49 protein-coding genes (1 of these 49 cut by a window edge) are annotated in these 57,265 nt (G+C 72.7%); 26 read left to right on the forward strand and 23 right to left on the reverse strand.

The genetic code is table 11. From position 1 onward, the window contains the following. The first annotated feature begins 521 nt into the window (after positions 1-521). The 3 genes from ACTWLT_RS25125 to ACTWLT_RS25135 are packed head-to-tail and all read left to right on the forward strand — an operon-like array spanning position 522 to position 3,181. Complete coding sequence (locus tag ACTWLT_RS25125) at positions 522-1,745, forward strand: macrolide family glycosyltransferase (protein ID WP_445320475.1); 1,224 nt, start codon at positions 522-524, stop codon at positions 1,743-1,745. A 3-nt stretch (positions 1,746-1,748) separates the two neighbouring features. Next, positions 1,749-2,240 carry a hypothetical protein gene (locus ACTWLT_RS25130; protein WP_445320476.1) on the forward strand — a complete coding sequence of 164 codons (492 nt, stop codon included), beginning with the start codon at positions 1,749-1,751 and terminating at the stop codon, positions 2,238-2,240. Next, positions 2,237-3,181, forward strand: coding sequence for a hypothetical protein (locus ACTWLT_RS25135; protein ID WP_445320477.1), 945 nt, complete (start codon positions 2,237-2,239; stop codon positions 3,179-3,181). Before ACTWLT_RS25130 ends, ACTWLT_RS25135 begins: the two co-directional genes overlap by 4 nt. A 43-nt stretch (positions 3,182-3,224) precedes the next feature. Here the strand turns inward: ACTWLT_RS25135 and ACTWLT_RS25140 are convergent, their stop codons facing one another. The 3 genes from ACTWLT_RS25140 to ACTWLT_RS25150 all read right to left on the reverse strand — a co-directional run bounded on the left by ACTWLT_RS25140 (position 3,225) and on the right by ACTWLT_RS25150 (position 5,470). Continuing rightward, a complete protein-coding gene (locus tag ACTWLT_RS25140; RefSeq protein WP_445320478.1) occupies positions 3,225-4,340 on the reverse strand; it encodes an FUSC family protein in 1,116 nt (371 codons plus the stop codon). A gap of 145 nt (positions 4,341-4,485) precedes the next feature. Further along, entirely contained in the window at positions 4,486-5,208 is a 723-nt protein-coding gene (locus ACTWLT_RS25145) for a dienelactone hydrolase family protein (RefSeq protein ID WP_445320479.1), read from the reverse strand. A 73-nt stretch (positions 5,209-5,281) separates the two neighbouring features. Beyond that, complete coding sequence (locus ACTWLT_RS25150) at positions 5,282-5,470, reverse strand: hypothetical protein (RefSeq protein WP_252419996.1); 189 nt, start codon at positions 5,468-5,470, stop codon at positions 5,282-5,284. Positions 5,471-5,489: 19 nt separating this feature from the next. Here ACTWLT_RS25150 and ACTWLT_RS25155 point away from each other — a divergent pair, with 19 nt between their 5' ends. The 3 genes from ACTWLT_RS25155 (at position 5,490) to ACTWLT_RS25165 (ending at position 7,411) form a co-directional block, all read left to right on the forward strand. Further along, a complete protein-coding gene (locus tag ACTWLT_RS25155) occupies positions 5,490-6,161 on the forward strand; it encodes a hypothetical protein (RefSeq protein ID WP_445320480.1) in 672 nt (223 codons plus the stop codon). 37 nt (positions 6,162-6,198) lie between these two features. Continuing rightward, positions 6,199-6,588, forward strand: coding sequence for a DUF6841 family protein (locus ACTWLT_RS25160; protein ID WP_445320481.1), 390 nt, complete (start codon positions 6,199-6,201; stop codon positions 6,586-6,588). Between the two features lie 136 nt (positions 6,589-6,724). Further along, positions 6,725-7,411 carry a hypothetical protein gene (locus tag ACTWLT_RS25165; protein WP_445320482.1) on the forward strand — a complete coding sequence of 229 codons (687 nt, stop codon included), beginning with the start codon at positions 6,725-6,727 and terminating at the stop codon, positions 7,409-7,411. 52 nt (positions 7,412-7,463) lie between these two features. On the opposite strand, the gene ACTWLT_RS25170 is transcribed toward ACTWLT_RS25165, so the two are convergent. Then, positions 7,464-7,919 carry a hypothetical protein gene (locus ACTWLT_RS25170; RefSeq protein ID WP_445320483.1) on the reverse strand — a complete coding sequence of 152 codons (456 nt, stop codon included), beginning with the start codon at positions 7,917-7,919 and terminating at the stop codon, positions 7,464-7,466. Here ACTWLT_RS25170 and ACTWLT_RS25175 point away from each other — a divergent pair. Both ACTWLT_RS25175 and pulA read left to right on the forward strand, forming a co-directional pair. Beyond that, positions 7,894-8,184 (forward strand): cellulose binding domain-containing protein, encoded by a 291-nt coding sequence (locus ACTWLT_RS25175; protein WP_445320484.1) that lies wholly within the window; start codon positions 7,894-7,896, stop codon positions 8,182-8,184. The two genes, ACTWLT_RS25170 and ACTWLT_RS25175, sit on opposite strands and share 26 nt — an antisense overlap. Positions 8,185-8,316: 132 nt before the next feature. Beyond that, positions 8,317-13,818: a pullulanase-type alpha-1,6-glucosidase gene (gene pulA, locus ACTWLT_RS25180; protein ID WP_445320485.1), complete on the forward strand. Its 5,502-nt coding sequence runs from the start codon at positions 8,317-8,319 to the stop codon at positions 13,816-13,818. A gap of 107 nt (positions 13,819-13,925) precedes the next feature. On the opposite strand, the gene ACTWLT_RS25185 is transcribed toward pulA, so the two are convergent. From ACTWLT_RS25185 to ACTWLT_RS25195, 3 genes are all read right to left on the reverse strand, one after another. Then, positions 13,926-15,593, reverse strand: a complete 1,668-nt coding sequence (locus ACTWLT_RS25185; protein WP_445320486.1) for a hypothetical protein — start codon at positions 15,591-15,593, stop codon at positions 13,926-13,928. 299 nt (positions 15,594-15,892) lie between these two features. Then, on the reverse strand, positions 15,893-17,758 hold the full coding sequence (locus ACTWLT_RS25190; protein WP_445320487.1) for a right-handed parallel beta-helix repeat-containing protein: 1,866 nt from the start codon (positions 17,756-17,758) through the stop codon (positions 15,893-15,895). Between the two features lie 297 nt (positions 17,759-18,055). Continuing rightward, positions 18,056-19,537, reverse strand: a complete 1,482-nt coding sequence (locus ACTWLT_RS25195; protein ID WP_445320488.1) for an aminopeptidase P family protein — start codon at positions 19,535-19,537, stop codon at positions 18,056-18,058. 133 nt (positions 19,538-19,670) lie between these two features. On the opposite strand from ACTWLT_RS25195, the gene asnB reads away from it, so the two are divergent. Next, positions 19,671-21,632 carry an asparagine synthase (glutamine-hydrolyzing) gene (asnB, locus tag ACTWLT_RS25200; protein ID WP_252419986.1) on the forward strand — a complete coding sequence of 654 codons (1,962 nt, stop codon included), beginning with the start codon at positions 19,671-19,673 and terminating at the stop codon, positions 21,630-21,632. Positions 21,633-21,742: 110 nt separating this feature from the next. Here the strand turns inward: asnB and ACTWLT_RS25205 are convergent, their stop codons facing one another. The 4 genes from ACTWLT_RS25205 to ACTWLT_RS25220 form a co-directional block, all read right to left on the reverse strand. Further along, entirely contained in the window at positions 21,743-22,837 is a 1,095-nt protein-coding gene (locus ACTWLT_RS25205) for a lytic polysaccharide monooxygenase auxiliary activity family 9 protein (protein WP_445320489.1), read from the reverse strand. Between the two features lie 259 nt (positions 22,838-23,096). Then, positions 23,097-25,328: a xanthine dehydrogenase family protein molybdopterin-binding subunit gene (locus ACTWLT_RS25210; protein WP_445320490.1), complete on the reverse strand. Its 2,232-nt coding sequence runs from the start codon at positions 25,326-25,328 to the stop codon at positions 23,097-23,099. Further along, positions 25,325-26,320, reverse strand: coding sequence for an FAD binding domain-containing protein (locus ACTWLT_RS25215; RefSeq protein ID WP_445320491.1), 996 nt, complete (start codon positions 26,318-26,320; stop codon positions 25,325-25,327). The genes ACTWLT_RS25210 and ACTWLT_RS25215 overlap by 4 nt, the downstream gene beginning before the upstream one ends. After that, the gene (locus ACTWLT_RS25220; RefSeq protein WP_445320538.1) at positions 26,307-26,807 is read right to left on the reverse strand and encodes a (2Fe-2S)-binding protein; all 501 of its coding nucleotides are present in this window, start codon (positions 26,805-26,807) and stop codon (positions 26,307-26,309) included. The genes ACTWLT_RS25215 and ACTWLT_RS25220 overlap by 14 nt, the downstream gene beginning before the upstream one ends. Positions 26,808-26,939: 132 nt before the next feature. Here ACTWLT_RS25220 and ACTWLT_RS25225 point away from each other — a divergent pair, with 132 nt between their 5' ends. After that, complete coding sequence (locus tag ACTWLT_RS25225; RefSeq protein WP_445320492.1) at positions 26,940-28,091, forward strand: XdhC family protein; 1,152 nt, start codon at positions 26,940-26,942, stop codon at positions 28,089-28,091. Between the two features lie 139 nt (positions 28,092-28,230). Further along, positions 28,231-29,166 (forward strand): PfkB family carbohydrate kinase, encoded by a 936-nt coding sequence (locus tag ACTWLT_RS25230; RefSeq protein WP_445320493.1) that lies wholly within the window; start codon positions 28,231-28,233, stop codon positions 29,164-29,166. Positions 29,167-29,282: 116 nt separating this feature from the next. Here ACTWLT_RS25230 and ACTWLT_RS25235 read toward each other — a convergent pair whose 3' ends face one another. Beyond that, positions 29,283-30,113: an MBL fold metallo-hydrolase gene (locus ACTWLT_RS25235; RefSeq protein WP_445320494.1), complete on the reverse strand. Its 831-nt coding sequence runs from the start codon at positions 30,111-30,113 to the stop codon at positions 29,283-29,285. After that, positions 30,110-30,514: a thioesterase family protein gene (locus tag ACTWLT_RS25240; RefSeq protein WP_445320495.1), complete on the reverse strand. Its 405-nt coding sequence runs from the start codon at positions 30,512-30,514 to the stop codon at positions 30,110-30,112. Before ACTWLT_RS25240 ends, ACTWLT_RS25235 begins: the two co-directional genes overlap by 4 nt. Positions 30,515-30,664: 150 nt before the next feature. On the opposite strand from ACTWLT_RS25240, the gene ACTWLT_RS25245 reads away from it, so the two are divergent. Then, positions 30,665-31,762 (forward strand): phosphatase PAP2 family protein, encoded by a 1,098-nt coding sequence (locus tag ACTWLT_RS25245; RefSeq protein WP_445320496.1) that lies wholly within the window; start codon positions 30,665-30,667, stop codon positions 31,760-31,762. 18 nt (positions 31,763-31,780) lie between these two features. On the opposite strand, the gene ACTWLT_RS25250 is transcribed toward ACTWLT_RS25245, so the two are convergent. The 3 genes from ACTWLT_RS25250 to ACTWLT_RS25260 form a co-directional block, all read right to left on the reverse strand. Continuing rightward, positions 31,781-33,319: a PH domain-containing protein gene (locus ACTWLT_RS25250; RefSeq protein ID WP_445320497.1), complete on the reverse strand. Its 1,539-nt coding sequence runs from the start codon at positions 33,317-33,319 to the stop codon at positions 31,781-31,783. A gap of 40 nt (positions 33,320-33,359) precedes the next feature. Next, positions 33,360-34,001, reverse strand: a complete 642-nt coding sequence (locus ACTWLT_RS25255) for a PH domain-containing protein (protein ID WP_445320498.1) — start codon at positions 33,999-34,001, stop codon at positions 33,360-33,362. 322 nt (positions 34,002-34,323) lie between these two features. After that, positions 34,324-34,557, reverse strand: coding sequence for a hypothetical protein (locus ACTWLT_RS25260; protein WP_445320499.1), 234 nt, complete (start codon positions 34,555-34,557; stop codon positions 34,324-34,326). 241 nt (positions 34,558-34,798) lie between these two features. Here ACTWLT_RS25260 and ACTWLT_RS25265 point away from each other — a divergent pair, with 241 nt between their 5' ends. The 3 genes from ACTWLT_RS25265 to ACTWLT_RS25275 are packed head-to-tail and all read left to right on the forward strand — an operon-like array spanning position 34,799 to position 37,832. Next, the gene (locus ACTWLT_RS25265) at positions 34,799-35,905 is read left to right on the forward strand and encodes an AAA family ATPase (RefSeq protein ID WP_252419975.1); all 1,107 of its coding nucleotides are present in this window, start codon (positions 34,799-34,801) and stop codon (positions 35,903-35,905) included. Further along, entirely contained in the window at positions 35,884-36,885 is a 1,002-nt protein-coding gene (locus ACTWLT_RS25270) for a DUF58 domain-containing protein (protein ID WP_445320539.1), read from the forward strand. The genes ACTWLT_RS25265 and ACTWLT_RS25270 overlap by 22 nt, the downstream gene beginning before the upstream one ends. Beyond that, positions 36,882-37,832 (forward strand): VWA domain-containing protein, encoded by a 951-nt coding sequence (locus ACTWLT_RS25275; protein WP_252419974.1) that lies wholly within the window; start codon positions 36,882-36,884, stop codon positions 37,830-37,832. The genes ACTWLT_RS25270 and ACTWLT_RS25275 overlap by 4 nt, the downstream gene beginning before the upstream one ends. 347 nt (positions 37,833-38,179) lie before the next feature. Here ACTWLT_RS25275 and ACTWLT_RS25280 read toward each other — a convergent pair whose 3' ends face one another. The 4 genes from ACTWLT_RS25280 to ACTWLT_RS25295 form a co-directional block, all read right to left on the reverse strand. Beyond that, positions 38,180-39,415, reverse strand: a complete 1,236-nt coding sequence (locus tag ACTWLT_RS25280) for an acyltransferase family protein (protein WP_445320500.1) — start codon at positions 39,413-39,415, stop codon at positions 38,180-38,182. Continuing rightward, complete coding sequence (locus tag ACTWLT_RS25285) at positions 39,412-40,317, reverse strand: alpha/beta hydrolase (protein ID WP_445320501.1); 906 nt, start codon at positions 40,315-40,317, stop codon at positions 39,412-39,414. Before ACTWLT_RS25285 ends, ACTWLT_RS25280 begins: the two co-directional genes overlap by 4 nt. A gap of 99 nt (positions 40,318-40,416) precedes the next feature. Next, positions 40,417-41,079 carry a response regulator gene (locus tag ACTWLT_RS25290; RefSeq protein WP_252419971.1) on the reverse strand — a complete coding sequence of 221 codons (663 nt, stop codon included), beginning with the start codon at positions 41,077-41,079 and terminating at the stop codon, positions 40,417-40,419. Then, on the reverse strand, positions 41,076-42,314 hold the full coding sequence (locus tag ACTWLT_RS25295; RefSeq protein WP_445320502.1) for a sensor histidine kinase: 1,239 nt from the start codon (positions 42,312-42,314) through the stop codon (positions 41,076-41,078). The genes ACTWLT_RS25290 and ACTWLT_RS25295 overlap by 4 nt, the downstream gene beginning before the upstream one ends. Before the next feature lie 155 nt (positions 42,315-42,469). Here ACTWLT_RS25295 and fabG point away from each other — a divergent pair, with 155 nt between their 5' ends. From fabG to ACTWLT_RS25315, 4 genes are all read left to right on the forward strand, one after another. Continuing rightward, the gene (gene fabG, locus ACTWLT_RS25300; protein WP_252419969.1) at positions 42,470-43,174 is read left to right on the forward strand and encodes a 3-oxoacyl-ACP reductase FabG; all 705 of its coding nucleotides are present in this window, start codon (positions 42,470-42,472) and stop codon (positions 43,172-43,174) included. Between the two features lie 36 nt (positions 43,175-43,210). After that, positions 43,211-43,978 (forward strand): enoyl-ACP reductase FabI, encoded by a 768-nt coding sequence (gene fabI, locus ACTWLT_RS25305; RefSeq protein ID WP_445320503.1) that lies wholly within the window; start codon positions 43,211-43,213, stop codon positions 43,976-43,978. Positions 43,979-44,078: 100 nt separating this feature from the next. Next, positions 44,079-45,107 carry a ferrochelatase gene (locus tag ACTWLT_RS25310; RefSeq protein ID WP_445320504.1) on the forward strand — a complete coding sequence of 343 codons (1,029 nt, stop codon included), beginning with the start codon at positions 44,079-44,081 and terminating at the stop codon, positions 45,105-45,107. 36 nt (positions 45,108-45,143) lie between these two features. After that, the gene (locus ACTWLT_RS25315; protein ID WP_445320505.1) at positions 45,144-45,923 is read left to right on the forward strand and encodes an HAD-IIA family hydrolase; all 780 of its coding nucleotides are present in this window, start codon (positions 45,144-45,146) and stop codon (positions 45,921-45,923) included. Positions 45,924-46,056: 133 nt separating this feature from the next. Here the strand turns inward: ACTWLT_RS25315 and ACTWLT_RS25320 are convergent, their stop codons facing one another. Then, complete coding sequence (locus tag ACTWLT_RS25320) at positions 46,057-46,851, reverse strand: Rv1486c family protein (RefSeq protein ID WP_252419966.1); 795 nt, start codon at positions 46,849-46,851, stop codon at positions 46,057-46,059. A 172-nt stretch (positions 46,852-47,023) separates the two neighbouring features. On the opposite strand from ACTWLT_RS25320, the gene ACTWLT_RS25325 reads away from it, so the two are divergent. Next, entirely contained in the window at positions 47,024-47,836 is an 813-nt protein-coding gene (locus ACTWLT_RS25325; RefSeq protein WP_445320506.1) for a DUF3097 domain-containing protein, read from the forward strand. A gap of 33 nt (positions 47,837-47,869) precedes the next feature. Here the strand turns inward: ACTWLT_RS25325 and ACTWLT_RS25330 are convergent, their stop codons facing one another. Next, positions 47,870-49,171 (reverse strand): serine hydrolase domain-containing protein, encoded by a 1,302-nt coding sequence (locus tag ACTWLT_RS25330; protein ID WP_445320507.1) that lies wholly within the window; start codon positions 49,169-49,171, stop codon positions 47,870-47,872. A gap of 131 nt (positions 49,172-49,302) precedes the next feature. On the opposite strand from ACTWLT_RS25330, the gene ACTWLT_RS25335 reads away from it, so the two are divergent. The 4 genes from ACTWLT_RS25335 to ACTWLT_RS25350 all read left to right on the forward strand — a co-directional run bounded on the left by ACTWLT_RS25335 (position 49,303) and on the right by ACTWLT_RS25350 (position 54,261). After that, a complete protein-coding gene (locus ACTWLT_RS25335; protein ID WP_252419963.1) occupies positions 49,303-49,776 on the forward strand; it encodes an NfeD family protein in 474 nt (157 codons plus the stop codon). 5 nt (positions 49,777-49,781) lie between these two features. Next, entirely contained in the window at positions 49,782-50,888 is a 1,107-nt protein-coding gene (locus ACTWLT_RS25340) for an SPFH domain-containing protein (protein WP_252419962.1), read from the forward strand. A 151-nt stretch (positions 50,889-51,039) separates the two neighbouring features. Beyond that, positions 51,040-51,807: a hypothetical protein gene (locus tag ACTWLT_RS25345; protein WP_252419961.1), complete on the forward strand. Its 768-nt coding sequence runs from the start codon at positions 51,040-51,042 to the stop codon at positions 51,805-51,807. A 252-nt stretch (positions 51,808-52,059) separates the two neighbouring features. Beyond that, positions 52,060-54,261 carry a transglycosylase domain-containing protein gene (locus ACTWLT_RS25350; RefSeq protein ID WP_445320508.1) on the forward strand — a complete coding sequence of 734 codons (2,202 nt, stop codon included), beginning with the start codon at positions 52,060-52,062 and terminating at the stop codon, positions 54,259-54,261. Positions 54,262-54,374: 113 nt separating this feature from the next. On the opposite strand, the gene ACTWLT_RS25355 is transcribed toward ACTWLT_RS25350, so the two are convergent. After that, positions 54,375-56,222, reverse strand: coding sequence for a thiamine pyrophosphate-requiring protein (locus tag ACTWLT_RS25355; RefSeq protein ID WP_445320509.1), 1,848 nt, complete (start codon positions 56,220-56,222; stop codon positions 54,375-54,377). An 82-nt stretch (positions 56,223-56,304) separates the two neighbouring features. On the opposite strand from ACTWLT_RS25355, the gene ACTWLT_RS25360 reads away from it, so the two are divergent. Further along, entirely contained in the window at positions 56,305-57,162 is an 858-nt protein-coding gene (locus ACTWLT_RS25360) for a TrmH family RNA methyltransferase (protein ID WP_445320540.1), read from the forward strand. An 87-nt stretch (positions 57,163-57,249) separates the two neighbouring features. Next, on the forward strand, positions 57,250-57,265 hold the beginning of the coding sequence (locus tag ACTWLT_RS25365) for a PucR family transcriptional regulator (RefSeq protein ID WP_445320510.1). Its footprint extends 1,739 nt past the window's final position; 16 of the gene's 1,755 nt are visible here — the first part of the coding sequence; it begins with the start codon at positions 57,250-57,252; its stop codon lies beyond the right edge, outside the window.

Here is a 57,265-nt window from a genome sequence, read left to right on the forward strand (position 1 = left end):
GGCACACAGAAACCGGGGGTGTGTGTCGCGCGGGGAAGTTCAAAAGGGGGCGGATCTGCCCGGCGGCTCGGGGGCCTGCTCGGGTGTCCGGGGGATGTAACCGGGGCGGCCTGGCGGGTGTTCCCGGCGGCTGCCCCCGACCGGGCCGGGGGGCCACGGTCGCATGCCAGGTATAACGACCCCGACCCGGCCCCGATTCCGCCGCCAGGGTGGCCCCGCCCACGGGACGCCGAGCCCACAACCGGACACCGGGGGCGGTCCGGTGGCAACCGAACCGGACATCCGACTCGCCCGGGCTCCGAAGCCGCCGACACGGCGTTGGTGACCAAAATGTCGAGGCGGCCCGGTCGCCGGACGAACTCTCAGAACCCGGTGGCGGACCGTCGCCCGCCTGCCGCGAATGAGTATTTGGTCTGGTACGCGGCTGCCATCCGGCAACGTTTACGCTGTGACCGAGAAAGGCGGATCATGATCGCTGCATGGTGCCGGGCACTGACTCCCTCCCTGTCCGGGGTCGGTCGATGAGCGCAGTCGCATTCCTCAACATCGCCATGCACGGGCATGTCAACCCGACGCTGCCGGTCGTGGCCGAGCTTGTTCGCCGGGGCCACTCCGTCACCTACCACACGCCACCCGCCTACGCCGAGCAGATCGCGGCCACCGGCGCGCGGGTGTTCCCCTACCGCGGGGATGACGTGCCACTCTCCGGCCCGCCGACGCCCGTCACGGTGATGGAACAGCTCGCGCGTACCGCCGTACGCGTGCTGCCCGCCGTCCTCACCGATCTGCGCGGCTCCCGTCCCGATCTGGTCGTCCACGACTCCCTCTGCCTGTGGGGGCCGGTTGCCGCCCGGGAACTCGACGTGCCGGCGGCGTCGTCGTTCACCACGTTCGCGTTCAACCGGCACCTGCCCAGCCCCACCCACGGCTCCTGGGAGCTGCTCGCCGCAGCGGCGGTCCATCCCCGCCCCACCGGGAGGTACCTGACGTCGCGGTGGAAGCTCCGCCGACGGTACGACACGGATGCGGTGCCCCTGGTCGACCTGGCCAACATCCGTCAGCCGCTCAACCTGGTCTACACCTCCCGGGAGTTCCACCCCGAGGCCGACACCTTCGACGAGTCCTACCGGTTCGTCGGGCCGAGCATCGGCGCCCGCCAGGCGGACTCGTCGTTCCCGGTCGATCGGCTGCGGGACCCGGTGCTCTACGCCTCGCTGGGCACGGTGTTCGGCGCCGACCCGGGGCTGCTCCGGACCTTCGCCAACGCGCTCGCCCCGCTGGGTGGCACCGTGATCGTCTCCACCGGACAGACCGACCCCGCCGCGCTCGGCCCGCTGCCGGCCAACGTGATCGCGCACCGCTCCGTACCGCAGTTGGAGGTGCTGGCCCGCGCGGCGCTGTTCGTCACCCACGGCGGGGTGAACAGCGTCAACGAGGCCCTGTACGCCGGCGTACCGATGCTGGTGGTCCCGCAGGGCGCTGACCAGTCGTTGGTGGCCTCCCGCGTCGTCGAGCTCGATACCGGCCTCGCCGTCCGCACCGAGGACGTCAGCGTGGAGGTCGTGCGCGCTCTCGCCCAGCGCCTGCTCGACGAGCCCCGATTCCGTGACGCCGCGAGCACCTTGCGGGTCGCCCAGCGTCAGGCGGGCGGCTATACGCGCGCCGCCGACGAACTCGAGCGCTATGTGCAGCAGACCGGCCGGGTCGCTCAGCCGGTCTCTGCCGATCTGCCGCCGCAGGGCTGACCGGTGTCCCCCGTCGTCGTCATCCTGCTGCTGTTCGCTGGGCTGTCCGAGGCCGCCGGCCGTCTCCTGCCCGTGGTGGCACGCCTGTCTGGCGTGTCGCACGTCAGGGTGTTCGGGTTGCTGCTGGCCGGCGCCGTGGTCGACGGCGCGGTGTTCGCGCTCTGGCCGCTGTCCGCGTGGGCCCTCGCCGAGATGGTGCTGCCGGCCGTGCCGTCCCATGGGGCCGCGTTGGTCTGGACACCAGGCCTGGCCGCTCCGCTGCTGCTTGCCGCAGTCCTCGCGTTCCCGCTGCTCGGGCCGCTGCTGCACTTCGTGCTCATGCTGGGAGTGGGGGCTGGTCTCGCCGCCTCACTCGCCACGGTGGGCGGGCTCGGCTGGTGGGACGCCGTCGGCTGCGTGGCCGTCGCGGGGGTCGGCCTCGGCGTTGCGGTCGAAGGCGTCCGCCGCCTGGTGGTGAGGCTCAACACGACACGAGCACCGGAGCCCCGCGCGTGACCGAGCTGGTGCTCCTGCTGCTGCTCGGCGGGATCGGGCCGGTCCTGCTCGCCGAAGCGCTGCTCGCCCGCTACGAGGTGCTGGTCTATGCCGCGGGCTGGCGGACTCCCACCATCGCACGCCCCACGGGCGCCCTCCCCGCCCGGGGCGCGGACCCGGACCGCCCACCGGACGCGTACCTGGTCTATCTGGACGGCATCGGGAAACGCCGCTTCCACGACACCCGCGACGGCGGCCGACTGGTGAAGTCCCTTATCGCCGGAGCGCCGGAGCTCAGGGTGCTGGGCCAGGTGCAGCCCTACTCCCCGCTGGCCCTTCCGCTGGCCGACCGGCCGGTGTGGTCGTGGCTGCGCCGCCACATCGGGCTGGTGCTGTTCCTGCACAACGTGATGCAGACCTTCGTCGCCGCCGACCGCCGGTACCGTCCCCTGTACAACCGCGCCGTCGGCTCGCAGATCGCCACCGAGCTTCGGCTCGCCGGTTACCAGCCCGACAGCGGTATCCCCGTGGTGATGCTCAGTTACAGCGGCGGTGCCCAGGTCGCCACCGGCGCGGTGGACGAACTGTGGTCCCAGCTGCGCTGCCCGATCTGGCTGATCACTCTGGGCGGGTTCCACAACGGCGCCAACGACATCAGCCGCGCCCAGCACCTCGACCGGCTCACCAGTGCCGGCGACCGCATCGAGCGGGTCGGCACCTGGTTGTTCCCGCAGCGGTGGCGGCTGTTCCGCGGAAGCGGTTGGAACAGGGCCGATCGCGAGGGGAAGATCACCGAGCACCGGCTCGACCCGGCCACCCACGTCGGTCCGCGCAGCTACATCAGCCCGGAGGCCCGGCTACCCGATGGACGCAGTCACCTCGACCGGACAGCCGACACCGTGATCGCGCTGATCCGGGAGCGTCTCAGCGCGACTGCGGAAACCGACGGCCCGCTGCCCTGAACGGCGCGATCCATGGCGCACAGCACGACCGCCGGTGCATCAGTCAGACGTCGGCGTCCAAACCCGCCTGCTGATTCGCCTCGCTCCGGGAGAGTCCGGACACCTGGAGCAGTTGGCTGACGACAACGCGCAGTTGTGTGACGACGACAGCCCCGGTGAACTGGACACCCTCGGCGCATGCCTCGTCGACGTCATCGATTGCCCGCAGCGCTCGCTCCCGGGCGCGGTCCGGCTCCCGTCCGGCGAGGAAGTCACGATGCAGGAGCCTGAACGCCTGGCCGAAGTGCTCGATCGCTGTGGGAAGGCCGGCCGGCAGCGGCTCCCGGGCGCGTATGGCCGACACGGCCCACTGCACCATCTCGCGGCTGTTGGTGTAGGCGAGTTCAAGGTGTTCGGCCGCGTGCTCGTACCGGCGCATGATGCCCAGCCGTCGTCTTCGCCACGGTGAGAGTCGCGCGACCTCGCATGCCGCGGCGACCATCTCTGTCGTGTTGCGTCGTGCCGCCTCCGCCGTACGCAGTCGTTGCAGTGCCTCCTCGGCCTGCCGGACGTCGCGTCGGGTCAGCGCGTCGGCGGTGGCGGTCATTTCACGGGCGATGGCATCGACTGCCGGACCGGCGGCGCGGTGCACGATCCGCACCGGATTGAGCGGCAGGATCAGCAGGGCCACGACGATGGCCACCACGACACCGACCAGCGCGTTCGCCGTCCGCGGCACGGCCAGATCCGGCCTTTCCGGAGACACCGTTCCCAGCAGGACGGCGGTGCTTCCCGCCTGCACCATGACGGCGCCGGTGCCCCGGAACAGGGCTGCCGCCGAAATGGTCAATGCCACGACCAACCCGGTCTGTATCGGTCCTGCCCCGATGAACCGGATGATCCCGTCCCCGATCAGCACGCCCAGGATCACCCCGGCGAGGAGTTCCACGGTGCGCCTGGCCCGATTGCCGATGGCCGCCGCGATCGTGCCGACCGCGGCGGCGGGCGCGAACAGCGGCTGCGGATTGTGCAGCACGTCGCTCGCGATGAACCACGCCAAACCGGCGGCCAGCCCCGCCTGCACCGCGACGATGAGGTAGGTACGAAGCCGGTCGTAGGCGTCCCGGCCTTCCCGCAGCGCGCTCTCCGCCGGTCGGGCACCCCGACGTCTGCTGCGCACCTCTCACCTCCACCGTCGATCGGCCCTGTGACGATCGTCGTACGTTGGTGAGCGTCGGGTGCGCGAGATCCCCAATCTGATGCGCCGCCGGCGGAAGCCCGAGTGGTGCCTGGTCAGGAGGCTGGGCGACCCGGCCGACGGGGGGTCAGCCGGCGTCGAGCAGGTCCAGGACCGCGTCCCGGGCGGCCCGGACGGCCGTCTCGGACTGCGAGGTGTGGTCGAGGATGTCGAAGCTGTGCTGCCCGTCCGGCACCTCGATGACCTGCACGGGCCGGCCGTGGGTGGTGGCCGCGGCGAGGAACGCCTCGATGCCGGCCAGGACGGGGGGTATGTCCCGCCCGGCGCGGGTCAGCACCAGCGGGACATCCGCGCCCGAGCCGAGCGCGTCGACGGGCAGGAACCTCGGGTCGATCTCCCAGCCGGGCAGCGGGATGAGCAGCGGGTAGGTCAGCGCGATCCCGCGCAGCCACGTCGGTGGGACCCGGAGCCAGTCGGCCGCGAAGAGGCCCCCGCCGGAGAAGAACCAGAGCACCACCCGCTCCGGGTCGACCCGGGGGTCGGCACGGACCTGCTCGACCATGGCGGCGATGTCGTCGGCCGTGGCGGGCAGCGCCGACAGGTCGGCCACCTGGTAACTGATCAGCGCGGCGACCAGTCCGCGCTCGGCGAGCAGCGCGCCGTAGCCGCGGTAGAGCATCCAGTCGCGGGGATCGGGCACGTCAGGGGGCAGCGGGGCGCCGTGCACGATCACGACGGCGGGCGCGGGACCGGTGCCGGCGGGTAGGTGGAGATCGACGTTGCCGTGCCGTTCGACCGGCGCGGCGGGGGCTGACAGGACGAAGGGTCGTTGTGCGACGGGCGTCGTCATGCGCCGAGAATATCGATCATCAGCCCGCCCAACTGTCCCGTCGTGTCCACGGGGGAGCGTCGGGAGCGGGTGGTCAGGCGGGGTCGGCCGGCTTCGCGGCGTCGCTGGCCTGGGCGTGCCGCTCCAGCAGTCGCTGCCGGATCTCCTCGGGGGTGTACGCGCGGCGGCGCCGTTCGGCCCGCGCGATGACCACGCCGGAGGCCGCGACCCCGGCGAGGCCGGCGAGCCCCAGGACCTTCCACCACCGCATCCGTTGCCGCATCGGCCTAGGGTAGACCCTCATGAGCATCAGCCTGGATGAGGCGGTCGAGTTGACCCGCACCGGCGACGTGTGGGTGTTCCGGGGCCGGAGCATGCCGGACCGGGCGATCCAGTTCACCACCAACAGCCCCGTCAACCACGTCGGCATGGCGGTGGTGCTGGACGACATGCCGCCGCTGATGTGGCACGCGGAGTTGGGCAGGTCGTTGCCGGACCTGTGGGCGGGCACGCATCAGCGCGGGGTGCAGTTGCACGACCTGCGGGACGCGGTGTGCGTCTGGGCCAACCGGTACGGCCAGCGGGCCTGGCTGCGGCAGCTCGACCCGCCGGCGGACGGGGAGATGGAGCGGGCGGTGCTGCGGACGGTCGCGCGGTTGGACGGCACACCGTTTCCGTCCACCGCCCAGTTGGCCTGGCGATGGGTGCGGGGCCGGGTGCCGGCGCTGCCGCGTCCCGGTCGGCCCGCGTCGCCGTCGACGCCGGTGACATCGCCGGGGGCTCGGGACCGGGCGCTGGAGACGGCGTACTGCGCCGAGGTGGTGGCGGTGACGTACGAGGCGATGGGGCTGCTGCCCGCCGGCCGGCGTCCGAACTGGTACGACCCGGGGCGTTTCTGGAGTGGGGACGACCTCGGTCTGGCCGGGGGTGCCGGGCTGGGTGCGGAGATCGAGGTCCTGGTTCCGCCGCGGTGAGGTTTGGCCGGGGCGGTGACCGGCAATTGCTGTCGCCGTGAGTGCCTCCACCGATCTCGACACGCTGGCCGACTTCTTCGACCGGTACGGCGTGGCGTTGACCTGCGGCGACCTGCCGGCCATCGCCGGTTGTTACGCCCTGCCGGGTCTGGTGGTGGCCGACACGTACAGTTTCTCGTTCACCACGCCGGCGGCGGTGGCCTTGTCGTTCGTGGGTGCGGCGCCCGACTACCAGGACCGGGAGTTGGTGGCGGCGCACGCCCTGATCGAGGACGTGCAGCCGATGTCCGCGCTGCTGACGATGGTGGCGGTGGAGTGGGAGTTCCTGGACAGTCGGGGGCGCGCGGTGCCGGGGGAGCGGTACCGCTACCTGCTGCGCACCACGGACGAGGGGCCGGTCATCTGCACGGTCGTCCGGACGGCCTGACCGACGGGACCGTCCGCGCGGGCGGGCCGTTTTCCGGTCCGGGCCGGCCGGTCGGCCCGATCCGTACCCGCCCGATTTCCGTTCTGGCCGGTGCTGGCTACGCTGGCGCGTCGGCGGGGGGACGAGGGGAGACCTGATGGCGGTGCGGCCGGACGGCGCGGCAGGTGCGCCTACCGCGACGCGGGTGCTGGCTTCGGTGCCGTGGATCGTGGTGTTGCTCGGCGTGTGCGTGCTGGTGGTGCTGCTGGTGGTCGCGCTGCTGTCGTTCCGTACCCGGGAGCGGGAGGGCATGCCGGCGGCCGCGCCGCCGGTGTTCCTGCCGACGGCGCCGGCGGTCGTGTCGCCGAGCGCGACGCCGACCCCCGGCGCGGAGCGCCGCTCGGCCTCGCCGCGGCCGTCGCGCAGCAGCCGGACGCCGTCGCCGCGGCCGACCACCGGCTCGCCGGCTCCCGCGCGGACGAGTTCTTCCGCTCCGCCGGCGGTGCCGCTGGGACCGGCGGGTGACCCGGTCGCCGCCCGGTACCAGGTCGGTACGGATGGCTGGGACGGGACCGCGGCGGTGCTGTCGATCAGCAACACGTCGGGGCAGTCGGTCCAGTGGCGGGTGGAGTTGACGTTCGACGAGGACGTCCGTGCCCTGCGCGTCGGTGACGACTCGGGCGTCTCGGTGTGGTCGCGTGGAAACGGTGAGTTCGTGCTGCAGGGCACCCGTTCGCTGGACCAGGGTGACTCTCGGACGTTGCGGTTGCGGGTGGGCTGGGGCGAGTCGGCGGAGCGGCCGGTGCGGTGCACGATCAACGGGGTCGACTGCCAGGTGGGTTGAGCGTGTGGCCCGGGGCGGTGTGTGCGCCGGCGGCGCTTCCGGGCGCTGGTCGCTACGCTGCTCGGACGGCCCGCTGAGGGAGGTCCATGTCCGGCATGCGTCGCGCCGCGCGCCAGTTTCGCGGTCCGATCGCCATCACGTCGTCGCCCTGGATCGTGGTGTGCGCCGGCGTTGTCGTGATGGTCGTGCTGCTCTTCGTGGCTCTGGGTGCGTACCGGGGACGTAGTCCGGCGCCGGAGGGCGCATCGGCGCTGCCGTCGGCGGTGCCGCTGCCGCAGGCGCCGGTCCCGCCGACTGCCTCGACGCCGGCGTCGCCGAGGTCGTCGGCGCCGCCGTTGCTGCCCGGGCTGTCGCCGCGCGCGAGCGGGCTGCCGCCGAGCGTCGCCGCCGGGTCGCGAACGCCGGCTGCCGGGCCGACGTCGTCGCGGCCGCCGACGCGGGCGCCGGAGCCTCCGACGGGGATGAGTGGTCGGTACCGGGTCGTGCAGAGCTTCGACGGGGGTTTCATCGGCGAGGTGCTGATCGTCAACGCGTCCGGCGGGGCCCGGGGTTGGACGGTGCGGCTGGATTACTCGGGTGGGCGGCTGGTGACCACCTGGGTGGAGGGTGTGCCACAGGGGACGGTGCGGCCTGCCGACGGTGGCGGCTTCACGTATGTCAGTGGGGTGGACGCGCCGGCGGGTGGCTCGGCGGCGCTGCGGTTCCACGTGGAGAGGGCGTGGACCCGTCCGCAGGGGTGCACGGTCGACGGGGTGCGCTGCGCGGGGTTCTGATCGGGACGGTCACCAGGTGAAGCGCATGCTTTCGCAAGGAAGCTGCTTTGTTACCACCATGTTTGCAAGGTATTGCAGAATGTTTCGGCAAGGGTTAGCGTGCGGCCAATCCGCGACCAGAGGAAGGCGTCGATGAAACCCCCGCCGATACCGCGCACCGCCCTGCTGGCCCTCGTCTCCCTGCTCACTCTCACGCTCGTCGGCACTCCGGTCGCCGTGCACCGGGCGGACGCCGCGGCGGCCCCCCGCCCGTCCGGCACCGACCCGTTGGCCGCCGCCGGCGCGGCGCAGTGGAACGACGAGCCCACCGCCGAGGCGCTGCTGAAGGCCGGCGGCGACACCGCCCGAGCCGAGCAGTTCTACTTCGTCCTGCCGGACCGGTTCGCCAACGGCGACCCGCGCAACGACCGGGGCGGCCTCGCCGGTGACCGGCTGCGTACCGGGCTCGACCCGACCGACAAGGGCTTCTACCACGGCGGCGATCTCAAGGGCGTCATCGACAAGCTGGACTACATCCAGGGGATGGGCACCACGGCCATCTGGCTCGCCCCGATCTTCAAGAACCGGCCGGTGCAGGGCACGGGAGCAGACATCTCGGCGGGCTACCACGGCTACTGGATCACGGACTTCACGCAGGTGGACCCGCACTTCGGCACGAACGAGGAGATGAAGCGGCTGGTCAAGCTCGCCCACCAGCGCGGCATCAAGATCTACCTCGACGTGATCGTCAACCACACCGCCGACGTCATCAAGTACGCCGAGGACACGTACGCCTACGTGGACAAGGCCACCTCGCCGTACACCGACGCGCAGGGGCGGGCGTTCGAGGACCGCAACTACGCCGACGGCAGCCGCGCCTTCCCGCCGGTGAACCAGGGCTCGTTCCCCTACACCCCGACGTTCGACGAGCCGAAGGACGCCACGGTCAAGGTCCCGGCCTGGCTGAACGACGCCACCATGTACCACAACCGGGGCGACTCCACCTTCGCCGGTGAGAACAGCGAGTACGGCGACTTCTTCGGCCTCGACGACCTGTGGACCGAGCGCCCCGAGGTGGTCCAGGGCCTGACCAGGGCGTACGGGGACTGGATCGGCAGCACCGGTGTCGACGGGTTCCGGCTGGACACCGTCAAGCACGTCAACATGGACTTCTGGCCGCAGTTCAGCCGAGGCATCGAGCGGGCCGCCGAGAAGGCCGGCAAGAAGGACTTCTTCATGTTCGGCGAGGTGTACAGCGCCGACCCGGAGATCAGTTCCAGCTACGTCCGGCAGGGTGGCCTGCCGGCCACCCTGGACTTCGCCTTCCAGGAGGCCGCGCGCGGTTACACCGCCGGCGCCGGTTCGGCGAAGGCGCTGGCCGACGTGTACGCCCGCGACGACCTCTACGCCGCCCGGGACACCGACGCCGGCCGGCTGACCACCTTCCTCGGCAACCACGACATGGGGCGGATCGGCTCGTTCATCGCCGGCGGCGGCACCGACCCGGCGAGTCACCTGCGCCGCGACCAGCTCGCCCACCAGTTGATGTTCCTGACCCGCGGCCAGCCGGTGGTCTACTCCGGCGACGAGCAGGGTTTCACCGGCCCCGGTGGGGACAAGGACGCCCGGCAGGACATGTTCGCCTCGAAGGTCCCCGACTACCTCGACGACGACCTGCTCGGCACCGACCGCACCCACGCCAGTGACCAGTTCGACCCGGCCCACCCGCTGTACCGGACCATCGCCGAGCTGGGCCGGCTGCGCCAGGCGCACCCCGGGTTGCGCGACGGTGTACAGGTCACCCGGTACGCCGCCGACGGGCCGGGCGTCTTCGCCGCCTCGCGGGTCGCCGCGGCCGACCGCACGGAGTACGTCGTGGCGGTGAACAACGCCGACACCGCGCAGACTGTCACCGTGGACACCTGGTCGGCCGGCGCCACGTTCACCGGCATCTACGGATCGTCCGGCACCGCGAACGCGGGCGCTGACGGCAGGCTGACCCTGACCGTGCCGCCGCTGTCGGCGGTGGTGCAGCGGGCGGGTACGCCCATCGCCCGGCCGGCCGGCACGCCGACCCTCCGGATCACCAGCCCCGCCCCCGACGCGCTGGTGGCCACCCGGGCGGCGGTCACCGCCCAGGTCACCGGGGACCCGCTGGCCACCGTCACCGTCGCGGCCCGGGTCGCCGGTGGTCGGTGGACGCTGCTGGGCAGCGCCGACCACGCGCCGTACACGGTGCAGCACGACCTGACCGGGCTGGCCGGCGGGACGCCGGTGGAGTACAAGGCGGTGGTCCGCGACGGGCGGGGCCGCACCGCGACCGCGCGGTCCACCGCGATCGTGGGCACTCCGGCGCAGGGCGGGTCCCGGGAGTGGGCGGTCGTGCACTACCAGCGCCCCGCCGGCGGGTACGACGACTGGGGGCTGTACGCCTGGGGTGACATCGACCCGGCGTACGTCACCGAGTGGCCCAAGGGACAGCCGTTCGCCGGGGAGGACTCGTACGGCCGGTTCGCCTGGGTGAAGCTCAAGCCGGGCGCGAGGTCGGTGGGCTTCGTGGTGGTCGACAGGAACGGCACCAAGGACGTCGGAGCGGACCGCAGCATCGACGTCACGTCCACCGGCGAGGTCTGGCTCAAGCAGGGCGACCCGGCGGTCTACCCGACCCGCCAGGCAGCCACCGGTGAGCCGGCGCCGCCGGTCGAGGAGGGCACCGCGGTGATCCACTACCGGCGGGCCGACGGCAACTACGACGGCTGGGGCCTGCACCTGTGGGACGGTGCGGCGAACCCGACGGAGTGGTCGGCGCCGTTCAAGCCGACCTCCACCGACGCGTACGGTGCGGTGTTCCGGGTGCCGCTGGCGGCCGGGGCCACCGGGCTGAACTACATCATCCACAACGGCGACGCCAAGGACCTGCCGGACGACCAGCGGCTCGACTTCGCCAGCGCGGGCCGGGAGGTGTGGCTGTTGGCCGCCACCCCGGGCCGGCTGCTGCCGACCACCACCACCGGCGCCGGCCGGGACACCGACATCGGCAAGCAGAAGGCGCACTGGATCGACCGGTCCACCGTGGCGTGGCAGACCGGACCGACCGACGGCAGGACGTACGCGCTGGTCGCCGCGCCGAACGGTGGGGTCACCGTGGCCGACGGGGAGCTGACCGGGACGTACACCACGTTGCCGTTGCGGGCGCAGCGTAACGGGCTCACCGAGGCCCAGCGGACGGCGTTCCCGCACCTGTGGTCGTACCGCGGCTTCACGCTGGACCGGGCGGACCTGGCCAAGGTGCCGGCGGCGTTGCGCGGGCAGCTGCTGGTCACCGAACGCGACGCCGAGGGCGCGCTGCTCGCGGCGACCGGCGTGCAGATCCCCGGTGTGCTCGACGACGTGTACGCCCGCGCCGCCGAGGCCACCCTCGGGCCGACGTTCACCGGCCGCACGCCGAGCCTGGCGGTGTGGGCGCCGACCGCCCGGACGGTGGCGTTGCAACTGTTCGACTCGCCCACCGCGCAGCCGACGACGGTGCCGATGCGCCGCGACGACCGCACCGGGGTCTGGTCGGCGCGCGGCAGCCACGCCTGGACCGGGAAGTACTACCGGTACGAGGTGCGGGCGTGGCAGCCGGCGGCGCAGCGGATGGTCACCGCCTCGGTGACCGACCCGTACTCGGTGGCCCTGGCGGCGGACTCCACGCACAGCCAACTGGTCGACCTGAACGACCCGTCGCTGGCACCGGCGGGCTGGCGGACGCTGCGCAAGCCGGCGGCGGTGCCGGCGGCGAAGGCGCAGGTCTCCGAGCTGTCGGTGCGGGACTTCTCCATCGCCGACGACACCGTGCCGGCGCAGCGGCGGGGGACCTACCTCGCCTTCACCGACCCGAAGACCGCCGGCATGACACACCTGCGGCAGCTCGGCGAGGCCGGCGTCACCCACCTGCACCTGCTGCCGGCGTTCGACTTCGCCACCATCCCCGAGAAGCGGGCCGACCAGCGCCAGCCGGCCTGCGACCTGGCGGCGCTGCCGCCGGATTCCGAGGAGCAGCAGAAGTGCGTGGCGGCGGTCGCCGAGGCCGACGGCTACAACTGGGGCTACGACCCGTTGCACTACACGGTGCCGGAGGGCGGCTACGCGGTCGACCCGGCCGGCGCGGCGCGGACCACCGAGTTCCGGCAGATGGTCGCCGGGGTGAACGACGCCGGCCTGCGGGTCGTCATGGACGTGGTCTACAACCACACGTCGGCGGCCGGCACCGACGCGAAGTCGGTGCTCGACCAGGTGGTGCCCGGCTACTACCAGCGGCTGCTGGAGGACGGCACCGTCGCGAACTCCACCTGCTGCGCCAACACCGCTCCCGAGCACGCCATGATGGGCAAGCTGGTCGTCGACTCGCTGGTCACCTGGGCCAGGCAGTACAAGGTGGACGGTTTCCGGTTCGACCTGATGGGTCACCACCCGAAGGCGAACATCCTGGCCGTGCGTGCGGCGCTGGACAAGCTGACCGTGGCCCGCGACGGCGTCGACGGCAGGGCGATCCTGCTGTACGGCGAGGGCTGGAACTTCGGCGAGGTCGCCAACGACGCCCGGTTCGTGCAGGCCACGCAGGCCAACATGGCCGGCACCGGCATCGGCACCTTCAACGACCGGTTGCGCGACGCGGTGCGCGGCGGCGGCCCGTTCGACGCCAACCCGCGCGTCCAGGGCTTCGCCTCCGGGCTCTACACCGACCCCAACGGCGACCCGGTGAACGGGTCGACGGCCGAGCAGAAGGCCCGGCTGCTGCACGCCCACGACCTGATCAAGGTGGGGCTCACCGGCAACCTGCGGGGGTACCGGTTCACCGACACCTCCGGACGGCAGGTCACCGGCGCGCAGGTGGACTACAACGGCTCTCCGGCCGGCTACACGGCCGCACCGGGGGAGGCCGTCACCTACGTCGACGCGCACGACAACGAGATCCTGTACGACGCGTTGGCGTACAAGCTGCCGCAGGCCACCGCGGCGGCCGACCGCTCCCGGATGCAGGTGCTGGCGCTGGGCACGGTGGTGCTGGGGCAGGGCACCGGTTTCGTCACCACCGGCACCGAGCGGCTGCGGTCGAAGTCGCTGGACCGCAACTCGTACAACTCCGGTGACTGGTTCAACCAGATCCGCTGGGACTGCGCCAGCGGCAACGGGTTCGGCGCCGGCCTGCCGCCGGCGCAGGACAACCAGGACAAGTGGTCGTACGCGAAGCCGCTGCTGGCCGACCGGGCGCTGGTGCCGGACTGCGCGGCGATCGACACCACCAACGCCCGGTACGCCGAGCTGCTGCGCATCCGGGCGTCCTCGCCGGTGTTCGGGCTGAGCACCGCCGAGCAGGTGCAGCAGCGGGTCGCGTTCCCGCTCTCGGGTGCGACGGAGACGCCGGGTGTGCTGACGATGACGCTGGACGCCCGCGGGCTGGGTGGCCGGTGGACGTCGGTCACCGTGGTCTTCAACAGCACCCCGACGGCGGCGAAGCAGACCCTGACCGGTCTGCGCGGGGCGGACGTGGCACTGCACCCGGAGCTGGTCAACTCGGCCGACCCGGTGCTGCGTACGGCCTCGTTCGACAGGGCGGCCGGCACCTTCACCGTCCCGGCGCGCAGCGTGGCGGTCTTCGTGCGGAGGTGAACGGTACGGACGTGAACCGGCCCCCTTCCGCGCGCTGCGGAAGGGGGCCGGTTCGCCTCTGCTGGCCGTCGTGCGGACGTCACCGGCCGCACGTCACCCGAGGGTGATCAGGCGAAGCAGTTCTCGATGGTGCCGCCCGGGATGGCCAGGCAGTTCGTCGGACGGTTCGCGTTGATCGCGGACTTGTCGTCCACGTTCACCTCTCCGAAGAAGCTGAAGACACCGCCCGGAGCGAAGGTGGAGAAGTTGTGGGCGACCTTCGTCTTCGACAGGTTGACCTCGCCGAAGATGTTGAAGATGCCGCCGCCGACCCCGATCGGGCCGATGGCCCGGTTACCGACGACCTCGCTGTCGCGCAGCGTGAGGACGCTGTCGACGTTGAAGACCCCGCCGCCGAAGAAGCCGGCGGTGTTGTCCTTGATGGAGCTCTTCTCCACGGTGACCGCGCTGTCGAAGGCAATGGCCAGGCCACCACCCACGCCGGCGGTGCTGTTCTTCTCCACCGTGACGTGGTGCAGGTTCATCTGGCTCTCCGCCGCGGCGATGCCGCCGCCAGCGAGGACCGCGGTGTTCGAGACGAACTTGGTCTCGTACGCGGTGGTGTTGCCCTCGATGTCGAGGAGGCCACCGCCGAAGCCCAGCGTCTTGTTGTCGCTGATCTCGCTCTTCTTCAGCTCGACGGTCCCGCCGTCGACGTCATCGGTGAAGATCTCCGCGGCGCCGTTCGAGATACCGCCACCGCCGATGATCGCGACGTTGTCCTTGATCTTCGACTCCTCGACCTTGAGGACGCCGGCGTTGAAGACGCCGCCACCGAAGAAGAAGGCGGTGTTGCGGGTCACGGTGCTGTGCCAGATCTTCGTGGTACCGAAGTTGGCCACGCCACCGCCGTTGCCGCCCGACTGGTTGAGGACGACCTCGGACTCGAGGATCTCGGCGGTGCCGCCCGGCTGGACCAGGATGCCCGCGCCGTCGTTCTCATCCGGCTCCTCGACGAGCGGCGTGACGACGCCCGCCCGAGCCGTCGGAGCGGCCTTCGGTGTGACCTTCGGCGCGGCCTTCAGCCCCGCCTTCGGGTTGGCCTGCCGCGTGGTGAGCGCCTGGTTCAGCGGGACGCCCGCCTTCACCTGGGCCGCGATCGCCTCGGAGTCCGAGTAGGCCGCCCAGACGTCGGCCGGCTGGACGCTGTTGTACAGCTCGAGGGTCTGGCCGCCCTTGATGGTCAGGCCCTTGATGGTGAGGTGGCCACCGCTACCCACGTTGAGGATGCGGAAGTAGTCGGCCGTGGCGTCCCGGGTGATCGTCGTGTGCTCACCCTTGAGGGTGATCCGCTCGGTGATCACCGGCAGGCCGTTGCCCTCGTAGTCGTTGCGGGTCAGGTTGTAGGTGCAGCCCTTGGCCAGCTCCAGCACGCCGCCGTGCTTGCTGTTGGCGAACGTGATCGCCTGGATCAGCTTGTCGGTGTCGCAGGGCACCTCCTTCCCGCGCTCGTGGTCCTTGTCCTTGTCCCGGTCCTTGTCCCGGTCCCTGTCCCGGTCCTCGTTCCGGTCCTTCTCCCACTCGCGACCCTCGTCACCGCGCTGGTCGCCGTCCTTGCTGACCTGTGCGGTGTTCCAGTTCAGGCCGCCGACCGCTCCGGCGCTGCCCGCGACGCCCACTGCCGCGAGACTGATCACGCCCGTCAATCCGGCCACGCCACTGGCGAGCCAGAGCTTGCGGCGGCGCTTGGCCGTCGCCCGCCCGGAGGCTTCGTTGTTCGTTAGGTAGTTGGACATCGGAGCTCTCTGCCCTCTCCTCGTACCAGACAGGGTCGCCGCCCTCAGACGGACGTCCCCTGCTACAAATCGGTTGTAGCTCCCAAAAACACCGTATGAGAATGTTCCTCGCCTGGCGGGCTTATCCGAAAGAAGCCCACATTCGGTTCATGTACCGCCGGGACCCCCCGGACACCCCGGCCGGGCACGCGGCCCCACAAGCCGGCTGTCGGCCCTTCTGACCTGCCCAAACAGGTACGCCCCTCCGAGCCGTCACCGGCCCAGAGGGGCGCACCCTCTATGTGGATCAGCCCCACCGGTCAGGCGAAGCAGTCCGGAACGTTGAAGCAGTTGGTCGGGCGGTTGGCGGTGACCGCGGACTTGTCGTCCAGCGTCACGGTGCCGCCGAGGCTGTTGAAGATGCCCCCTGGCGGGAGGGTGGAGAAGTTGTGCGCCACCTTCGTCCGGTGGAGCGTGACCTCGCCTCCTTCGGTGTTGAAGATGCCGCCGCCGCGGGCGAACGGACCGACGGCCCGGTTGCCCACCACCTCGCTGTCGCGCAGCGTGGTGACGCTGTCCTCGTTGAAGAGGCCGGCGCCGAAGAACCCGGCGGTGTTGTCCTTGATCGCGCTGTTCTCCACGGTCGCGGTGCTGTCGAAGGCGACCGCCAGGCCGCCACCCACACCGGCGGTGCTGTTCCCGGCCACCGTGGCGTGTTTGAGGGTGAGCTGACTGTCGGCCACCGCGACGCCGCCGCCGGCGAGGAGCGCCGTGTTGTTCCTGACTGTCGTCTCGTGCAGGGTCGTGGTGCCCTCGACGTCGAGAACGCCGCCGCCGAAGCCGAGCGTCCGGTTGTCGGAGACCTCGCTCTTGTAGACCCAGACGGACCCGCCGTCGACGTCATCGGTGAAGATCTCCGCGGCGCCGTTGGCGATACCGCCGCCGCCGATGATCGCGTTGTTGTCCTTGACCTTCGACTCGTCGACCTGGAGCACGCCGGCGTTGAAGATGCCGCCACCGAAGAAGAAGGCGGTGTTGTGCGCCACGGTGGTCTTGCTGAGCTTGGTGGTGCCGAAGTTCGCCAACCCGCCGCCGTTGCCGCCGGACTGGTTGTAGAGCAGCTCACTGTCCAGGATCTCCGCCCGGCCACCGGGCTGCACCAGCACACCGGCACCGTCGTTGAACCCGGGCTCCTCCACCAGCGGCACCGCCGCCGGCCCGGCCGTAGCGGGCTTGGCCGGAGCCGCTGCCGGCTTCGCTGCTGTCGTGGCGGGCTTCGCCGCGGGCTTGGCCTTCGTCGCGGCTGCAGGCTTGCTCGCTGCCGCCGCGGGCTTGCTCGCTGCCGCCGCGGGCTTGCCCGCTGCCGCCGCGGGCTTGGCCGCTGCCGCGGGCTTGGCCGCAGCGCCCGGCTTCGCCGCCGTCGTGGCGGCCGGCTTGGTCAGTTGGTCCGCCGCCGCCGTCGTCCGGACCGAGGGCGAGTACGGCGCCCAGACCGTCGCCGCCTCCACGCTCATCGCCCGCTGGATGGTCTGACCACCCTTGATGCTCAGGCCCTTGAGGGTGAGGTGCCCGCCCGGACCGACGTTGAGGATCCGGAAGTAGGCCGCGGTGGCGTCACGGCCGATGGTCGTGTGCTCGCCCTTGAGGGTGATCCGCTCGGTGATGACCGGCAGGCCGTTGCCCTCGTAGTCGTTGCGGGTCAGGTTGTAGGTGCAGCCCTTGGCCAGCTCCAGCACGCCGCCGTCGCGGTTGTTGGCGAACGTGATCTCCTGGATCAGCTTGTCGGTGTCGCAGGGGACCTGCTTGCCACGGTCCTTGTCGTCACCCTTGTCGTCACCCTTGTCGTGGCCCTTGTCGTCGCCCTTGTCGTCCTTGCCGGACCGGTCCTCGAAGCCGCTCCAGTCGTCGCCGCTCCACTCGTCATCCTGGCCGGTGCTCTCCTTGGCGCCGTCCGCGTTCTCGTCCGCGCCGCCGGCGTCGCTGACGTTCTGCTGGTTGGTCGACGACTGGGCATCGGAGACCCGGTCGGAGGTGGGCTTGTCGTCCCGAGCGGCCACGCCGCCCAGGGCGGCCAGGCCGACCACACCGGTCAGCCCTGCCACGCCGGCGACCCAGAGCGCCCGCCTTCGCCGTGTCGGCGGAGCCGTCGAGGCCCCGCCGTCGGTAGTCGTTACGTCGTTGGACATCAGAGCCTTCCGCCCTTTCCTGCTACCAGACGGGGTCGCACCGCACCAGGCGCCACGACCAGCTACAAATCGGTTGCAGCCTCTGATCCCCACCGTATGAGAACCATCTTCGCGATGCGGACGTATCCGAGAAAACCGCGCATTCACCTCAGGTCAGGGCAGGCGCGCCGGGAGCGGCCGGGTTGACAGGAAGGGTGTGACCAGCGCAAACGCCGACGGACCCCGCCGGCGGGCACGCGGACGTCGAAACGTCGCGGCCCGGCGGCGGGGTCCGCCGTGGGTCGTGGGGCGTACGGGTCAGCCGGGCAGGCGGGGACCCGCCTCGCGCTGCTCGGCCAGCCAGGTCTCCACCTCGTCGGAGGTGCGCGGCAGCCCGGCCGACAGGTTCACCGCACCGGTCGAGGTGACCAGCACGTCGTCCTCGATCCGCACGCCGATGCCGCGCAGCTCCTCCGGGACCAGCTCGTCCTCCGGCTGGAAGTACAACCCCGGCTCGACGGTGAGCACGTAGCCCTCACCGAGCGTGCCGTCGCGGTAGTTCTCCTTGCGGGCGTTGGAGCAGTCGTGCACGTCGATGCCGAGCATGTGGCCGAAGCCGTGCAGCGTCCACCGCCGATAGACCGACGACTTCTCGTCCATCGCCTCGTCCACGCTCACCGGCAGCAGACCCAGCTCGGCCAGGCCCTCGGCGAGCACCCGCATGCAGGTCAGGTGGACGTCCTTGAACTTCACCCCGGGCCGGATGGTCTCGATGCCGGCCTGCTGCGAGGCGTACACGATGTCGTAGACCTGACGTTGCAGGGCGGTGAACCGGCCGCTGACCGGCAGCACCCGGGTCACGTCGGCGGTGTAGAGGTTGCGTCCCTCGACACCCATGTCCATCAACAGCAGCTCACCCGGGCGGGTGGCGCCGTGGTTGTGCACCCAGTGCAGGATCGTGGCGTGCTCGCCGGCGCCGACGATCGAGCCGTACCCGACGTCGTTGCCGTCGTGCCGGGCCCGCAGCGCGAAGATCCCCTCCAGCAGCCGCTCCGAGACCGCCCGGTCGGCCGGCAGGATCCGGGCCACGTCCTCGAAGCCACGCACCGTGGCGTCGATCGCGTCCTGGAGCTGGCCGATCTCCCACTCGTCCTTGACGAGCTTCTGCTCCGAGATGGCGATCGCCAGCTCCCGGTCGCGGGGCGGCTGCCCCTCGGCGCGGACCCCGTCGTACGGGCGGATCGCCGCGTCCACCTGGGCGTCGAAACCACGCAGCACCCGGGTACGCCCCGGTGCCAGGTCGGCCAGCGTCGCCTCCAGGCCGGTCAGGTCGGCGGTGGGCAGGCCCAGCTCGGTGGACTTCTCGCCGAGCGTGTGCCGCCGTCCCACCCACAGCTCGCCGTGGCGGCTGCGGAAGAACTCGTCGGTCTCCCGCGACGAGCGGGGCCGCATGTACAGGGTGGCGTCGTGCCCCGAGCCGTTCGGGCGCAGCACGAGCACGCTGTCCGGGTCGTGGTCACCGGTGAGGTAGGCGAAGTCACTGCCCGGCCGGAACGGGTGGTCGGTGTCGTTGGCCCGGACCTTCTCGGTGCCGGTCGGGATCACCAGGGTCTCGCCGGGGAAGGCCGCCGAGAGCGCGGCCCGCCGCTTGGCGTAGTTGGGCGCCTCCGGCCGGGGCGCGACCGGGAGCGCGGTGTCCCGCCAGCCCTGCCGCATGAAGGACAGGAACGCCTCCGGGAAGTCCGGATCGTGCGATTCTGTACCGTCCGTCGGCGTACCGTCGGTGCGTTCCTCGGTCATTGCGCCGCTCCCTCCGCGTCGTTGCTGGTCCCGACGGTACCGCGCGTGCGGTTCGCGACAGCGCCCGCCGGGAGCGCTCCGGAACCACGGACGGCTGCGACGGGCCGACGGCGCACGTGGAAAGATGACCACCATGTGCGGACTCCTGGCCTTCTTCAGCGCGAACGGTAACGCCGCCGCGCACCGCGACCACATCGCCGGAGCGTTGGAATGCCTGCACCACCGCGGCCCCGACGAGACAGGGGTCGAGGTGGTCGGCGACGCCTCCGGCCGGTACGCGGACGGAGTGTTCGCCCACAAGCGGCTCGCCATCATCGACGTCGCGTCGAGCCACGAGCCGCTGCCCTACGCGAACGGCCGTTACCTGCTCACCTTCAACGGTGAGATCTACAACTACATCGAGCTGCGCGACGAGCTGGCCCGCAACTTCGGTGCCCAGTTCGCCACCGCCGGTGACGGTGAGGTGATCGTCGCCGGGTACCACTTCTGGGGCGAGCAGGTGCTCACCCGGCTGCGCGGCATGTTCGCCTTCGTCATCTGGGACCGGCAGGAGCGGCGCGCGTTCGGCGCCCGCGACTACTTCGGCATCAAGCCGATGCACTACCTGGAGACCGCCGACGGGCTCTACCTGGCCTCGGAGAAGAAGGCGCTGCTGCCGTTCGCGCACAGCAACTACCAGGGCGACGCGGGCGTCGACGCGGCCAACCTCAGCCACTACCTGACCCTGCAGTACGTCCCCGAGCCCGGCACCCTGCACAAGGGCATCAACCGGATCGGCTCGGGTGAGTACCTGACCTGGACCCCGGGCGGGCGGATCGACGTACGCCGCTGGTACCGGCCGGTGTTCCGGCCGGCGGCGGTCGACGACGAGCAGAAGCTGTACCACGAGATCCGGGAGACGCTGCGGGAGAGCGTGCGCATGCACATGCGCTCCGACGTGCCGGTCGGCTCGTTCCTGTCCAGCGGCATCGACTCCACGGCGGTGGTCGCGCTGGCCCGTGAGTTCAACCCGAACATCCTCACCTTCACCGTCGGCTACGACGTACCGGGATATTCGGAGATCGACGTCGCGCAGGAGTCGGCCCGGCACCTGGACGTCACCACCATCCCGACCAAGATCGGTCCGCAGGACATGATCGACGCGCTGCCGAAGATCGTCTGGCACCTGGACGACCCGGTGGCGGACCCGGCGCTGGTGCCCCTGTACTTCGTGGCCAAGAAGGCCGCCGAGCACGTCACCGTGGTGCTCTCCGGTGAGGGCGCCGACGAGTTCTTCGGCGGCTACACGATCTACCGCGAGCCGCTGTCCCTCGGCACCGTCAACGGCCTGCCCGGCGGGGTGCAGAAGGGGCTGCGCGCGGTCTCCAAGGCGATCCCGCAGGGGGTCAAGGGCAAGAGCTTCCTGGAGCGCGGCACCACGCCGATCGAGGAGCGCTACTACGGCAACGCCCGGATGTTCACCGAGGAGGAGAAGCAGCAGCTCATGCGCCGCTACGACCCCTCGGTGCGCTACACCGACGTGACCGCGCCGATCTACGCCGAGTGCACCGAGCTGGACGACGTCACCAAGATGCAGTACGTCGACCTCTACACCTGGCTGCGCGGGGACATCCTGGTCAAGGCCGACCGGATCTCGATGTCCCACTCGCTGGAGGTGCGGGTGCCGTTCCTCGACCGCGAGGTGTTCGACGTCGCGGCGAAGATCCCGGTGGACCTCAAGCTGCCGCCGCGCTCGGACGCCACCAAGTACGCGATGCGCCAGGCGTTGCAGGGCGTCGTCCCGCCGGCCATCGTCAACCGCAAGAAGCTGGGCTTCCCGACGCCCACCCGGGTGTGGCTGCGCGGCGAGATGTACGAGTGGGCCCGGCACGTGCTGAGCACCTCGGGTGCCGGCGACCTGCTCGACCTGTCGTACGCGCTGCGGCTGCTCGACGAGCACAAGCGGGAGGAGGCCGACCACTCCCGCAAGGTGTGGACCGTGCTGATCTTCTGCATCTGGCACGCCATCTTCGTGGCCAAGACCCTCGACCCGGGCATCCAGCGCAACCAGTCCGCCCTGCTCACCAAGCCGGTCGTGGGTTCCATGGTCCGCTGACGCGAACCGCCCACCCCCTCCCAGATCCTGTCGATCAAGAGGTTTGCGTCACCCGGAGACGTTCCGGTGACGCAAACCTCTTGATCATTTCGGGCAGGTGGGGGGCGGGGTCAGCGGCGGGCGCAGGTGACCGTGGGGAGGGTGTTGGTGCCTGTGGTGCTGGCCAGGAAGCCGAAGGTTGTCGTGCCCTCCGGGGCGACCGTGCCGTTGTGCGCCACGTTGGTGGCCGTCACCGACGAGCCGGATGACGTCTGGGAGGCGTTCCAGATCTGACTGATCGACTGCCCGCTGGGCCAGGTCCAGCTCGCGGTCCAGCCGGCGAACGGCGTACTGCCGTGGTTCATGATCATGACTTCGCCCTGGAAGCCGCCCTGCCAGGCGCTGACGACCTTGTAGACGGCCATGCACTCACCGCCGGGCGGCGGGGTGGTCGGGTTCGGCGGCGGGGTGGTCGGGTCCGGCGGGGGAGTCGTCGGGTCCGGCGGCGGCGTACCGCCCGGACCGACACCGGTCACCTGGCCGTTGCCACCGTCGAAGGTCACGTCGGAGCAACCGAAGAAGTTCTCCTGCGAGTCCGAGCGCACCCAGCGGGAGTAGATGATGTGCCGGCCGCTCTTGCCCGAGGGCAGGTTGCCGCTGAAGTAGTAGTGCCCGTCGTTGGTGCCGACCGCGCCGCGCTGCGGCGGGTTGGTCACCGTCAAAAACGGCTGCTCCTCCAGGTCGCTCCAGGCCAGCGCCCGGGTGGCGCTCCAGCTGTTCTTCGTCACGTAGAAGTAGAAGGTGCCCGGGTGGTGCGCCCAGTTGCTGTACCGGAAGTCCAGCCGCGCACCGGCGGTCAGGTGCGTCAACGGCCAGTCCGTGCGGGGCAGGTCGTAGCCGCGGTAGCCGGGGTTGCCGCCGCTGCACAGCTGCCCGTCGGGGATGAAGCCGACGGTCCGGCCGCCGGCGTCGGAGCGCAGCACGCTGAACCAGTTGTAGAGCGAGTTGGCCCCGCTCTGCGCCACCGCGGCGGAACACGCCGGGTTGTTCGGCCTGATCTCGCCGGTCTGGCTCTTGCCATCCTGCCAGCACAGGTACGTACGGCTGCCCGGGGTCATCGCCGCGCCGTGCGCGGCAGCCGGCTCCGAGTTGGACGCCAGGGCGACGGCGCCGAGGGTGAGGGTCACGGCCGCGGTGAGCAACGCGGCCGTACGGGATCGGTTCACGGGTTCTCCTGACTCGCGAGGCGCGCCGCCCGAGCCGCCCCGCCGCCATCGGGTGGAATAGCGACGATCACGGTGACGTGCCCCGGCGGGAACCGCCCGGTGGGCACGTGCCGTCAACGGTCCCTGTCGTGGACCGGTGCCCTCGCGTGAAAAACCCGGCAACCGGCGGCACGGCAGCCCCCGCACCGCCCGGTACGCGTCATCCCACCACGCCGCCAGCCGCGACGCAATAGCCGACCCTCGATGTGTCAGTTCCCCCTCAGAGGAGCTTCTCCAGGGTGATCGGCAGCTCGTACTGCCGGCGTCCGGTGGCGTGGTGCACGGCGTTGGCGATCGCAGCGGCCGCACCCACCACGCCGATCTCCCCGACGCCCTTCATCCCGAGCGGGTTCACCACCTCGTCGTGCACCTCGATGGTGTCCACCACGACGTCCGGCGCGTCCGCGTTGACCGCCACCAGGTAGTCGCCGAGGCTCGCGTTGGCCCAGCGACCGGACCGGGGATCCATCCGGGTCGCCTCCATCAGCGCCTGGCCCAGCCCCCACAGCATGCCGCCCATCAGCTGGCTGTGCGCGGTCTTGCGGTTGAGCACCCGGCCCGGCGCGAACACCCCGACCATCCGGCGTACCCGGACCACGCCGAGGTCGGCGTCGACCGCCACCTCGGCCATCTGCGCGCCGAAGGTGTGCACCCCGTACCCGGCGTCCTGCGGTGGTGGTGTCCAGGTGCCGAGCACCTCCGCGTCCGGGGTCAGGGTGCGGGCCATCATGTCGGCGTACGTCTCGCCGACGTCCGGCCGGTCGCGCAGCACCATCCGACCGTCCTGGACCGCCACCGCGCCGGGGTCGGCGCCGTGCAACGGCGAGTGGGCGTCGGCCACCGCGCGGCCGATCAGCTCGTCCCGCAGCCGGGTCGCCGCGATGTGTACGGCGGAGCCGACGGCGCTGGTGCCCGCGGAACCCACGGCGGCCGTGACGTTCGGCAGGTCACTGCTGCCGCCGACGAACCGCACCCGCTCCACCGGGAGGCCGAGCGCGTCCGCGGCGACCTGGGTCATCGCGGTGAAGACCCCGGTGCCGAACTCCGACACACCGGCCTCGACGACCGCCGTGCCGTCGTTGTAGAGCCGGGCGCGGGCGCGCTGCGGATTCACCGGCTGGGTCACCGGGTAGAGCGCGCTGGCCATGCCGCTGCCGATCAGCCACTGGCCCTCGCGCCGGGGTCGGGACTCGCGGTCGCGCCACCCGAACAGCTCCGACGCCCGCTGGTAGCACTCCTTCAACCCGGTGCTGGACCACGGGTGCCCGCTCTCCGGGTCGGTCTCCGAGTAGTTGCGCAGCCGCAGCTCCAGCGGGTCGATGCCGATCCGCTCGGCCAGTTCGTCCATCGCGCACTCGAGAGCGAACATGCCGGTCGCCTCACCCGGGGCGCGCATGAACGTCGGGGTGATCGTGTTGCCCCGGATCAGGTGGTAGGTCCCCTCGTAGTGGGGGCTGCTGTACGCCACCGCCGGGCTCTGCAACGACGGCTCCGCCCAGTCGTCGAAGCGCGAGGTGAGCGACAGCTTGTGGTGGCGCAGCCCGGTGATGCGACCGTCCGCGCCCGCGCCGATGGTGATCCGCTGCTCCTGCTCCTCGCGGTGCCCGCACGAGGTGAACATCTGCTCCCGGGTCAGCGCCAGCCGTACCGGCCGGCCGACCTGCCGGGCGGCGAGAGCGGCCAGCGCCGGGTGGTGCCAGATCATCGCCTTGGAGCCGAAGCTGCCTCCGACGGCGTGGCTCACCACCCGGATCGAGATGGGTGGCAGGCCGAGCAGCGCCGCGACGGTGAACTGGGTGGCGTTCGGCCCCTGCGTCGAGTCGTAGATGGTCAGCCGGTCGACGTCCTCCCAGACCGCCGTGCTGGCCGACGGCTCGATCGGGTTGTGGTGGTTGGGCGCGAAGCGGTACGTCGCGTCCACGCACACCTCCGCCTCGGCCAGCGCCTTCGCCACGTCACCACGGGACCCGTGCCCGGGCAGCAGTCCGCCGAAGATCCGTTCGGGCACGTACGCCTCGTCCCGGGCCTGGTCGAGCAGGGTGATGGCCGGGGTGGTGGCGTACTCGACGCGGATCAGGGTGCCCGCGTGGTCGGCGCGTTCGACGGTGTCGGCGACGACGATGGCGATCGGCTGGCCGGAGTAGTGGACGGCGTCGTCCTGCATCGGGAAGAACGTCTGCCCCGGCGCGGCCAGCCCGGCCAGCGACGGGAGCAGCTTCGGCACGCTGGCGACCGGGTCGAGGTTGCGGTGGGTGAACACGGCCAGCACCCCCTCGGCCCGCTCCGCCTCGGCGGTGTCGATCGAGGTGATCCGGCCGCTGGCCACCGTCGCGTTGACCAGCACGGCGTGGACCAGGCCGGTCACCGGGACCTCGGCGGAGTAGCGGGCGTCCCCGCGTACCTTGGCGCGGCCGTCGACCCGGTTGAGCGTGCCGCCGATCGCCGGGCTCATGCCGCCGCCTCCCGCCGTGTCATCTGCTCCAGGGCCCGCACGATGGTCCGCCGGGCCAGCTCGATCTTGAAGGCGTTCATGCCGTGCGACACCGCCGGTGCCAGTTCGGCCGCCGCGGCCCGGGTGAACGATTCGGTGGTCGCAGGAGCGCCGTCGAGTTCCCGCTCGGCCGCCCGCGCCCGCCACGGTTTGGTGGCCACCCCACCGAGAGCGAGCCGGACCTCGGTTATCCGGCCACCGTCGACCGCGATGGCCACCGCGACCGAGGCGAGCGCGAACTCGTACGACTCGCGGTCGCGGATCTTGATGTAGCGGGAGGTGGCGGCCACCGGTGCCGGTGGCAGGTCGATGCCGGTCACCAGTTCGCCGTGGGCCAGCGGGTGTTCCCGCTCCGGGGTCTGCCCGGGCAGCAGGAAGAAGTCGTCGATGGGGATGCTCCGCGCGCCGCCCGGCCCCTCGGTCTGCACCACGGCGTCCAGCGCGACCAGCGCCACGGCCAGGTCGGACGGGTGGGTGGCGATGCAGTTGTCGCTGGTGCCGAGCACCGCGTGCCCCCGGTTGATGCCGTCCAGAGCGCTGCACCCGCTACCGGGGACGCGCTTGTTGCAGGCCGCCTCGGTGTCGCGGAAGTAGCCGCAGCGCACCCGTTGCAGCAGGTTGCCGGCGATGGTGGCCATGTTGCGCAACTGCGGGGAGGCGCCGAGCAGCAGCGACTCGGCGACCATCGGATAGCGCCGGACCAGCTCCGGCGCCTCGGCCACGTCGCTCATCCGGGCCAGCCCGCCGAGCCGTAGCCCGCCGTCGGGCAGCTCCTCCACCCGGTTCAGCGGCAGGTCGTTGATGTCGATGAGGCGGCGCGGCTGCTCGACGTAGATGCGCAGCAGGTCGATCTGGGTGGTGCCGCCGGCCAGGAAGGTGCTCTCCGGGTCGGCGCTCACCGCACCGACCGCGGTGCTGACGTCGAAGGCACGCGAATAGCTAACGGGCCGCATCGCCGCCGCCTCCTCCGTCGCGGACGCGGCGGATGGCCGCGCGGATGTGCGGGTACGCGGCGCAGCGGCAGATGTTGCCGCTCATCCACTCCCGGATCTCCGTGTCGTCGCCGGCGTGCCCTTCGGCCAGCAGCGCGACCGCGGACAGGATCTGCCCGGGGGTGCAGTACCCGCACTGGAACGCGTCGCAGTCCAGGAAGGCCTGCTGCATCGGATGCAGGGTGTCCCCGTCGGACAGCCCCTCGATGGTGGTCACCTCGCGGTTCTCGCAGGTGATCGCCAGGGTCAGGCAGGCCAGCACGCGGCGACCGTCCACCCACACCGTGCACGCGCCGCAGGCGCCCTGGTTGCAGCCCTTCTTGGTTCCGGTCAGGTCGAGCCGGTCACGGAGGGCGTCGAGCAGGCTGACCCGTGGCTCGATGGTCGTCGTCCTGCTCTCGCCGTTGACCTGTAGGCGAACCTCCACCTCGCCGGGACCCCTGACCACCGCGTGGTCCGGGTTCGGCGCGGTACGCAGTGCCTCGTAGGACTTCACCGACTCACACCCCCTCGTGACGAAACTGACCATATCCTTCACGTAAGGATGTTTTCCTCCTTTCACCATGAAACGGGGCAGCGCGTGCCGGACGTGTTCGACGAGATGCTCCGCCGCTGCCGGGCCGGCGAGGCCGTCGCCCTGGCGACCGTCGTGGCGACCTGGCGCTCGGCGCCACAGCCGGCGGGCGCCACCATGCTGGTCGCCGCCGACGGCACCGTCACCGGCAGCGTCTCCGGCGGCTGCGTGGAGGCCGACCTCTACGAACGGGCCCGCCACGTGCTCGACACCGGCACACCCGAGCTGACCCGCTACGGAGTGAGCGACGACGACGCGTACGCCGTGGGTCTGACCTGCGGCGGCGTGCTCGACGTGTTCGTGGAACGCGTCGAGCCCGCTGCCCTCACGCAGGTGGACGCGGTCGCCGACGCGCGCCGGGCCGGCCGACCGGCGGCGGTGGTCACCTGCGTGGCGGCCGACGCCGCGGATCCGCCAGGCGCGGTGCCGGCCGACCCGGCCGGGCGGCTGGGCCGACGGCTGGTGCTGACCGGGGACCAGGTGATCGGCTCGCTCGGCGCGGACCGGCTGGACGCCGCCGCCACGGCCGACGCCCTCGGACTGCTCGCCGCCGGGCACAGCGGGATGCTCCGGTACGGGTACCACGGGCAGCGCCGCGGCAGCGGCCTCAGCCTGTTCGTGGCCGCCCACGCCACCGCACCCCGGATGATCGTCTTCGGGGCGATCGACTTCGCCGCCGCGGTGGCACGGATCGGCGCGTTCCTCGGCTACCGCGTGACCGTCTGCGACGCCCGCCCGGTCTTCGCCACCACTCGACGCTTCCCCGAGGCCGACGAGGTGGTGGTGCGGTGGCCGCACCGCTACCTGCGCGACGAGCTGGACGCCGGCCGGGTCGACGGACGGACCGTCGTCTGCGTCCTGACCCACGACCCGAAGTTCGACGTACCGCTGCTGGAGCTGGCGCTGCGCCACCGGCTCGCGTACGTCGGCGCCATGGGGTCACGACGCACCCACGACGAGCGGCACAAGCGACTGCGCGAGGCGGGGCTCAGCGCGGAGCAGCTCGCCCGACTCGCCTCGCCGATCGGGCTGGACCTCGGCGGGCGCACTCCGGAGGAGACCGCGGTGAGCGTCGCCGCGCAGATCGTCGCCGGCCGCTGGGGCGGCACCGGCCACCCGCTGGCGGCGCTCTCCGGGCCGATCCACCACCCGGCGTAGCCCCGGCCGGCCCCGCGCGCCGTCCGGCGGGACCCGGACCGCGTCTTCGGCGCCCGCCGGGGCGCGCGCTGTGCCAGCCTGGTGCCACGCCGGTCGCCACAGCGGGCGGCGGACGGTTGGCCACGACGGAAGGACCGGGATGGGATACGCGGCGGTGCTCGGCGAGGCGCTGGTCGACCTGCTCGACACCGAGCGCGACGGCGAGCGGATGTACCGGCAGGCGATCGGCGGCGGGCCGCTCAACGTCGCCGTCGGGGTGACCCGGCTGGGCGGCGCGGCACAGTTCGTCGGATCGCTCGGCGACGACGTGCTGGCCGACCGGATCCGCGCCTTCCTGACCGCGCTCGACGTCGGGCTCGACGGTGCGGTCACCGTGCCGGCACCGACCGCGCTCGCCGTGGTCACCTTCGCCGGCCCGGAACCCGACTTCCGCTTCTACGGTGAGCCGCCCTCCTACGGCCTGCTCGGCCCCGACGACCTGAACCTGGCGCTGACGGAGGGCGCCGACGTGCTCTACTGCGGGTCGGTCGTGCTGCTCCAGCCCACCACGCTGGCCGCCGCCCGGCGCGCCTGGTCACTCGCCCCCGGGTTGCGGGTCTTCGACCCGAACGTGCGCCCCCGGCTGCTGGGCGGGCCGGCCGCCCTGGACGGGCTGCGCGAGGTGGTGGCCGAGTTCGCCGCCGGCGCGCACCTGGTCAAGCTGAGCGCCGCCGACGCCGAGCTGCTCTACCCGCGGGAGCCGGTCGAGGGGGTGGCCGCGTACCTGCGTGAGCTGGGCGCCGCCACCGTGGTGGTCACGATCGGCGCGGCCGGCGCGGTGCTCGCCGCCGCCGGCGCTGATCCGGTCCGCGTACCGGCACCGAAGGTCAACGCGGTGGACGCCACCGGCGCCGGCGACTCGGTGATGGCCGCGTTGATCGCCGACCTGCTCCTCGACGGCGAACCGGCCGACCCGGAGGGCTGGGTCGGGCGGGTGGCGTTCGCGCTACGGGTCGCCGGCCTCGTCTGCGAGTCCCCGGGTGGCGCCACCGCCATGCCCACCCGCGCCGACGTGCTGCGCCGCTTCACGAACTAACCCCGGAACGGCGACACCCGCCGATCTTGCAGTTTCGGTCGCCGCTTCGCCCGCTTTGCGGTTTTCGTCCAGGCAGAAACCGCAAGATCGGCGGGGGTGGGGTGGGGTGGGGTGGGTTAGGGCGTGCCGTCGAGTTCGGCGTAGCCGCGGCGGGCGGCCGTCAGCGCGGCGCGGGCGCCGAAGGGCGCCTCGGCGGCGACCCGTTCCGGCGGTGCGCTCCCGGTGTGCGCGGCCCGGATCAGCCAGGCCAGCCTCGCCAGGTCGGCGTGCTGTGCGCGGACGAACTCGACGTCCACCGGGTCGCCGTGACCCGGCACCACCACCGTGCGCGTGGTGGTCAGCCGGAGCAGGTCCGCGACGGCGTCCGGCCACTGCAGGGGGTACGAGTCCTCGAAGGCGGGCGGCCCGCTCTGCTCCACCAGGTCCCCGGCGACCAGCACGTCCGCGTCCGGTACGTGCACCACCAGGTCGGCATCGGTGTGCCCCCGCCCCGGGTGACGCAGCAGCACCCGCCGGCCGCCCACGTCGAGCACCGCCTCCGTGTGCACGGGGTGCGTCGGGGCCAGCAGCGGGGTGTCGGCCAGTTCAGCGGCGAGCGCCGGGTGCTCCCCGCGCAGTTCCTCGTACGCCTCCCGGCGCAGCCGCTCCGGCTGCTCGCGCAGCGCCGCGGCGGCCAGCGCGTGGGCGTACACCGGGCGGGACGGCTCGCCGGCCAGGACGGCGTTGCCGAAGCAGTGGTCGTAGTGGTGGTGGGTGTTGACCAGGGTCAGCGGACGGTCGGTGATCGCGCGGACGGCGGCGGCCAGCTCGGCGGCCTGACCGGCCGAGGAGAGGGTGTCCACCAGCAGCGCCTCGTCGTCGCCGACGACGAGGGTGACGTTGACGCGCAACAGGGGCTCACGTCGTACGTGCACCCGGTCGGCGACCTCCACGAACCCGGTGGTCATGACTGCCGCCCGGCACGGTCGACGAAGCGCTGCCGATCCACCAGGATCCGGTCCACCCGGCCCCGGGCCACCGTCTCGTCACCATCGCTGACGGTGACCTCGAACGACAGCCGGCGGCCGTCGACGGCCGCCAGCCGGGCCTGCGCCCGGACCGTCCGGCCGACCACGGTCGGCGCCAGGTGCTCCAGCTCCACCCGGGTCCCCACGGTCGTCGACCCGGACGGCATCGCGGTCGCCGTCGCCGCGACCGTCGCCGCCTCGGCCAGCGCGAGCACCCGGGGAGTGCCCAGGACCGGTACGTCCCCGGAACCGACCGCCTGGGCGGTGTCCGCGTCCGTGACGGTCATCTCGACCCGGGCGGTCAGACCCGGCGCGAAGGCCGGCTCAGGCTGCTCCTGCATGGTCGTCAGCCTAGGTGCTCGCCGAGCCCGGCGACCACGCGCCCGCCGATCCGGCCGTACCCGCCGGAGCCCGCCCCCGCCCACCTGCGGACGGGTCCTCCGGGTGGTCGCCGTCGGTCAATGCCGTCCCCGTCGCTAACCTTGACCGCGATGGCCGTCGTGACTGACCCCCAGCCCCCCGCCCGGACCGACCCACCCGCGTCCCCTGACGGGGGTCGTCGGCGCGTCGTCGCCATGACGATCTGGGCGGTGGCGTTCGTCGCCGCCTGGCTGGGGATCGGGCTGCCCACCGACCCCGCGTACGCCTTCGTCTGGATCTGGGCGGGGACCATCGCCTGGAACAGTGACCGGCCGTGGCGCAGCCACCTGCGCTTCGCCCGGGACTGGGTGCCGGTGGTGCTGCTGCTGGCCGCGTACAACCTGTCCCGGGGGTTCGCCGACAACGGCGCCACCCCGCACGCGATGGAGCTGATCGTCGCCGACCGGTTCATGTTCGGCTGGGCCACCGGCGGCGAGGTGCCGACCATCTGGTTGCAGGAGCACCTCTACCACCCGCAGGTGCAGTGGTACGACGTCGCGGCGAGCTGGGTGTACTTCTCGCACTTCGTGGTGGCGCTGGCCGCCGCCGCCGTGCTCTGGCTGCGGGACCGGCACCGCTGGGCGGCGTACATGCGGCGGTGGGGCTTCCTGTGCGCCGCCGGCCTGGCCACCTACTTCATCTACCCGGCCGCCCCGCCCTGGTGGGCGGCGCAGAACGGGCTGCTCACCGAGGTCGCCCGGATCTCCACGCGGGGCTGGCGGGCGTTCGGCATGCACGGTGCCGGCAACGTGCTCAACGCCGGCCAGATCGCCTCGAACCCGGTCGCCGCGATGCCGTCGCTGCACACCGCGTGGGCGCTGTTCGTGGTGCTGTTCTTCCTGCACACCACCCGCCGCCGCTGGTGGCCGCTGCTGCTCGCGTACCCGCTGGCGATGACGTTCACCCTGGTCTACTCGGGTGAGCACTACGTGATCGACGTCCTGGTCGGCTGGGCGTACGTCGGGATGACCTTCCTGGTGGTCGGCCTCGCCGAGCGCGGGTGGGCGGCGGTGCGGGCCCGCCGCGCCGGCTCCGCAGGCCCCCCACCGGAGATCACCGGGCCGGACGGCACCGCCGGTCCACCGGAACCCGACCGACCGGCCGGCGAGCGGCGGGCACCGGTCGGACGGAGCAGCGCCGACCAGCCAGCGGTACCCGCCGACCGCTGACGCCCAGGGTCGGCCGGCTCAGCCGGACTGCCGGGCGGCGTGCGCGCGGGCGGTCAGCTCGGCCGCCAGTGCCCACGCCTCCGCCAGGTCCCGGTCCTGGGCCGCCGCGCCCGACCCGCCAGCGGTGTCCGCGTGCACGGTGGCCAGCCCCAACCGGCGCTGCACCGGCCCCTGCACCACCCGCACGCTCTGGATCCGGGCGTACGGCACGATCGCCAACTGCCGGGTGAGCAGGCCGGACCGGGTGGCGAAGACCCGATCGAACAGGCCGGCGCCCAGTGCGCCACGGCCCAGCGGGTGCAGCCAGCGGGTCCGGGGCGGCGGCGGGCTCAGCGCCAGCGCGTCGAGGCGTACCCCCGGCAGCACCTCCGCGACGATCATCGTGGCGGTCGGCAGGTCACCGACGGGCAGCAGGCGGTCCGGCCGGTTGCGGTCGTCGGCCTCCGCGACCGAGTACCCCGCCACCTCCAGCCGCAGCCGCAGCCAGCCGTTCACCCGCCACAGCAGCGGCCAGGTGGCCCCCACCGTCTGCACCCGGTCCAGCGGTACGGTCTGCGCCCGGGTCTCCAGCAGGCCGTTGTGCACCCGCAGCGTGCCGCCGTCACGGGCCAGCCGGAAGTTCCAGTCGTCGAGGACCCGGCGGATCGGTTGCAGCAGCACACCGGCCATCGCGGTCAGCGTGCTCGCCACCGCGACGAACGACCACGAACCGGCGGTGACGAACTGCACCACGACGAAGGCCAGGCCGAACGGGAGCAGGAACGCCTGCGGCGTGAGCAACTGGCTGACCAGCAGGTGCTGGTTGCGTACCGCGTGCAGCGGTCGGCCCGGCGCAGCCACCGGCGGCGCCGTCCCGGGGGCCGCGGCGGGCACCGGGAAGCCCGGCGCGGACGGCTGCGGCGCCCGTCCGGCCAACGCCAGCAGCCGCTCGCGCAGCCGGGCCGCGTCAGCCACCCCGAGGTACGCCAGCGGCGCCTCGGTCTTGCCCCCGCCCACCACCTCCAGCCGCAGCTCGGCCAGGCCGGTGAGCTGGGCGAGCAGCGGCCGGACCACCTCCACGGCCTGCAACCGCTCCAGCGGGATGGCCCGGGTACGCCGCCAGAGCAGCCCCTCGTACACCCGCAGCTCCCGGCCCACCACGTGGTAGCCGGTGTTGTACCAGCTGATCACCGACAGAACGGTCGCGCCGAGTGCCAGCACCACCACCATGGCGGCGAACCAGCCGAACCCGACCCGGGACAGCGTCGACCAGGACAACCCGGCGATCACCACGACCAGCGACTTGGCACCGTGCAGCAGCGGGCTGAGCGGGTGCAGCCGCTGTCGTGGTTCGCCGTCGCCATCCGTCGGCGGCACCGGCAAGGGATAGGGCACCTGCGGCGGCACAGCACCGTACGGCGGCGCACCGCCGTAGGACGGCGCGCCGCCGTACGGTGCGGCGCCGTAGGGCACGGCGGTGTGGGGCACCGGCTCGCCGGGCGGTGGGCCGGTGGGGGGCGCGCCGCCGGGCGGCAGGGGCGGCGGCCGGGTGTCCGGCTCGGCGGGACCGTCGCTCATCGGGCCGGCCCCCGACGCGGCCGGTCACCCGCTCGAAGCCTCACAGCCCCTCCGCCCGGTCCTCGCCGAGCGCGGTGAGCCGGTCGCGCAGCCGGGACGCCTCCGCCGGGCGCAGCCCGGGCACCCGGGCGTCACTCGCCGCTGCGGCCGTGTGCAACTGCACGGTGGCCAGCTTGAAGGCGCGCTCCAGCGGCCCGGCGCTGACATCGACGAACTGCATGCGGGAGTACGGAACGATGGAGAGCCGCCGGACCAGCAGCCCGTGCCGGACGAGCAGGTCGTCGTCCCGCTCGGCGTACCCCCAGGCCCGGACCGCGCGGACGATGGCCACGGCGCGCCACGCGCCGAGCAGCAGCACGACGGCGAGGGCGAGCCCGAACAGCCAGTGACCGCTCAGCGCCCAACCGACCGCCGTCACCGCCAGCCCGATGGCGACCACGATCGCCAACCGGATCAGCTCCACCCAGATCAGGTCGGAGGAAATCGGCTGCCAGCGCACCGTGTCCGGCCATGGCTCCAGCGGGCCCCGCCCGGCCGGCTCGCCGGTCAGCAGGGGACCGGGTGCGGCGGCCCGGCCTTGGCCGCCGACGCCGGGCGGCGGGCCGGGGTTGTGCGCCGGCAGGGGAGCGGACGGCGGGGGCGGTGCGGCGGCCGGTTCGTCGACGCGGTCCTCCGCGCTCACCGACGTGATCCGTTCCGCACGTCCGCGCAGCCGGCGCGAGGCGCCACGCTGCTGTGCCAGATGGTTCGCCCGCTGCGCTCGCTCACGCCGCCGCCTCGCTCCGCTCGGCAGCGACGCGAGGCGCCACGCTGCTGTGCCAGATGGTTCGCTCGCTGCGCTCGCTCACGCCGCCGCCTCGCTCCGCTCGGCAGCGACGCGAGGCGCCACGCTGCTGTGCCAGATGGTTCGCTCGCTGCGCTCGCTCACGCCGCCGCCTCGCTCCGCTCGGCAGCGGCGTGAGGCGCCACGCTGCTGTGCCAGATGGTTCGCTCGCTGCGCTCGCTCACATGTCGAGGGTAGGCGATCCGGGCACCGGTGTGACGGCGCGCAGGAAGCCGCGAGCGTCCAGGAAGTCGCCGAGGCTGCCCCGGTGCTCGGCGCAGGCCAGCCAGGTCTTGCGTCGCTCGGGGTCGTGCAGGCGCGGATTGTTCCACTCCAACGCCCACACGGCGGGGGCGCGGCAGCCACGGGCCGAGCAGATCAGGGCCTCGCCGGCGGCGGGGGAAGGGGTGCTCATCACGGCCAGTCTAGGGCGGCGCGACGGAGAATTTGAGCGCCGGGCGGCCACGGGGGGAGCCGCCCGGCGACGGGGTGAATCGTACACGCGGCGGGCCGGTCCGTGTCCACCCGTGACGGGCGATTTGGCCGCTCGGGACGGCGCGGCGAAAATCGGCTTCTCCCCACCTCGACACTCAGGTAGGCGTGCGAGTCTTGATACCGCACCAGCCGCGACGACCGACCAACGCTGTGGAGGACCGGTGGCCCAGCCGACCATGCCCGATGCCCCGACGCCGAACGGGGCGGCTCCGGACAGACCCGAGCCGGTGACTACCCCCGCGCAGGACGCCACCCTGCTCGAGCGGGCACTGTTCGAGATCAAACGGGTCATCGTCGGGCAGGACCGGATGGTGGAGCGGATGTTCGTGGCGCTGCTCGCCCGCGGTCACTGCCTCCTCGAAGGGGTGCCGGGGGTGGCCAAGACCCTGGCGGTGGAGACCCTCGCCAAGGTCGTCGGCGGGTCCTTCGCCCGGGTGCAGTTCACCCCGGACCTGGTGCCGGCCGACATCATGGGCACCCGGATCTACCGGCAGTCCAGCGAGAAGTTCGACGTCGAGCTGGGCCCGGTCTTCGTCAACTTCCTGCTCGCCGACGAGATCAACCGCGCGCCGGCCAAGGTGCAGTCGGCGCTGCTGGAGGTGATGAGCGAGCGGCAGGTCTCCATCGGCGGGGAGAGTCACCGGGTGCCGGACCCGTTCCTCGTGATGGCCACCCAGAACCCGATCGAGCAGGAGGGCGTCTACCCGCTGCCGGAGGCGCAGCGGGACCGGTTCCTCATGAAGATCGTGGTGGGCTATCCGACCGACGCCGAGGAGCGGGAGATCGTCTACCGGATGGGCGTCGCCGCGCCGGAGCCGTCGGCGGTGTTCGACACCCCCGACCTGATCGCCCTGCAACGCAAGGCGGATCAGGTCTTCGTGCACAACGCGCTGGTGGACTACGCGGTCCGCCTGGTGCTCGCCACCCGCGCTCCGGCCGAGCACGGCATGCCGGACGTCGCCCAGCTGATCCAGTACGGCGCCAGCCCGCGCGCCTCGCTCGGCCTGGTCCGGGCCACCCGCGCGCTGGCGCTGCTGCGCGGACGGGACTACGCGCTGCCGCAGGACGTGCAGGACATCGCCCCGGACATCCTGCGGCACCGGCTGGTGCTCAGCTACGACGCGCTCGCCGACGACGTGCCGGCCGACCACATCGTGCACCGGGTGATGTCCACCATCCCGCTCCCGGCGGTCGCCCCCCGGCAGCAGGCATCCCCGTCGCCGACGGCACCGCCGCCGGGCGCAGGCTGGCCCGGGCAGCGCCCGTGACCTCACCCACCCCTCGACCCGCCCCTCTCGCCGATCGCAGTGAGGCCGTGCTGTCCCGGCTCCAGCTGCTGGTCACCCGCAAACTCGACGGCATGCTCCAGGGCGACTACGCCGGGCTGCTGCCCGGGCCGGGCAGCGAGGCCGGTGAGTCGCGGGAGTACCGCCCCGGCGACGACGTCCGCCGGATGGACTGGCCGGTCACCGCGCGGACCACGACGCCGCACGTGCGGCGTACGGTCGCCGACCGGGAGTTGGAGACGTGGCTGGCGTTGGACCTCTCGGCCAGCCTGGACTTCGGCACCGGCCAGTGGCTCAAGCGGGAGGTGGTGGTGGCCGCCGCGGCCGCCATCACCCACCTCACCGTGCGGGGCGGTAACCGGATCGGCGCGGTGATCGGCACCGGCGGCGGCGCGCCCGCGCCGACCCGACGCTGGCGGGGTGGCGCACCGCCGCCCGGGCCCGGGGTGCTCACCCGGCTGCCGGCCCGCTCCGGCCGCAAGGAGGCGCAGGGTCTGCTGCGTGCCGTCGCCGGCACCGCGATCCAGCCCGGTCGGGGTGATCTGGGCGCCCTGATCGAGATGCTCAACCGGCCGCCCCGACGGCGCGGGGTGGCCGTGGTGGTCTCGGACTTCCTCGCGCCGGCCGAGCAGTGGGCGCGGCCGATGCGCAAGCTGCGGGTCCGTCACGACCTGCTGGCGATCGAGGTGGTCGACCCGCGCGAGCTGGAGCTGCCCGACGTGGGCGTGCTGCCGGTGGTCGACCCGGAGAGCGGCGAGCTGCACGAGGTGCAGACCGCCGACCCGCGGCTGCGGCAGCGCTACGCCGACGCCGCCGCCGCCCAGCGGGCCACCATCGCCGCCGCCCTGCGCGGCGCCGGCGCGGCCCACCTGCGTCTGCGTACCGACCGAGACTGGCTGCTGGACATGGTGCGTTTCGTGGCCGCGCAGCGGCATGCGCGCACCCGGGGGACGACACGATGATCCGTTTCATGCAACCGTGGTGGCTGCTGGCTGTTCTGCCGGTCCTCGCACTCGCCGCGTTCTACATCTGGCGGCAGCTGCACCGCCGGGCGTACGCCATGCGGTTCACCAACGTGGATCTGCTGCGCACGGTGGCCCCGAAGGGGCTGGGCTGGCGTCGCCACGTTCCGGCCACCGCCTTCCTGCTCTGCCTGCTGGTGCTGGCCACCGCGCTGGCCCGACCCGCGGTGGACACCAAGGAGCCGCTGGAGCGGGCCACCGTGATGCTCGCCATCGACGTGTCGCTGTCCATGCAGGCCGACGACGTGGCACCGAACCGGCTGGAGGCGGCCCAGGAGGCGGCCAAGCAGTTCGTCGGCGAGCTGCCGGAGAGCTACAACCTCGGCCTCGTCTCGTTCGCCAAGGCGGCCAACGTGCTGGTGCCGCCGGGCAAGGACCGGGACGCGGTGACCAGTGCGATCGACGGGCTGGTGCTGGCCGAGGCGACCGCCACCGGTGAGGCGGTGTTCACCTGCCTGGAGGCGATCCGGTCCGTGCCGGCCGACGGGGCGGCGGGTATCCCACCGGCGCGGATCGTGCTGCTCTCCGACGGGTTCCGGACGTCCGGCCGGTCGGTGGAGGAGGCCGCGGCCGCCGCGCAGGCGGCCAACGTGCCGGTCTCCACCATCGCCTTCGGCACCGACACGGGGCAGGTCGACATCGGCGGTCAACTCCAGCGGGTGCCGGTGGACCGGTTGGCCCTGGCCGAGCTGGCGGAGACCACCGAGGGCTACTTCTACGAGGCGGCGTCGGTGAGCGAGCTGAAGCAGGTCTACCAGGACATGGGCAGCTCGATCGGCTTCCGTACCGAGCCTCGCGAGGTGACCCAGTGGTACGCCGGGGTGGCGTTGCTGCTGGCGCTCTGCGCCGGCGCGCTCAGCCTGCTCTGGTCGTCACGGATGCTCTGACGTCGGCGGTGCCCGGGCTGGTCCCGGGCACCGCCCGTCGGGGCGGCGTGACGGGGCGGGTGAGCGACGGTCAGTGACCGCCGCCGGCCAGGACGAAGACGACGGCCACCCAGACGGCGGCGAGGGTGAAGCCCAGCGGGGCGACGTAGCGGCTCATGGACGGCTCCGGGTGGCGGCTGGACGGTCCGCGTGCGGGGGCGGACCGCAGGGGGTGGGGACGCGCACACGAAGTCGTGACCGGGCGGCTCCCGGCGACCGTCCGGGATCGGACGGCGCGGCACGCGCACCTCGGCGTTGCCGGGTGGCGGGGAGCGGAGCGGGGTCAGCTCACCAGACTGAGTCGTGGCTCAGCGGGGCTGACCATCGGCCCGGCCACGACTGGGAGGATCGCTATCTCGCACAGCGATCACCTCCTGAAGTCGGCCGGGCCGGAACGTCGATGATCGTACACCCGGGGCGCCGCCGGGACGCACTCGGCCGACCGGCCGGCGACCCCTCCACCGCCCGGCTGGCCCCTTCCGCTCCGACGGCCGGCCCGCCCGTACCAGCGTGACCAGCACCGCGGCGAAAAGGGGCAGCCAGCAGCACCGGGCCAGCACCCAGCCGGGGTCGTCCGGCGCGGTGTGCAGCCCCGGCAGGGCCAGCCCGCCCCGGGCGAGGAGCGCGGTCACCGCGACCAGCACCGGCTGGTGCCACAGGTAGATCCGCACGGCGTTCCGGTTGACCTCGGTCACCGCCCGGCTCGGCAGTGGTCGGGCCAGCAGCCGTTCCAGGGCCGGCCGGGCGAGCAGCCCCAGCCCGACCTGGGTGACCGCCAACGCCACCGCCAGCAGCGACGGCGGGTTCAGGTTCGACACCCCCGCCCCGGGCACCCCGACCGCACTGACCGGGTAGCCCAGCGCCAGCAGCGCCACCAGCGCGGCGGCGCCGCCACCGGCCAGCGCAACCGCCACCCGGCGGCCGGCCAGCCGCCCGTCGGCGTGCGCCACCCCCAGCAGGTACGGCACCGCCCAGGCCACCACCACCGTCACCGGCGGCACGTCGACCCCGGCCGGCAGCAGGCGCGTCACCAGGTCGGCCACCGCCACCACGGCCACCGCCGGCGCCACACAGCGCGCCACACCCCACCGCCGGACGGCGGTGACCAACGGACCGGTCGACGCGACCAGGAGCAGCAGCGGCAGCAGGAACCACAGTGGACTGACCGCGAGCCGCAGCGCCACGGCGAGCGTGTCGTCCGGGGTGCCGGCCACGGTGGCGGCGAGCAACACGGCCGCACCCACGCCCAGCAGCGCCACCGCGGGCAGGAGCAGCCGGCGCAGGCGGCCGGCCAGCCAACCGCCCGACCCACCCCGGTGGCGGGCCAGCGACCGGGCCGAGCCGAACCCGGCGGCGAAGAAGAACAACCCGAGCGTCTGCAACACCCAGGTCACCGGCGCCAGCGCCGGCACCGCGCTCAGCGGACTGGCCTGGTGCAGCCCGCCGCCGTCGTTCAGCACCAGGCCGGTGACCAGCCAGTGCCCCAACACCACCCCGCCGATGGCGTACGCCCGCAGCGCGTCGACCGCGCGGTCACGGCTCACCGGGCGTTCCCCGCCCGCTCGGCGTCGGCCCCGTCCCGCACGACCGCCGCCACCGCGACCAGCGCGGCGCTGCCCGGAACCAGGTAGCCGTCGTGCCCCGCCACCCCGGCCACCGGGAGCGGTCGGGCGCCGAACGCCGGGTCGCCGGGACGCCGGCCGTACCCGAGGCCGACCAACCGCACCGGCGGCACCCGGCGGATCCAGTCGGTGGGCGCCTCGGCCGCCCAGAACCGTGCGCCGCCGGGCAGTTCGTCGGCGTGCTGCACCCCGGCGCCGATCCCGCCGAGGCTGACCACGTCAGTGACCTGCGGTGGGGCGTCCGCCGCGGCCAGCGACACCACCAGCGAGCCGTAACTGTGCCCGATCAGGGTGATCGTGGCGGCGGGACGCCGCTCCGCCAGCTCCCTCAGCAGCGCGGCCATCGCGACCGCGCCGCGCCGGGCACCGGCGCCGTCGGCGGCGGTCAGCACCCCGTCGGGTGGGTCGTAGCCGAGCCAGGCCAGCACCGCGACCCGAGCGGTCGGGTCGGCCGACCGCGCAACCCGGTACAACTGCTCGGCCTGCACCGCCGGCGCCCGGTGGGCCACCCCGCCCAGCCCTCGGTCGAAGTCGGCCAGCGTGCTGCCCACACCGGGCACCAGCACCGCGATCCGGTCCGCCTCGGCCAGGTCGCCGAGCACCTCCACCGCACGTCCGTCGCCGCGCGGGTCGAACGTCAGGAACCGGCGTCCGACCGCCGCCCAGTCCGCGTACGGGGGGCCGGCCGCGCGCATCGCCGCCGCCGTGACCGGGTACGCCTCGACGAACCCGGCCGCCGCCGCCGGCTCGGCCCGGCCGGGCAGAACCAGGTTCACCCCGAGCAGTACGGCCAGCGCCAGCCGCCCGGCACCTCGTCGTCGCATCGCGCTCTCCCTCCGGAATGTGGTCCGGAGGGAGACTGCGCCGGTGGGTGGCGCTCGGGCGTCGTCCCGGGGAGCCGTTCCCGGGCTGGCTCCGCGGAGCTACTCGCCGGCGGCGACCAGACCCGTCTCGTACGCCAGCACGACGGCCTGGGCCCGGTCCCGCAGCCCCAGCTTGGCCAGGATCCGCCCGACGTGCGTCTTCACGGTCTGCTCGGCCACCACCAGGTCGGCGGCGATCTCCGCGTTGTTGCGACCTCGGGCGATCAACCGCAGCACCTCGGTCTCCCGTGGAGTGAGGCCGGCCAGGTCGGTGGGGCGGGGCCGGCGGCGGTCCGGGCGGGCGGCGAACTCGGCGATCAGCCGACGGGTGACCGCCGGGGCGAGCAGGGCGTCCCCGGCCGCCACCACCCGCACGGCCTGCACCAGGTCGGCCGCCGGGGCGTCCTTGAGCAGGAAGCCGCTGGCCCCGGCGCGCAGCGCCTCGTACACGTAGTCGTCCAGGTCGAAGGTGGTGAGGATGAGCACCCGGGGGCGCTGCGCCGACCGGTCGCCGAGCAGCTTGCGGGTGGCCGCCAACCCGTCCATGACCGGCATGCGAACGTCCATCAGCACCACGTCCGGGTCGAGCCGGCGGGCGGCGGCGACGGCCTGGGCGCCGTCGGCGGCGTCGCCCACCACCAGCAGGTCCGGCTGGGCGGCGAGCAGCGCGCCGAAGCCCTGCCGGACCATCGCCTGGTCGTCGGCGATCAACACCTTGATCATCGGTCCCCGCCCTCCGCCTCGTACGGCAGTTCGGCCGCCACCTCGTAACCCCCGCCGGGCAGCGGCCCGGCGGTGAACGTACCGCCGAGCGAGGTGGCCCGCTCCCGCATCCCGGTCAGCCCGTGCCCGGCGCCGGCCTCGGTGCCCGGCCGCGCGTCCACGTCGTCGGGCGGCGCGTTGCGCACGCGTACCGCCAGGGTGGACCGGTCCGTGTGGACGGTGACGCGCACCGCGGCACCGGCCGCGTGCCGGGCCGCGTTGGCCAGTCCTTCCTGCACGATCCGGTAGGCGGCCAGCCCGACCGGCGCCGGCACCCGCTCGTCGTCGGCCAACTCCGCGTCCAGGGTCACCGGCAGTCCGGCGCGTCGAGCCGCGTCCACCATCGCGCCCAGATCGGCCAGGTCGGGCTGTGGCGCCGTCTGCGGGCCGCTCGACTCGCTGCGCAGCACCCCCAGCAGCCGCCGCATGTCGGTCAGCGCGTCCCGGGCCGAGGAGGCGATGGCCACGAACTCCGCGGCGGCGGGCGCCGGCACGTCGGTCAGCCGGTACGGGGCGGTCTCCGCCTGCACCGCGATCAGCGACATGTGGTGGGCCACCACGTCGTGCAACTCGCGCGCGATCCGGGTGCGTTCCTCCAGCACCGCGCGGCGCTCCTGCTCCCGCTCACTCAGCTCGGTCTGCGCGGCGAGGGCCCGCCGGGACTGCCGGTTGCCCCGGATCTGGTCGCCGACGATCGCCAGCGCGCCGAGCAGCGCCAGGACGGCGGCCCGGTTCTCGGGGTGGACCAGGGTGAGCACCGGCACCGCGGTGATCGCCACCACCCAGGCCAACACCGGCCGGTCGACCCGCGCGACGACCACGGCGACCACCGCGATCGACCCGAGGGCCAGTGGCGGGGTCCACGGCCCGGGCTGGTCGGTCGGCGCGTTGAACGTGCACACCAGCAGGGCCAGCACCGTCAGCCGCCAGGCCAGCAGCGGACGCCGGGGCAGCGCCAGCAGCGGCGCCACGGTCATCGCCGCGAACAGCACCGCGACCGGCGTCGGCAGGCCCCAGTCGCTCTCCACGGCCAGCGTGATCCAGAAGAGGCCGAGCGCGGCGAGCAGCCCGGCCGGGGCGGCGTACCGGGCCAGCCTGGGCCAGCGGGCCAGCAGCGGTCGGTCGACCCGCGCGTCCGGGCCCAACAGGGTCTGCCGTAAGGCGTGCAGGGCCGCGGCGATCGGTTGCCGGTTCACCACCGGGAGGCTACGGGCCGGCACCCCCGTCAGGCGTGCCACCAGGGGTTGATCCCGGTGTCATACCCCGGTGTGACGCGGCTCCCGTTAGCGCTTACCTGCCGGTAACGCCTAGGCTCCGACGCGTCCGTGCTGACCATTCGCAAGGGGGAACCGTGGCCCGTACCGTGCTGGTGACCGGGGGCAACCGGGGAATAGGCTTGGCCATCGCGCAGGCCTTCGCCAAGCAGGGCGACCGGGTGGCGGTGACGCATCGCAGCGGCGACGCACCCGAGGGGTTGTTCGGGGTGCGGGCCGACGTCACCGACGCCGCCTCGATCGACGCCGCGTTCACCGCCGTGGAAGCCGAGTTGGGGCCCGTCGAGGTGCTGGTCGCCAACGCCGGCATGACCGCCGACACGCTGCTGCTGCGGATGACCGAGGAGCAGTTCACCGACGTTCTGGACACCAACCTCACCGGCGCGTTCCGGGTCGCCAAGCGGGCCTCCGGCAAGATGCTCCGCGCCAAGTGGGGCCGCATGATCTTCATCTCGTCGGTGGTCGGCCTCGCCGGTGGCGCCGGTCAGGTCAACTACGCCGCCAGCAAGGCCGGCCTGGTCGGCGTGGCCCGCTCGATCACCCGGGAGCTGGGCAGCCGCAACATCACCGCGAACGTGGTGGCGCCCGGCTTCATCGACACGGACATGACCGCCGGCCTGACCGAGGACCGCAAGGCGGAGATCCGCAAGTCCATCCCGGCCGGCCGGATGGCCAGCCCGGACGAGGTCGCCGGGGTGGTCACCTGGCTGGCCTCCGACAGCGCCGGGTACGTCTCCGGCGCCGTGATCCCCGTCGACGGCGGCCTCGGCATGGGCCACTGACCAGCGCTTTCTCACTACGTACGGAGGAACCCCTGCATGTCCGGACTGCTCGCCGGTAAGCGGCTGCTGGTCACCGGCGTCATCACCGACGCCTCCATCGCCTTCTCGGTGGCGAAGCTCGCCCAGGAGAACGGCGCGCAGGTCGTGCTGACCGGCTTCGGACGGCTCTCCCTGGTCGAGCGGATCGCCAAGCGGCTGCCCGAGCCGGCGCCGGTGATCGAGGTGGACGTGACCAACACGGAGCACCTGGCCAGCCTCGCCGACCGGGTCCGCGAGCACGTCGACGGCCTCGACGGTGTCGTCCACTCGATCGGGTTCGCGCCGCAGAGCTGCCTCGGCGGCGGCTTCCTCGACGCCCCCTGGGAGGACGTGGCGACCGCGCTGCACGTCTCCACGTACTCGTACAAGTCACTGGCCATGGCGGCGCTGCCGCTGATGTCCTCCGGCGGCGCGGTGGTCGGGCTGACCTTCGACGCGACCAAGGCGTGGCCGGTCTACGACTGGATGGGCGTGGCCAAGGCCGGCCTGGAGTCCGCGTCCCGCTACCTGGCGCTGCACCTGGGCAAGCAGGGCATCCGCAGCAACCTGGTCGCCGCCGGGCCGCTGCGCACCATCGCCGCGAAGTCGATCCCCGGCTTCGACCAGTTCGAGGACGCCTGGACCCAGCGGGCCCCGCTGGGCTGGAGCCTCACCGACCAGGAGCCGGCCGCCCGCGCCTGCCTGGCGCTGCTGTCCGACTGGTTCCCGGCCACCACCGGCGAGATCGTGCACGTCGACGGCGGCTACCACGCCATCGGCGCCTGACGTTCCCGGCGGCGCCCCCGACCGTCGGCCCGTGTGATCCACGCCGGCCGGAGCAGGGGGCGTCGCCGGGTCGTTCCGGCCGACCGGCAAGAATGGACCCATGGCGTACGACGCGGTGGTGCTGGTGTCCTTCGGTGGGCCGGAGCGGCCCGAGGACGTGATGCCGTTCCTGCAGAACGTGACCCGGGGTCGCGGCGTCCCGCCCGAGAGGCTGGCCGAGGTCGCCGAGCACTACCAGCACTTCGGCGGGGTGTCCCCGATCAACCAGCAGTGCCGTGACCTGCTGGCCGCCATCCGCGCCGACTTCGCCGCCAACGGCCTCGACCTGCCCGTCTACTGGGGCAACCGCAACTGGGACCCGCTGCTCGCCGACACCGTGACCCGGATGCGCGACGACGGGGTCACCCGGGCGCTGGCCTTCGTCACCAGCGCGTACGGCGGCTACTCGTCCTGCCGGCAGTACCAGGAGGACATCGCCGCCGCCCGGGCCGCGGTCGGCCCGGACGCCCCGGTGATCGAGAAGCTGCGCCAGTTCTGGGACCACCCCGGGTTCGTCGAGCCGCACGTGGACGCGGTCCGTGCCGCGTTGGGCCAGCTCGACCCGGCCAGGCGGGACACCACGCGGCTGGTCTTCACGGCTCACTCCGTCCCCACCTCCATGGCGGCCAACGCCGGCCCGCACGGCGGCCGGTACGAGGCGCAGCTGAACGAGGTCGCCCGGCTGGTGGCCGCGGCCGCGGCACCCGACCTGCCGTACGACCTGGTGTGGCAGAGCCGCTCGGGCCCGCCGCAGGTGCCGTGGCTGGAGCCGGACATCAACGACCACCTGGCCACCCTCGCGCAGAGCGGCACCACGAGCGTGGTGGTCAGCCCGATCGGGTTCGTCTCCGATCACCTGGAGGTGGTGTGGGACCTGGACACCGAGGCGCTGGAGACGGCCAAGCAGCTCGGCCTGGACTTCGTCCGGGCCGGCACCCCGGGGACCGACCCGCGTTTCGTGACCATGGTCCGTGAGCTGGTCACCGAGCGGACCGACCCGGACGGCGCGCAGCTACGTCGCCGGCTGGGCGAGCTGCCGATGTGGGACACCTGCCCCACCGTCTGCTGCGTGCCGACCCGCCGCCCCTGACCGCCCACCCGCCCACCGAACCCCCGGGGATCACCGATGCAGGACCGTAAGCCCGTGCAGAGCTGGCTGACCGACATGGACGGCGTGCTGGTGCACGAGGGCCAGCCGGTGCCCGGCGCGCCGGAGTTCATCAACCGGATGCGCGCCTCCGGCAAGCCGTTCCTGGTGCTGACCAACAACTCGATCTACACCCCGCGCGACCTGACGGCCCGGCTGAGCCGGATGGGGCTGGACGTCCCGGAGGAGTCGATCTGGTCCTCCGCCCTGGCCACCGGCCAGTTCCTCGCCGACCAGCGGCCGGGCGGCACCGCGTACGTGATCGGGGAGGCCGGGCTGACCACGGCGCTGCACGCCGTGGGCTACGTGCTCACCGACTTCGCGCCGGACTACGTGGTGCTCGGGGAGACCCGCACCTACAGCTTCGAGGCGATCACCAAGGCAGTCCGACTGATCAACGACGGGGCGCGGTTCATCTGCACCAACCCCGACGTGACCGGCCCCTCCGTGGAGGGCGCGCTGCCCGCCGCCGGCTCGGTCGCCGCCATGATCTCCAAGGCGACCGGGGTGGAGCCGTACTTCGTGGGCAAGCCCAACCCGATGATGATGCGCTCGGCGTTGAACACCATCAACGCGCACTCGGAGAGCACCGCAATGATCGGCGACCGCATGGACACCGACATCCTGTGCGGCCTGGAGGCCGGGCTGGAGACCATCCTGGTACTCACCGGGATCAGCAGCCGCACCGAGGCGGAGCGCTACCCGTACCGCCCGTCCCGGATCGTCAACTCGGTGGCTGACCTGCTCGACGAGGTGTGACCAGCCGGCCTCGGGCGCGCGCCGCCATGCGCCGGTGCTGCCGGCGTACCACCATGATCATCCAGACGAAGAACAGCATCTCTGCGGCGGCGAATATCAGGAAGACTGCGGTCTCGACCATGGTCGCCTCCCGTCAGGGGCGCAGAGGGGCGTTGCAGGCGGCCACCAGTGCCTGCCGGCAGGCCGTCGTCAGCGGGCGGAGCGCGGCGTCGCGCTGCTGCGCCTCGTAGTTGTTGATGGCGCCGCCGGGCGCGGCGTGCCCCGCCAGCGCGAGCACCCGGTCGAGCACCGCGGCGCGGGCGAAGAGCCGACGGGCCCGTGGGTCGAAGCCGGGTGGCAGGTCGGTGGCGCCGTCCGGGCGGCGCAGCGCGGCCAGTGCGCCGGCCAGCTCGGGCCGCCACTGGGCGACGTCGAGGCGGGTCAACGCGGCGGTGGTCTCGGCCAAAGCGGCGGCCAGTTCGGCCTCCGCCTCGGCGGCACCGGGCAGCGAGAGTGAGGCGGCGGGCGCGTTGGCCGGCAGCGGGTACACCCGCCAGAGCACCGTCTCGAAGCAGTCCCCGGAGCCGGAGGTGTGCGACCGCACCTGCGGGATCAACCCGAGCCCGCCGGCCACCACCGCCTCGCCCGTGACCAGCGCCGCGCCGGCGAAGTCGCCGGGGCCGGGCAGCCCTCGCGGGTCACCCGGCGCGGGCAGCACCAGGCGGATCTCGTCCGGGGAGAGCTTGGCCAGGGTGGGCAGCGCGGCCGAGAGCGGGACGTCGGTCCAGGTGCCGGGGGCGTCCGCCACGAGGTGCTCCTCGTCGCCGGCGATGGCATCGGCGACCTCGTCGTACGGCACCAACCCGGCGCGCCACGCGCGCACCCAGGCGACGAACCGGCTCGACCGGCGCGGCGTGAGTGTGGCCGCGCCCGTTGCGGGGGTGGACATGCCGAAAGGGTACGTGGTGACCGGCGGCCCTGTCTCGACTGCCGCTCCGGCCGCCCTGCGTGCCCCGAACTGCCCCCTTCGCCCCACCCCAACCACCCCCGACCGCCGGTTGGGAGCGCGTGGGCGGTGTGTCGGGGTGATGCGTGGGGACACCGGGGTTAGCGTGATCGACATGGCGGGGCGATACGGCGAGGACGTGTTGGCGGGGGACTGGCGGCGGCGGAAGGTCACGCCCGAGGTGGACGCCGAACCGGATCTCGTGGTGGAGGACGCCGACTCCGGGTTCTGCGGAGCGGTCGTGGGCTTCGAGGCCGGCGCCGTGGTGCTGGAGGACCGGCACGGCAAGCGGCGCAACTTTCCCCTGCTGCCGGCGGCGTTCCTGCTCGACGGCCGCCCCGTGACGCTGCGCCGCCCGACCCGCGCGCCGGTGCCGGCCGCCCGCCGGCGTACCGCGTCCGGTTCGGTGGCGGTGGACAACGTCCGCGCCCAGGTGGCCAAGGCCAGCCGGATCTGGGTGGAGGGCATCCACGACGCCGCGCTGGTCGAACGGATCTGGGGCGACGACCTGCGCATCGAGGGCGTGGTCGTCGAGCCGTTGGACGGCATCGACGCCCTCGACGCCGAGGTACGCGACTTCGGCCCCGGCCCGACCCGGCGACTCGGCGTGCTCGTCGACCACCTGGTGCCCGGCAGCAAGGAGAGCCGGATCGTGGCCCGGGTGAACTCGCCGTACGTGCTGGTGACCGGGCACCCGTACGTGGACGTCTGGCAGGCGGTCAAACCGGCGGCGCTGGGCATCGCGGCGTGGCCGGTGGTGCCGCCGGGACGGCCGTGGAAGGAGGGGGTCTGCGCGGCCCTCGGTGTCGCCGAGCCGGCCGACATGTGGCGGCACGTCCTGTCCCGGGTCAACAGCTTCGCCGACGTCGAGACCCCCCTGATCAACGCCATGGAGCGCCTCATCGACTTCGTCACCGAAGCGCCCTGACCGGCTGACCGCCCTCGTGCGCCCGGCGGCGGGTCAGGGGACCTCGTCGGGGCTGCGCGTGAAGACGAACGTGGCGATGTCGACCGCCACCGCCCGTCCGCTGTCGTCGCGCAGCACCGACAGGATCTCACCGTTCTCCGGGCCGGAGCGTCCCCGCCAGCGGTCCGGCCCCTCGGCGGCGAACCGGCTCACCCGCTCACCGCGCACGTGGGCCACCAGGTCACCCGCGTCCCAGCTCAGGTCCAGCGGAGTGCCCATCCACCACCAGCGGCCGGTCAGCTCGGCCAGCTCGGCCGCAGGCGCGGCGGTGGCCGGCCGCCACGGCTGCGGGAACGCCGGCTCGGCGTCCAGCACGGCGGTCAACAGCCGGCGAGCGAGACCGGTGATCGGGAAGCCGTACGAGTTGGCGAAGCCGACCACGGCGGTACGGGAGGGCCGGTGCACCACGAGGGCGGCCACGTACCCGGGCATCGAGCCGCCGTGCCCGACGTACACGCGCTCGCCGTCCCGGTAGAGCTCCAGCCCCAGACCGTGCCCGCCGGTCCACGAGTCGGGATCACTGATCACCACGGGCGCGCACATCTCGGTGAGCGTTCCGGCGGCCAGCACCGACGGGTCGGGGTCGGCGAGGAAGGCGGCCCACCGGCCCAGGTCCTCGATCGTCGACCAGAGCTGCCCGGCCGGGGCCATCGCCCCGGTGTCGGTACGGGGCTCCTCGCGCAACGTGTGGTGCCACGGGTGGACGACGTAGCCCAGGGCGAACGGCTCGGTGGCCGCGTACGAGGTGCGGCGCATCCCGAGCGGGGTGAGGATCCGCTCGGCCAGCAGGTCGGCCCAGGGCGTCCCGGTGAGTCGTTCGAGGACCCCGCCGAGCAGCCCGTACGCCAGGTTGGAGTAGTGGTAGGCGGCGTGCGGCGGGTAGGCGATCTTGTCGGCGGTCAGCCCGGCGAGCAGGGTGCTGAGGTCGGCGCCCGCGGCCCGCTCCCACCAGTCGCCCTCGGGTTCGCGTTGGATGCCGCTGGCGTGCCCGAGCATCTGGCGCAGGGTGAGCCCGCCGACGCCGGTGCCCGGCAGGTGCCGCTCCAACGGGTCGTCCAGGGCCAGGCGGCCGGCGTCGCGCAACTGCATGATCAGCGTGGCGGTCATAGTCTTGCTGATCGAGCCGACCCGGTACTGCAGGTCGACGCCCGGGCGGGGGTGCTCGCCGACGGCGGCCAGGTGCACCAGCGCGCCGTCACGGACCACACCCAGCACCAGCGACGGGGTACGGCCGTCGATCTGTGCCCGGGCGACCTGGTTGTCGACCTGTCGGGCGGTCTCGGGCAGCAGGGTCAACGGGATCTCCTCGCTTGTCGGCTCGGGCGGGGCCGCCGGCGCGCGGTGTCTCGGCGGGCCGGGTCGGTGTCGCCGAGCGTACTGATCATCACGGGTCGGCTGCTCGTGCATTCGCGTGTCACGATTGTCGTGTGGACGCCGTGGTGTGGATCGTGTTGGGTGTGCTCCTGGTTGTCGCCGAGATCTTCACGACGACGCTTTTCCTGATCATGTTCGGTGTCGGCGCGTTCGCCGCCGCCGGTGCGGCCGCCCTGGGCGCGCCGGTCGCGGTGCAGGCGCTGGTGTTCGCGGTGGTGTCGGCGTTGAGCCTGGTGGTGGTCCGGCCGGTCATCCGACGGCATCAGCGGACGGCACTGGACAGCGGTGAGCAGCCGTTCGGCGTGGAGGCCATCGAGGGGTCCACGGCGCTGGTGCTGGAGCGGGTGGACGCCGACCACGGCCTTGTCAAGATCGACGGGGAGCTGTGGAGTGCCCGGCCGTATGACACGACGCAGACCTTCGAGCCGGGTCAGCGGGTTCGGGTGATAAAGGTCCGGGGCGCGACCGCCCTGGTCTGGCAGGACGAGGTTTCTTCCGCCGGCGAACTGCCGGAACCGAGAGGGTGAACGGGATGACTGTCATAGGCGTGCTGGTGATCGCGGTGGCGTTGATCGCCGTGGTGACACTGGCCAAGGCGGTGCGGATCGTGCCGCAGCAACGCCAGGACGTGGTGGAACGGCTCGGAAAGTACAAGCGGACCCTCAGCCCCGGCCTCAACCTGCTGGTGCCCTTCATCGACGCGGTCCGTACCAAGGTCGACATGCGGGAGCAGGTCGTCAGCTTCCCGCCGCAGCCGGTGATCACCTCGGACAACCTGGTTGTCTCGATCGACACGGTCCTCTACTTCAAGGTGGTCGACTCCGTCCGGGCGACGTACGAGATCTCCAGCTTCCTCCAGGCCATCGAGCAGCTCACCGTCACCACCCTGCGGAACGTGATCGGTTCGCTGGACCTGGAGCGGGCGCTGACCAGCCGGGACGAGATCAACCGGCACCTCTCCGGCGTGCTGGACGAGACCACCGGCCGTTGGGGCATCAAGGTGACCCGGGTGGAGATCAAGGCGATCGAGCCGCCGGCCAGCATCCGCGACTCGATGGAGAAGCAGATGCGCGCCGAGCGGGACCGCCGTGCGGCGATCCTGACCGCCGAGGGGCACAAGCAGTCGGTGATCCTCACCGCCGAGGGTGACAAGCAGTCGGCGGTGCTGCGGGCCGACGGTGACCGGCAGGCCCGGATCCTGCAGGCCGAGGGTCAGGCCAAGGCCATCCGCACGGTGTTCGACGCGATCCACCAGGCGAACCCGAGCCAGAAGGTGCTCGCCTACCAGTACCTGCAGGCCCTGCCGCAGATCGCTCAGGGCAGCGCCAACAAGGTCTGGATCATCCCGGCCGAGTTGACCAAGGCGCTGGAGGGAATGGGTGGCGCGCTGGGTGGTCTGAGCCAGATGGTGGGGGATCTTCCCGCACCGGAGGCGGCCGACCACGCGAGCCAGGTCGAGCGCGAGGCCGCGGAGGCCGCCCAGGCCGCGGCGGACGCCGCCCAGCAGATCCACGACGAGGTACGCGTCGCCGAGGCGCAGGTTTCCGGCGGTAAGGGGCCGCAGGGCCTGCCCGCGCCGGAGCCGGTCTCGCCGGCCAGCCTGGTCAACGATCCGAGCGACCAGCGCGAGCGCGGCTGATCGAGTACACCGGCCGTCCGGCCGGGTAAATACGAGAAAGACTCATGGGGCGCTCCGACGCCTGCCACGATCGGTCCTAGGACGGGTGGTGACCAGGCAATCGGGGCGCCCCGGCGCGTCCCGCACCGCTCGTGGACGAGCGAGGTGACGCATGAAGGATCCGGCGAATCGGATGTGGTCCTCGGCCCCGGTGCCCGGCGCGCACGACCCGGCCGGCCCACTGGGCTCCCGGCGCAGCGGCGGCGGCTTCGGCGTACTGCCGTTCGTGGGCGAACCGACCCCGGCGGGGCCGGCGACGAACGCCAGTTGGGCCTGGTCGATACGCCGGTTCGCACGGGCGGCGGTGTGGCTGCTGCCCGCGTACGCCGTCCTCTACGGCGCGGTGGCGATGGCCAGCGACGGCGGGGTGGGCAACGACCCGTACCCGGCTGACGGTCGGGCCGCGTACCTGATCGGTTGGGTCGCCGCGGTGTGGCTCGGGCTACTCGCGCTGCTGGCCCTCACCGGGCTGCTCGCCGCGACCCGCAGCCGCCGGGTGGCCGCCGCCGGGCTGCTGGTCAGCATCGCCGGCACCGTGCTGATGCTGCCGTTCGCGGGGCTCGCCGAGCAGACACCGGTGTTCGGCACCACCGCGCGTTCGCTGGTCCTGGTCGGTGCGACCTTCTACAGCGTGGGTTGGTTCCTCACCGGGTGGGCGGTGGCCCGCTCGGGCACGTTCAGCCTCGGCGACGGGGTGATGCTGATCATCGCCGCTCCGCTGCTCGGTCTGGGCGGCGCCCTGATCGGTTCGCTACAGACGTTCGGCGCGATCTTCGTCCTGATCGCCGGCATCGGCATCGGCTACCGCTCCGGCCGCCTGATGCCCCGCGAAACGGCCCGCGACGCCGCCAGCGCCAGCCTTTCCACCCCAACCCCGTAACCACCCACCACCCACCGGCGACCTCACCCACCCACCCACCCACCCCACCCACCCCGGTCGATCATGAAGTTGTTGCCCTCCGCGACGGCGCGTCGTGGCAATAACTTCATGATCACCGGGGTGGGCCGGGGTGGGCCGGGGTGGGCCGGAGTGGGGTCTGGGTGGGAGTTGGCTGGTGGGGAGTGGTGAAGTTGCTGACAATCGGGCTTCGGAGGTGGTCGGTTGGCGGCTTTCGTGGCAATCCTGGGGACCATGGCCGCCCCCCGCTCGCCGCTGTCGCGGCTGTTCACCGTGCTGCTCGCCGGCTTGCTGGCCGGGCTCGCCCTGGCAGTCGCCGCGCTGCCGGGCAACCTGCTGCTCGGGTTCGCCGCCCGCTCGGCGATCGGCTCGTACGCCGCGTTGCCCGACGCGCTGCGCACCCCCGCCACCCCGCAGCGCTCCTACCTGTACGCGAATGACGGCAAGACCCTGATCACGACGTTCTACGACGTGAACCGCACCGACGTGCCGCTCGCGGACATCGCACCGGTGATGCGGCAGGCGATCGTGGCGGCCGAGGACCGGCGGTTCTACTCGCACGGCGGCGCCGACCTGCGCGGGCTGGCCCGTGCGCTGGTGGCCAACGTCAAGGGCGGCGGCACCGAGCAGGGCGGCTCGACGCTGACCATGCAGTACGTCCGTAACGTGCTCAAGACCGACCCCACCCGCACCGCCGAGGAACGCGCCGCTGCCACCGACCCCACCATGGGCCGCAAGATCCAGGAGATCCGGTACGCGAGCGCGCTGGAGCAGAGCCTCGGCAAGGACGAGATCCTCAACCGCTACCTGAACATCGCCTACTTCGGCTCCGGCGCGTACGGGATCGCGGCGGCCAGCCAGCGCTACTTCGGCAAACCCCCGGCACAGCTCACGCTCGCCGAGTCGGCCCTGCTCGCCGGCCTGGTGCAGTCCCCGGACGCGTACAGCCCGATCGACGGCAACAAGGACGACGCGCTGGCCCGCCGGTCGTACGTGCTGGACTCGATGGCCGACACCGGGGCGATCACCGCCGCGCAGGCCGCCCAGGCGAAGGCGGAGCCGCTGACCCTGCACCCCACCGCCCAGCCCAACGGCTGCACCGCCGTGGCCCAGGGCCACGACGACTGGGGTTACTTCTGCGACTACCTGCGCCGCTGGTGGGTGGCCCAGCCGGCGTTCGGGGCCACCGTGCCGGAGCGCGAGCAGGCCCTGCGCTCGGGCGGCTACACCGTGATCACCTCGCTGGACCCGCAGGTCCAGGCCACCGCGCAGCAGCAGGCCACCAAGGTCTACTCCTACGACAACAAGCGCGCCCTGCCGATCGCGGCCGTGCAGCCGGGCACCGGGCAGGTGCTGGCGATGGCGGTCAACCGGCACTACAGCCTCGCCGACAACCCCAACGGGCAGGCCAACTACCCGAACACCGTCAACCCGCTGATCTCCGGCGGGGCCAGCGTCGACGGCTACCAGGCCGGCTCGACGTTCAAGCTGTTCACGATGCTCGCGGCGCTGGAGTCGGGCCGTACCCTCTCCACCGGCTTCGACGCACCCGCCAAGCTGCCCACCCGGTACGCCGCCGAGGGCCCGGGCAGCTGTGACGGCCGCTGGTGCCCGGCGAACGCCAACCCGGACTGGATGGACGGGTACCGGATGATGTGGGACGGCTTCGGCCGTTCGGTGAACACCTACTTCGTCTGGCTGGCCGAGCAGGTCGGCCAGGACAAGGTGGTGGAGATGGCGCAGCGGCTCGGCATCACCTTCCGCGCCGACGCCGACGCGGCCTTCGCGAAGAACGACGCCGCCAACTGGGGTTCGTTCACCCTCGGGGTGGCCGCCACCACCCCGCTGGACCTGGCCAACGCGTACGCCACGGTGGCCGCCGAGGGCACCTACTGCGTGCCGGTGCCGGTGGTGTCGGTGACCGACGCGAAGGGTCAGCGGGTGCCGGTCGGGCAGCCGTCCTGCAAGCGGGTGCTGGACGCCGACGTGGCCCGTGCCGCGACCGACGCCGCCCGCTGCCCGGTCGGCCAGCAGTCGCCGTACGGGCAGTGCAACGGCGGCACCGCCACCGGTGTGAACGACATTCTTGACGGCCGCCCGGTGGCCGGCAAGACGGGCAGTTCGGAGCAGAACTCCACGGAGACCTTCGTCGGCTTCACCCCGCAGGTCGCGGTCGCCGGCATCGCCGCCAACCCCGACGACCCGACCGACTCGGTGGGCTCCGCGGTGCAGGCCAAGGTGATCGACGCGGTCGCCCGGGTCATCGCCACCGCCGTCAACGGCCAGCCGGAAAAGGCATTCGAGGCGCCCAGCCGCGAACTGGCCGGCGAACCCCGCCGCCCGGTCGAACGCACCCCGGTCGTCCCGGACCGCCGGCCCACCACCCAGGACGACCCCCGCTCGGCCTTCGAACGCTGGCTGAACCGCCGAGGCTGACCCCTCGTACCCCGCGATCTTGCACTTTCGGTCGCCGACTCGCACCATTTGCTCCTTCTGTCGAGTCAGAAAGTGCAAGATCGCGGAGTGCGGCGGGCGGCGCGTGGCTCGGGTCAGGGCTTGCGGCGGCGGGGGCGGTAGCTGGCGACGGTGGCGGGCAGGCCGCGGCGGATGATGCCCGCCCAGTCAGTGTCGCCGCGCAGCACCGCCGCAGCGGTCTTGCGTGCCTGCTCGGCGGTGAAGTGCGGCGGCAGCATCAGCTCGGCCGGGTCGACCAGCGCGTTGATCACCACCGGTCGGTCGGCGGTGAGCGCCCGGTCCCAGACGCCCGGCACCTGCTCCGGTGAGTCGACCAGCTCACCGTGCAGCCCGAGCACCTGTGCCCACTGGTGGTAGCCGATGTCCGGCAGCTGCTGGCTGTCCGGGAACATCGGCGTCCCCTCGCTGGAACGCTGCTCCCAGCTGACGAACGCCAGGTCCCGGTTGTTGAGCACCAGCACCACGAACCGTGGGTCGGCCCAGCTCCGCCAGTACTTGGCCACCGTGATCAGCTCGTTGACGCCGTTCATCTGCATGGCGCCGTCGCCGATCAGCGCGACGAGGGGCCGGTCCGGGTGGGCGAACTTGGCGCTGAGCGAGTACGGCATGGCGCCGCCCATGGACAGCAGGGTGCCGGAGAGGCTGGCCAGCATCCCGGGGCGGACCTGCACGTGCCGGGCGTACCAGGCGGTCGCGGTGCCGCAGTCCACGGCGATCATCGCGTCGTCGGGGAGCCGCTCGTTGAGCGTGGTGAACAGCAACTGCGGGTTGACCGGGTCGGCGGCCTGGTCGGCCAGGTCGCGCTGCACCCGGCGCCACTCCGAGGTGGCCTCGGCGATCTCCGCCCGCCATTCGGTCGGACCGGGACCGGGGCCCAGCTCGCGCAGCAACGCCCGCAGCGTCGGGCCGGCGTCGCCGGTCAGGTTCACCTCGGTCGGGTAGCGCAGCCCGAGCTGGGTGCCGTCCACGTCGATCTGCACCGCGCGGGCCTGCCCCTGCGGCGGGTAGAACTCCGAGTACGGCATGTTGCTGCCCACGATCAGCAGCCGGTCGCAGCCGCTCATCAGCTGCCAGCTCGGTCGGGTGCCGAGCAGCCCGATCGCGCCGGTCACCCACGGCTCGCGGTGGTCCACGGCGGCGAAGCCGAGCAGCGCGGTGGCCACCCCCGCGCCGAGCCGCTGGGCGATCTCGCGGACCTCGTCCTTGGCTCCGAGCGCGCCCTGCCCCACCAGCATCGCCACCCGCTGCCCGCTGCGCAGCACCTCGGCGGCACGGCGCAGGTCCGCCTCCGGGGGGACGGTTGTGGAGCTGCTCGGCACGTTGCTGGTGTGGTAGTAGCCGTGCGCATGCGGCGGGTCGGGGACGGCCGGCTCGTCCTGGATGTCGAGCGGGAGGATCAGGGCGGTGACCGTGCGCCGGGCCAGCGCCGTGCGGCACGCCCGGTCGACCAGGTGGCGGACCTGCGCCGGGTGGTCGAGCTGGGCCAGGAACGCCGCGGCGACGTCCTTGTAGAGGGCCAGCAGGTCGACCTCCTGGTAGTAGCCGCCGCCCTCGGCGGTGACCGCGGTGTTGCCGACCAGGGCGATCACCGGCTGGTGGTCGAGCTTGGCGTCGTACAGGCCGTTGAGCAGGTGGATGGCGCCCGGCCCGCTGGTCACCAACGCGCATCCCAGCGGACCACCGCCGTACTTGACGTGCGCGGAGGCGGCGAAGCCGGCGGTCTCCTCGTGCCGCACCTGGATGAACTGGGCGCGCTCGTTGGTGCGTTGCAGCGCGGAGGTGAGGCCGTTGATGCCGTCGCCCGGGTAGCCGAAGTACCGGTGCACGCCCCAGCTGAACAGGCGGGCGACGATGTGGTCCGCGACGGTCGGGTGTTTGGGCAGGGCGAGCGGTTCGCCCGGCACGTTGTGGTCTGGGCTCACCTGGCTGGTCCTTCCCGTCGGGTCCGTTACGCCGCCCGCCATTCCCCTTCCTTTCCGGACAAAACGCCTCGCACGGTGTGGGATCGACCGGCCCCGGAACGCCCAGCCCGGCGTCCGGCAGAATCGTCGGGTGCCCGTCCACCAGATCACCGACCCCGACGACGACCGGATCGCCGACTACCGCGCGCTCACCGACGTCGAGCTGCGTACCCGCTGGGAACCGCCGCACGGCCTGTTCATCGCCGAGGGGGAGCTGGTGCTGCGCCGGGCGCTGCGTGCCGGCTACCCGGCCCGGTCGTACCTGGTGGACGCCAAGCGCATCGACCAGCTCGCCGACCTGGACACCGGCGACGCGCCGGTCTACGCGGCGACGCAGGACGTGCTGCAGCGGGCCACCGGCTTCCACGTACACCGGGGGGTGCTGGCGTCGTTCCACCGCCGGCCGCTGCCGACGGCGGCCGGGGTGCTCGCCACCGCGCGCCGGGTGGTGATCCTGGAGGACGTCAACAACCACACCAACCTCGGCGCGATCTTCCGGGCGGTGGCGGCGCTCGGGGTGGATGCGGTGCTGCTCTCGCCGAGCTGCGCCGACCCGCTCTACCGGCGCAGCGTCCGGGTCAGCATGGGGGAGGTCTTCGCCGTGCCGTACGCGAAGCTGGACCCCTGGCCGGACGCGCTCGCCGAGGTCCGGGCGGCCGGGTTCACCGTGCTGGCGATGACCCCGGCACCGGACGCGGTGCCGATCCAACGCCTCGACGCCGCACAGCGGGCCCGTTCGGCGCTGCTGCTCGGCGCCGAGGGCGCCGGGCTGACCCGAGCGGCGATGGACGCCAGCGACGTGCGGGTGGTGATCCCGATGCGCCGCGGCGTCGACTCGCTCAACGTGGCCGCCGCCACCGCCGTGGCCTGCTGGGAACTGAGCCGCGACGACCCGATGTGAGGGCGGACATCGCGTCCGGTCGCCGGTGATCGCCGGCACCGACGCGGGATGTCGAGATCCGGCGTCACGGACGGTAGCGTGGCGGCCGTGTTCCCTACCGTCC

Source organism: Micromonospora yongxingensis (assembly GCF_052601155.1).

Bases quoted from the DNA above. Each gene is read 5' to 3' on its own strand.
- ACTWLT_RS25275 (WP_252419974.1), top strand. From the start codon at position 36,882: ATGATCCGTTTCATGCAACCGTGGTGGCTGCTGGCTGTTCTGCCGGTC.
- ACTWLT_RS25195 (WP_445320488.1), bottom strand. From the start codon at position 19,537: ATGACCGAGGAACGCACCGACGGTACGCCGACGGACGGTACAGAATCG.
- fabI (WP_445320503.1), top strand. From the start codon at position 43,211: ATGTCCGGACTGCTCGCCGGTAAGCGGCTGCTGGTCACCGGCGTCATC.
- ACTWLT_RS25245 (WP_445320496.1), top strand. From the start codon at position 30,665: ATGGCCGTCGTGACTGACCCCCAGCCCCCCGCCCGGACCGACCCACCC.
- ACTWLT_RS25150 (WP_252419996.1), bottom strand. From the start codon at position 5,470: ATGCGGCAACGGATGCGGTGGTGGAAGGTCCTGGGGCTCGCCGGCCTC.
- ACTWLT_RS25230 (WP_445320493.1), top strand. From the start codon at position 28,231: ATGGGATACGCGGCGGTGCTCGGCGAGGCGCTGGTCGACCTGCTCGAC.
- ACTWLT_RS25210 (WP_445320490.1), bottom strand. From the start codon at position 25,328: ATGAGCCCGGCGATCGGCGGCACGCTCAACCGGGTCGACGGCCGCGCC.
- ACTWLT_RS25310 (WP_445320504.1), top strand. From the start codon at position 44,079: ATGGCGTACGACGCGGTGGTGCTGGTGTCCTTCGGTGGGCCGGAGCGG.
- ACTWLT_RS25145 (WP_445320479.1), bottom strand. From the start codon at position 5,208: ATGACGACGCCCGTCGCACAACGACCCTTCGTCCTGTCAGCCCCCGCC.
- ACTWLT_RS25340 (WP_252419962.1), top strand. From the start codon at position 49,782: ATGACTGTCATAGGCGTGCTGGTGATCGCGGTGGCGTTGATCGCCGTG.
- ACTWLT_RS25165 (WP_445320482.1), top strand. From the start codon at position 6,725: ATGGCGGTGCGGCCGGACGGCGCGGCAGGTGCGCCTACCGCGACGCGG.
- ACTWLT_RS25325 (WP_445320506.1), top strand. From the start codon at position 47,024: ATGGCGGGGCGATACGGCGAGGACGTGTTGGCGGGGGACTGGCGGCGG.
- ACTWLT_RS25350 (WP_445320508.1), top strand. From the start codon at position 52,060: ATGGCCGCCCCCCGCTCGCCGCTGTCGCGGCTGTTCACCGTGCTGCTC.
- ACTWLT_RS25215 (WP_445320491.1), bottom strand. From the start codon at position 26,320: ATGCGGCCCGTTAGCTATTCGCGTGCCTTCGACGTCAGCACCGCGGTC.
- ACTWLT_RS25190 (WP_445320487.1), bottom strand. From the start codon at position 17,758: ATGTCCAACGACGTAACGACTACCGACGGCGGGGCCTCGACGGCTCCG.
- ACTWLT_RS25260 (WP_445320499.1), bottom strand. From the start codon at position 34,557: ATGAGCACCCCTTCCCCCGCCGCCGGCGAGGCCCTGATCTGCTCGGCC.
- ACTWLT_RS25170 (WP_445320483.1), bottom strand. From the start codon at position 7,919: ATGAAACCCCCGTCGAAGCTCTGCACGACCCGGTACCGACCACTCATC.
- pulA (WP_445320485.1), top strand. From the start codon at position 8,317: ATGAAACCCCCGCCGATACCGCGCACCGCCCTGCTGGCCCTCGTCTCC.
- ACTWLT_RS25235 (WP_445320494.1), bottom strand. From the start codon at position 30,113: ATGACCACCGGGTTCGTGGAGGTCGCCGACCGGGTGCACGTACGACGT.
- ACTWLT_RS25345 (WP_252419961.1), top strand. From the start codon at position 51,040: ATGAAGGATCCGGCGAATCGGATGTGGTCCTCGGCCCCGGTGCCCGGC.
- ACTWLT_RS25290 (WP_252419971.1), bottom strand. From the start codon at position 41,079: ATGATCAAGGTGTTGATCGCCGACGACCAGGCGATGGTCCGGCAGGGC.
- ACTWLT_RS25240 (WP_445320495.1), bottom strand. From the start codon at position 30,514: ATGCAGGAGCAGCCTGAGCCGGCCTTCGCGCCGGGTCTGACCGCCCGG.
- asnB (WP_252419986.1), top strand. From the start codon at position 19,671: ATGTGCGGACTCCTGGCCTTCTTCAGCGCGAACGGTAACGCCGCCGCG.
- ACTWLT_RS25125 (WP_445320475.1), top strand. From the start codon at position 522: ATGAGCGCAGTCGCATTCCTCAACATCGCCATGCACGGGCATGTCAAC.
- ACTWLT_RS25285 (WP_445320501.1), bottom strand. From the start codon at position 40,317: ATGCGACGACGAGGTGCCGGGCGGCTGGCGCTGGCCGTACTGCTCGGG.
- ACTWLT_RS25315 (WP_445320505.1), top strand. From the start codon at position 45,144: ATGCAGGACCGTAAGCCCGTGCAGAGCTGGCTGACCGACATGGACGGC.
- ACTWLT_RS25320 (WP_252419966.1), bottom strand. From the start codon at position 46,851: ATGTCCACCCCCGCAACGGGCGCGGCCACACTCACGCCGCGCCGGTCG.
- ACTWLT_RS25250 (WP_445320497.1), bottom strand. From the start codon at position 33,319: ATGAGCGACGGTCCCGCCGAGCCGGACACCCGGCCGCCGCCCCTGCCG.
- ACTWLT_RS25155 (WP_445320480.1), top strand. From the start codon at position 5,490: ATGAGCATCAGCCTGGATGAGGCGGTCGAGTTGACCCGCACCGGCGAC.
- ACTWLT_RS25185 (WP_445320486.1), bottom strand. From the start codon at position 15,593: ATGTCCAACTACCTAACGAACAACGAAGCCTCCGGGCGGGCGACGGCC.